The organism is Aquibium carbonis, assembly GCF_003970795.1.
Lineage (GTDB): Bacteria > Pseudomonadota > Alphaproteobacteria > Rhizobiales > Rhizobiaceae > Aquibium > Aquibium carbonis.
On the sequence record NZ_RWKW01000030.1, the window covers coordinates 1 to 55225 of the forward strand.

Consider the following 55225-nt stretch of genomic DNA (forward strand, 5'->3'; position numbering starts at 1 on the left):
CGACGTCCCGGGCGGACAAGGCGCCGGCCAGGACCGCCGCAGCACCGGCCGCCAGGACCCCCGACGGGGCCAGCAGCAAGCCTTCATCCTCCGCCAGTGCCGGCAGCCAGGCAAGCGCGGCAGCCGCGCCCGGCGTGGCCGCCCGGTATGGTCGCGCATTACTGTCGCATGTCGAGCGCCACAAGCGCTATCCCGCCGCCGCCCGCAGCGCCGGCATCAGCGGCGCGACGCGGCTCTCGATCACCATCGACCGAACGGGCGGCCTGGCCGGCGCGCGCGTCTCGGCTGGCTCGGGGCACCGGATCCTCGACGACGAGGCACTGGCGGTGGCCCGCCGCGCCGCGCCCTACCCCCGTCCGCCCGACGGCGTGGGCGGAAGCACGTTCTCCTTCGCCGTGACGCTCCGCTTCGCGCGCTGAGCCCCCGTCCCCAGCGCCCCCGAGTCCCTGTGCCGAAATCCCCGGCGGCAGCAGCAGGCGTCTTGACTCGGCATTCGATTTCGTCAAACGTTTAACGAACAGCGAGGACCTTGCCTGATCATGCTCACGCAGACGCGCCCGGAGAGCGACGTCAGCACCGCGATCCTGTCAGCGGGCGAGCGGGCTTTCGCGGAGTTCGGCTATGCGGGCGCGTCGATGCGCGGCATTGCGCGGGATGCGGGGGTGAACCAGGCGATGATCGCCTATTATTTCGGCTCCAAGGAAGGCCTGCTGCACGCGATCATGCGGCGGCGCTCGTCGGTGGTGAACGCGCAGCGCGAGGCATTGCTGTCGACGCTGCTGGCGCGGGGCGAGCCGACCGTCGACGACCTCATCGAGGCGTTCCTGGCGCCGCTCGTCGAGCTCGCGACGGACGAGGAGCAGGGCGGATACTCCTATGTCCGGATGCTGGCGGTCTTCATGCATTCGGTCGACGAGGTCGCCAAGCAGGTGATTGCGGAGAATTTCGACGGCATCGCCCGTCGCTTCACCGATGCCTTCCGCATGATCGAGCCCAGGATGACCGAGAGCGACGCCATCCGCGCCTACCTCCTGTCGCTCGGCACCGGCATCGCCGCCGTCGGCATCGAAGGCCGGGCGGGCCGGATGACCAACCGATACGATCACCCCGACACGGCAAAGCTGCTGCGCGCCGTCGTCGCCTATTCCAGCGCGGGTGTGAGGGCGCTGATGAACAGGGACTGAGACACCGGTCCACCAACCACCAGATCGAACCCAGGGAGGAAACCATGTTCGACAGCAAGCTTCTGAAACTCGCCCTCGTCGCCGGGGCGCTCGCCGCCTCGACCTCGGTCATCCGCGCCGAAACCATCGACGCCACCATCGTCGCCGGCCACCCGCCCGTCTTCCGCTGGGTCAAGCACGCCAGCCAGACCTTCATCCCCACCGTTAACAAGGCGCTCGAAGGCTCGGGCCACGAGATCAAGTGGGACGAGCAGTATGGCGGCTCTCTCTCCAAGGTGGGCGACGAGCTCGAAGCGACCGAGGAAGGCCTGGCCCAGATCGGCGTCATCTCTTCGGTCTTCGATCCGGCCAAGCTGTCGCTGCAGAACGTCAGCTACTACACGCCCTTCGTGTCGAGCGATGTCGCGCTCGTGTCCAACACGATCAACGATCTGCACTTCTCCAACCCGAACATGCGGGTGACCTGGGAGGAAAACGGCCTCGAATATCTGGGCGCGCCATCCGCCATCGACGACTACCTGTTGATGACCACCTTCCCCGTGAACTCGATCGACGATCTGAAGGGCAAGAAGATCGGCGCCCCGGGACCCGCGGTGAACTGGCTCGGCGGCACCGGCGCGGTCGGCGTCGCGGGCAACCTCACGACCTACTACAACGAGATCAAGACCGGCGTGTATGACGGCGTGATCGTCTTCGCGACGGCAGCCCTCCCCGGCAAGCTGCACGAGGTGGCGCCCTACATCACCAAGGTCGGCTTCGGCGCGCAGTATGCCGGATCGCTCGCCGCCAACAAGGAGTGGTTCGACGAGCAGCCCGAAGAGGTCCAGAAGGCGCTGCGGGCCGGCGGCGAGGCGTTCCGCGACGCTTACATCGCCGATCTCGATGCCGCGTCCGAAGCCGCGTTGAAGACGCTCGCCGAACAGGGGGCGACGATCACGGAAGTGGACGACGAGTTCCGCCAGAAGTGGGTGGCCGGCATGGACAACGTCGCCAAGACATGGGCGGCCCAGGTCGACGGCGAAGGCAAGGCCGGCACCGAGATCCTGAAGGCCTACATGGACGCGATCCGCGCCGCAGGTGGCAAGCCCGCCCGCGACTGGGACCAGGAATAGCGCTCCGGCGTACCGACATTCGCGCACTCCGGCACCTCCGCAGGGGCACAAGACGATGACACATGGAGCGACACCGGAGCCGGCAGACGGCTCCGGTTGGGGACAGCGCATCCGCGCCACCGCCGACACCATCTCCAACGCGCTCAACGTGATCGGCACGTTGCTGATCCTCGGGCTGGTGGTCCTGGTCAATGCGGACGTGCTCGGACGCAACCTCTTCCTCGCGCCGATTTCCGGCGTGCCGGAAATCGTTTCCATGTCGATCGTGGCGATCGTCTTCCTGCAGGTGTCGCAGGCCTTTCGCATGGGCCGGTTCACCCGCACCGACGCCCTGCTCAACGCTCTCGGCAGCCGCGCGCCCAGGTTGCGCGCGGCGGTCGAACTCGTCTACGTCGCCGCCGCGCTCGCGCTGGTCTGGTTCCTGCTCTCCGCCAGCTGGCCGCTGTTCGAAAAGGCGTGGCAGCGCGGTACCTATGTCGGCACGGTCGGCGACTTCACCGCACCGGAATGGCCCGTCAAGCTGGTGATCCTCATCGGCTGCATGGCGCTGATCATGCAGATGCTGATCGCCGGCGCGATCGCGCTGTGGGGGATCGTCGAACCGAAATCCCGCGGAGACGCCCGATGAGCACCTTCGAGATCGGGCTCGCCACCCTGGGCGCCATGATCGTGCTGGTCTATGCGGGCCTCTGGGTGCCCATCGCGCTCATGCTCTGCTCCTATGTGGGCGTGTGGATGATGAAGGGCTCGCCGGTTCTCGCCGGCAAGCTGCTGGCACTCTCGGCGTCCGAAACCATCTCGTCCTATTTCTTCGGCGTCGTGCCGCTGTTCGTGCTGATGGGTTTTCTCGTCTCGGTGACCGGGCTAGGCCGCGACGCCTATGACGTCGCCAACCAGCTGTTCCGGCGGCTGAAGGGCGGCCTCGGCGTCTCGACGGTCGCCGCCAACGCCATCTTCGCCGCCATCACCGGCATTTCGATCGCCTCCGCGGCCGTGTTCACCCGGCTCGCGGTGCCCGAGATGGTGCGCCATGGCTACACCAAGAAATTCTCCGTCGGCGTCGTCGCCGGCTCCTCGGTGCTCGGCATGCTGATCCCGCCGAGCCTGCTCCTGATCCTCTACGGCCTGCTCACCGAGCAGTCGGTCGGCGACCTGTTCCTGGCCGGCGTGTTGCCGGGTCTGCTTCTTGCCGCCATCTTCGCCGGCGGCGTCGTCCTGATGGCCTATTTCTGGCCGTCCTTCATCGGTGAGAACCTGTCCGATGACCGGGAGCACGATCTGTCGCCGCGCGACATGCTCGCCAAGGGCCTGCCGATCGCGCTCCTCATCGCGCTGGTGCTCGGCGGCCTCTATGCCGGCTTCTTCACGCCGATCGAGGCCGGCGCGGTCGGCTGTCTCGGCGCCATCGTCATCGGCCTCGCCCGGCGGGCGCTGACCTGGCGCAACTTCTGGGAAGTGCTGACCGACACCGGCCTCGTCACCGCCTCGGTCTGCTTCCTCATCATCGCCGCGCAGATGTATTCGCGCATGCTGTCGCTATCCGGTTTGCCCAACGAGTTCGGCACCTTCGTCGCCACCGCCGACATCGGCTTCTGGGGCGTGATCCTCGCCTATGTGCTGCTGGTGATCGTCATGGGCACGATCCTCGACTCCTCGTCGATCATGTTGATCCTGGTGCCACTGATGCTGCCCGTCGTCGTGCCGATGGGCGTCGATCTGGTGTGGTTCGGCATCGTCACCGTGATCGCCGTCGAGATCGGATTGCTGACGCCCCCCTTTGGATTGTCCGTCTTCGTCATCAAATCGACCCTCGACGACAATTCCATCTCGCTCGGCGAGATCTTCCGCGGTGCGGCCCCCTTCGCCATCATGATGGCGATCGTTCTCGCGCTCGTCCTGATCTTCCCGTCCATCGCCACTGGCCTTCTGGCCCGCTGAGGAACCCCGCCATGCCGCGCCGCATCGTCGACCTGTCCGTTGCCCTGGAAATGGGGATCGCCTCCGATCCGCCGATGGCGCTGCCGAAGATCGACTATCTCGACCATCACATGACCGCCGGGCAGATCCTGCCCTTCTTTCCGGGGCTGACCATGGACCAGCTGCCGAACCGCGAAGGCTGGGCCGTGGAGCAGCTGAACATCTCGACCCACAACGGCACCCATCTCGACGCGCCGTACCACTATGCCTCGACCATGAACAATGGCGAGCGGGCGATCACCATCGACGAGGTGCCGCTGGAATGGTGCTTCAACCCCGGCGTGAAGCTCGACTTTCGCCACATGGAGGACGGCTATGTAGCGACGGCAGCCGACGTCGAGGCCGAACTGAAGCGCATCGGCCATGAGTTGCGGCCGCTCGACATCGTGGTGGTCAACACCGCCGCCGGCGCCCGCTACGGCCAGCCCGACTACGTGGCGCGCGGATGCGGCATGGGCCGCGAAGCGACGATCTGGCTCCTCGAGCGCGGCGTCCGCGTGACCGGCACCGACGCCTGGAGCTGGGACGCGCCCTTCGTCCACACGGCGAAAACCTTTGCCGCGACGCACGATCCGAAGATCATCTGGGAAGGCCACCGCGCCGGCATGGAGATCGGCTACTGCCACATCGAAAAGCTGGCCAACCTCGATCAGCTGCCGGCCACCGGCTACGAGATCGCCTGCTTCCCGTTCAAGATCAAGGCGGCGTCGGCGGGCTTCACCCGCGCCGTCGCGATCTTCCACGACTGAAACCGAAACGCGCCGTCGGGGCGGCGCAACACCCCTCGACCGCAAAGCTCAGACAGACCAGGGAGGACCTCATGGCCCGCAAGAACGACAAGATCATCATCACCTGCGCCGTCACCGGCGGCGTCCACACACCGACCATGTCGGACGCGCTGCCGATCACGCCCGACGAGATCGCCACGCAGTCGATCGACGCGGCCGAGGCCGGCGCCGCGATCCTGCACCTCCATGCCCGTGATCCAGAAACCGGCAAGCCGACACCCGACCCGGCGGTGTTCATGCAGTTCCTGCCGCGCATCAAGCAGGCCACCGACGCTGTGGTCAACATCACCACCGGCGGCGGGCTCGGCATGACCGTGCAGGAGCGCCTGGCCGCACCGCTGAAAGCCGAGCCGGAGCTCTGCTCGCTCAACATGGGCTCGATGAACTTTGCGCTGCACCCGCTGGCCGGCAAGTACAAGGAATGGAAGCATTCCTGGGAGAAGCCCTACCTGGAGGGCACCGACGACTTCATCTTCCGCAACACCTTCCGCGACATCGCCTACATCCTGCAGCATCTCGGCGAGGGCTGCGGCACCCGGTTCGAGCACGAGTGCTACGACATCGGCCACCTCTACAACCTGGCGCATTTCGTCGACAAGGGCCTGGTCAAGCCACCCTTCCTCGTGCAGTCGATCTTCGGCATTCTCGGCGGCATCGGCGCCGACGTGGAAAACGTCGCCTTCATGAAGCAGACCGCCGACCGCCTGTTTGGCGACGATTACGTCTGGTCGGTGCTGGCGGCGGGCCGTTTCCAGATGCCCTTCATCACCCAGGCCGCCCTGCTCGGCGGCCATGTGCGTGTCGGCCTGGAGGACTCGCTCTACATCGGCAAGGGCAAGCTCGCCGGCTCCAATGCCGAGCAGGTCGCCAAGATCCGCACCATCCTGGAGGAACTTGGCCACGGTATCGCCACGCCGGCGGAAGCCCGCGAGATGCTCGCCCTCAAGGGCGGCGACCGGGTGGCGTTCTGATGAACACCACCGTCACGGACAAGGCGCTGGTGCAGTTCGACTGCACCGGCCACGCCGTCGGCAAGATGCGCAACGAACTCTCCGTTGCCATGGTGCAGCCCTTCCCCGAGGGGCCGTTCGAGATGGCGACCGACGAGGGTTTGTTCCATGGCGGCGATGCCTCCGCGCCGCCACCTCTGGCGATGTTCGTCGGCGCGCTGACCGGCTGCATCATGACGCAGATCCGTGCCTTCGCGAAACGGCTGAACGTGAAGATCGACGACCTGAAGGTCGAGACGCGGGTGCAGTGGAACTGGCAGGCAGTGGGCCGGGTCTACGAGACCGCGCCCAAGGCCTTCGAGATCGACGTCATGATCGACAGCCCGTCGCCGGACGACAAGGTGGTCGAGCTTATCGAGACCGCCAAGAAGGGCTGCTTCATCGAGCAGACGCTGGGACGGCAGAACACGATCCGCCACCGCATGAAGACGCCGAACGGCTGGAAGGAGGTTTGAGATGAGCAATCCCATCGACGGGTTCACGGTGACGAAGGCCGACATCTCCTATGTCGGCCACGACCTCCAGCGCCCCGAATGCATTCTGGCCGAGCGCGACGGCAGCCTGTGGGCGGCCGATGCGCGCGGTGGCGTCATGCACATCCGCCCCGACGGGGCGCAGGAGCTGATCGCGCAGAGCCATGCCAGCGCTTTCGAAAGCGCCACCGACGAGGCGACGCGCTTCACCAAGGGCACGCTGCCCAACGGGCTGGCCTTCGCCCGCGACGGCTCGATCCTGATCTCGAACTTCGGTACCGACTGCCTGGAGCTGATGACCCGGACGGGCGAGACGAAGGTGCTGATCGACCAGGTCGACGGCCAGCCGATCGGCAAGGTCAACTTCGTCCTGCGCGACACGAAGGACCGGCTGTGGGTGACGGTCTCGACGCAGATCCGCAACTGGATGGAAGCCGCCAGCCGCCGCATCGAGGACGGCTCCATCCTGCTCGTCGACGGCGACACCGTGCGTACGGTGGCCACCGGCATCGCCTTCACCAACGAGGTGCGGCTCGACGCAAAAGAGGAGTGGCTCTACGTGGTGGAGACGTCCGGCCGCAAGATCACCCGCTTCAAGGTGGCCGACGACGGCTCGCTGTCGGACCGCCAGACCTTCGGACCCGAGGACCACGGCGCCTTCATCGACGGCATCGCCTTCGATTCATACGGGAATCTCTGGGGCACGCACGTGATGACCGACCGCATCTTCGCGCTTACGCCCGAAGGCGAGTTGCGCATCATCCTCGACGACGACAATCCCGACGCGAGCCGGCGCCTCCTCGACGCCTTCGACCGCGGCGAGGCGACGCCAGAGCTGATGCTGGCCGCCGGCGGCACGATCGCGCCCTGGTTCGCCAGCGTCACCTTCGGCGGGCCGGACCTGAGGACCGTCTACATCGGTTCGCTGCGCGGCACGAAGATCCCCTGCTTCCGGAGCCCGGTGGCCGGGTTGCCGATGGTGCACTGGAACGACGAGAGGCCGTGAGGCGGCAGGCTGGCCCGGCGGCGGGCCAGCCTATTCCTCCAGGACGATCTCCTCGGTCTGGCCGCCCTCGCAGATATAGCAGCAGTCGTCGCAGCTCTCGGTGTTGTTCGGTCCGACGCCCCAGTAGGTGTCCTCGTCGCCATCGATCCAGGCACCGTAGCAGATCTGCTCGCCTTCCTCGCAAGCCAGCGACATCTCGCGCGCTTCGCCGTCGTCGAGATAGAAATCCTTCCCCTTGCCGGGCCAGACATAGCTCCTGTCCTGGCTGTAGAGTTCGACCCGCACTGCATTGGGATGGTTGTTGCGGATGGTGAAGGTGACGTCGGAAGCCAGAGCCGGGAAGGCCGACGGCAACAGGGACAGCGCGCAGAAGGACAGAACCGACACGGCAGCGCGGCGCGAAAACAGGCCAGACATTGGAAGAGCCCCCACAGGTACACGGCCAGGCGGCCGCCTTGGTGTCATCGCACGGCCCCGCGATGGCGGAAAGTGGCCGGAGCGCCGTTCCTGCCGGATTTCCCCCGCCCCGAGCGCCGCTTCCGCCGTCAACGCAGCAAGAGCGATCAGCACCTTCCGCTCAACGCGAGCGAAGCACGTCGATCCTCGTCTTGAAACGGAGGCGAGCCGCGTGGTGGCGGGCGGGAAGGTTCCAGCGCCACTGGTCGAGCCGGGCCAGGAAGCGACCGAGACTCGGTACAGCGAAGCGGCGCGAACGGGACTTGAACAAGGCCGCGGACAGGTCGGGATCGGCTGCGCCGAACAGGCCGCGGATGGTCGACGGGTTCTGGTGCAGCAGTTCGGCCAGCACCGAGTACCCAGAAAACCTCGGGCGTGCGCCCGCCTTCCCCATGACCGCGGTGAAGACGAATGTTCTGCTGCGCGCAATCGCGATGAGATCGCAGAAGAGGTCGATCGTCGTCTTGCGCGGGTCGGTCAGCTCGGTGATGTGGAGCGGCCGGCCGGCCACGTCCGGTATGTCGGCCGCGGACAGGATCGCGCTGCCCTCGAACACCTCTCGCGCGCAGGCCTTCACCGTCGTCGAATCCGAACAGACGAGCAACGGCCGTCCGGCAAACAGGCCGCGGCACCGCTGGAACAGCCTCTCGTAGTCGGTGGACATGTCGGTGTGACGGACATGAATCGCGTCGTAGTCGGCGCCCAGCGGGATCAGCCGCGCCGCCACGGTGTTGGCCAGTTCGGGCGCGAGCATCAACCGGTCGAGGATCCGGAAGCCGCGCCTGCCGCCTCCACACTGATCGTGCACGAGCAAGGTCTCGGGGTGGTCGCACTCTGGATCGAAGCCGATGGGCTGGCGCGATTCGCGCTCCACATAGCTGTCCGCACCTGGATCCCAGTCGGATACGAATGTGGAGATCCGGCCTGCGAGCAGCGCCGGCCGGACGGAGGCGCACTGGTCGAGTTCGCGGGCGATTTCCGGACCGTGGGCGATCACCGGCGCGCCGAAATTCGGCCGGGGAATGAAGACGTCGTCGAAATGCGCCCGCAGGCCCGATTGCGTCAGGTCGACGATCAGCGTGCGCCCGAAGCGCGCGGCATGGCGCCGGCAAAGCTCCAGTTGGACCAGCGTGTCGTTCAGCCCGCCCTGCGGGCGACAAAGCAGATAGCGCACACCGGACGTCGGCTCGATCATTCCTGCCCCTTCCCCTATCGATCGATCTAGCACGGATCAGTCGACCGGGCATAGGCTGGCGTGAGCGAGCCCTTAAGCGGCCGGTTCCGCCAGGGGGGCGGCGCAACCGACAAAGCTAGCCGAGCCGCCGGACCAGCCGGTCGAGCATGTCGGGGGACAGGCCCGTGCCGGCCAGATAGGCGGCGAAGCCGCCGTGTCGGCCGGCGACATGGCGCAGAAACGCCCGCATCGTGTCGGGCTCGCTGCCGAGCAGCGTGGCGGCCGCGGTCTCGCTCAGTCCGCGCGCCTTGGCGGCCTGGCGCAGGCGGTCCATCAGGACGGCCCCGACGGTGGCCGTCAAGGCATAGTCCGCCACGATCTCGTCGTCGGCAACGCCGGCGAGCGACAAGAGCATGGCCGCGACGATGCCGGTCCGGTCCTTGCCGGCGGTGCAGTTGAACAGGACGACGCCGTCGCCCGCTTCCGCGACCGTCGTGGCGACGCGGCCGAGCGCCGGTCCGCAAAGGTCGGCTGCGCTCGCATAGCGCTCCGCCAGGCCAAAGCTCGCCGACGACGCCAGCAACTGGTCGACGGGCGCGAGACTGTCGAACAGCGGGATGTGTCGGTAGTCGACGTGGGCGTGCTTCGCAAAGGCGCTCGGATCGCGGGCGAGCTCGACATGGCTGCGCAGGTCGATGACCGTCACCAGGCCGAGGTCGAGCAGCGTGGCGACGTCCGCTGGCGTCAATCCCTGCAGGCCGTCGGCCCTGAGGACCGAACGCCAGCGCGTGGTTCCGCCGCCGGCGCGCGCATAGCCGCCGAGGTCGCGCACGTTGAAGGCGCCCTGGAGGCGGATGTGGCGTTCGAAAGTCCCGGACATTCAGCGGATTCCCGATTTCATGAAGGAGTCGACCACCTGCCGCTGCAAGACGAGGTAGAGCGCGAGGATGGGCAGGGATGCAAGCGTGGCGGCCGCCATCAGCGGACCCCAGTCGTTGCCCTCCTGCGTCATGAAGAACTGCAGGCCGATCTGGACCACCGAGTTCTCCATGCGCCGGATGAGCAGGAGCGGCCAGAAATAATCGTTCCAGGCCGAGATGAAACAGAGGATGGAGACCGAGGCGAGCGGCGCGCTGAGGTTCGGCAGCACGACCTCGGCGAGGATGCGGAAATTGCCCGCCCCGTCCATCCGCGCCGCCTCGATCACCTCGCGGGGGAAGCCGCGCATGGCGTTGTAGAGCACGAGCACGGAAAAGGCCGCCGCCGCGTTGGGGATGACGAGGCCCGTCACCGTGTCGAGCAGGCCGAGCTTGCTGGCGAGAACGTAGTTCGGGATCATCACGACCTGGAACGGAACGAGCCAGGACAGCGCGATGAGCGACCGCGCCAGCGCGCCACCCGGAAAGCGCCAGCGCACCAAAGCCCAGGCGGCGAGGAGGCCGGTGGCGACCTGCGCCAGCGTCGTGGCGCCCGCCATGACGACGGTGTTGCCGAGGATGCGGAGCATCGGCATCGCGGCGAGTACGTCGGTGTAGTTCTTCAGCGTCGGGACCGCCGGGAACAGGCCGCCCGAGAAGATCTCGTTTTCGGCGCGGAACGAAGTCTGGATCATCCAGTAGACCGGAAAGATCGCCAGGAAGGAGAGGCCGATCATGACCACATGGGCGGCGATGCGCCCGGCGCTTGCCCTATTCGTCATAGACCGCGAACCTCCGCATGGCGGCGAGACAGCCGATCGCGATCAGCCCGAAGACGGCGAAGACCAGCATGCCGGCCGCCGTGCTCCAGCCCGCCGCCATGGTCTTGAAGCCGTATTCCCACATGACGTGATAGACGTTGGTGGTGGATCGCAGCGGCCCGCCGCCGGTGAGAGCATTGATGTAGACGAAGCTCCACTGCGCGCCGAACAGGATGGTCATCATGGTGATCAGGAGAATGGTCGGCGAGAGCAGCGGCAGGCGGATGTCGCGCACGATCTGCCAGGGGCTCGCCCCGTCCATGCGCGCCGCCTCGACATAGCTCGGGCTGATGGCGCTGTCGGCCGCCGTGAAGAGCAGCGTCGAGAAGCCGATCAGCTTCCAGCCGGTGATCCACACCAGCGTCCACAGCGCCACGTCGGGATCGCTGAGGAAGCCGACCTTACCGAGGCCGATCCCGGAAAGCCAGGCGTTGACCAGCCCGTGGTCCTCGTTGAGCAGCCAGCGCCACAGGATGGCGGCGACGATCGGCGCCACGATCATCGGCACGAAGATGAGCGCGCGGTAGAGATTGCGCAGCGGCCCGCTCAATCCGCCCGTGAGCAGCGCGACGGCGAGCGGTATGCCGACCGACAGCGGCAGCAGCCCGATGGTGTAGAGCACCGTGTTGACGACCGCCTGGCGCATGTCGGGCAGCGACAGTAGGTTGCGGTAGTTGTCGAGACCGACGAAACGCGGCGTCGACCGCGGCAGCATGTTCCACTGGTAGAACGACAGCTCGAAGGCTTGTAGCAGCGGCACGTAGGTCCAGATCGCCACGACCGCGATCGCGGGCGCGAGGTAGAGCCAGGGCTCGGCTGCCGAAAGGCGCAGGCGCGGGAGACGGCCCGGCAGGGCTCGGTCGCCGGTGATCGTGGCGTCGGTCATGTTGGTCTCCGAAAGGTCGCGCCGGGGCAGGTGTTCGCCCCGGCGCGCACCCGGTCCAGGCTCAGTCCTGCGGCATCAGCGGCTGCGCGAGATCCTGCGCGGTCTTGAGCACTTCGCGCGGATCGCCGTTTCCGAACACGGCCTCGGTCACGGCTTCCTTCATCATGTTCTCGACCTGACGGTAGTTCGGGCCGGGGAACGCGACATTCGGCGTCAGCCGGTCGAGTTGGTCGATGTTGGCCTGGAACTTCGGATTGGCCGCCATCCAGTCCTTCAGGTAGCGCGGGTCCTCGACCGTCGAGGGACGCAGCGGCAGGTAGCCGATCTGCGAGGTGATGACCGAATAGGCCTCGTCGGAGGTCAGGAACTTCATCAGTTCCCACGACGCGCGCTGCTTCACCGGGTCTTCCGAGAAGGTGAAGATCGCCGAACCGGAATTGGTCGGCGCGGTCGGCTTGTCGCCGAAGGACGGCATCGGCGCCATGCCGAGTTCGAAATTGTCCTTCGCGGCCGTCTCGAAGCGGCTGAGCACGGCCGAGGTGAACAGGAACATGCCGAGGTTGCCCGAGGCGAAGGTGTCCATGTGGGCGCCGACGTCGATGCGGGCATGGGCGCCCGAATCCATCAGGTCGCGCAGCATGGCGACCGCGTCGGCCTGGTCCTTGTCGGCGAAGGTGAGCGTGTTTCCGTCGCGTACCTTGCCGCCGCCGTTGGACATCACGATCGACTGGTAGACGAAGGTGCCGTCGATCGGCCCGTAGGCGCCGGGGAAGAAACCGTGCTTGCCGGTCTTCTCGGCGATGGCGATGCCGGCCGCCTTGACCTCGTCCCAGGTGCGCGGCGGTGTTGCCGGGTCGAGGCCGGCGGCGCGGAACAGGTCGCCATTGATGAACATGACCGGCGTCGAGAACACATAGGCGAGACCGTAGGTCTTGCCGTCGACCTCGCCGAGCGCCAGGCCATTGGGCACGAAACCGGCGGCATGGGCGGCGAGTTCCTCGCCCGCCATGTCCTCGAGCGGCTGCGCGCCGAGCTGCTCGGCGGCGTAGATCAGGTCGCGGAAGACGAGCTGAGCGACATCCACCTCGATCCCGGCCACCATGTCGGCCTGGACGCGCGACAGGACCTCGTTGGAAGGCGCCGCGATCGGCTCGACCTTGATGTTGGGATTGGCCGCCTCGAAACGGGCGATCAGGTCGAGCGTCGCTTCGCGGCCGAGGCCGGCCGAGGCCAGGTTGTAGTTGTAGAAGGTGATGGTGACGGGCTGGTCGACCGAAGGTGCCATCTGCGCCTGCGCCGCCGGGGCAAAGCCTCCGGCCAGAAGGGTGGTCGAAAGCGCGAGAGCCAGGAAATGTCTGCGGATCATGAGGGTAGCCTTTCGTTTCGGGGGAGGTTCACTCGGCCGCGGCCTGCACCGGCGCGGCGCGCTGGAGCATCAGTTCCAGCGGGTAGACGTTGAGCTCGGCGCGGTCGGTCGGCAGCGGCACGAAGGCCACCGACAGGCCGCTGCGGCGGATCGTGCCGATGGCGAAGGAGGAGCCGCGCACCATGCGCAACACGTCGCTGCGCAGGATGTCGGTGGCGGCGTGCTGGCCCATGCCGACGACGACCGGAATGCCGTGCCAGGACGAGACGCGGTCATGGTGGATATGGCCCGACAGGATGCCGATCACGTTGCGGCCCTTGAGCATGTCGGCGAGCCGCTGCGAATGGTCGAAATGCACCGTGCGCCAATGCGCCCAGTCGGGTTCGTCGCCGAGCGCCGGTGGGTGGTGCGAGACGATCAGCTTGGGCAGATCGGGATGCCGGTCGAGCGTCTCCGCCAGCCAGGCGAACTGTGCCTCGTCGATCGAGCCGCCGATGAAGCCGGGCGTGCTGGAATCGATGGTGACGACATGGATGCCGTCGATCACGGCGTCGTGGTCGTAGGGCGCGTCGAGGTCGGCCTCGCGTCCCAGCATGCCCCGATAGAAGCCCTCGCGGGTGTCGTGGTTGCCGAGCGAATAGACGACCGGCATGTCGAGGGCCGACATCAGCTCCTTGAGCATCACGTAGCTTTCCGCGTCGCCGCGGTTCGACAGGTCGCCGCTCGCCACCACGAAGCTCGGCTTCGGCTGGATCGTGCCGACCAGCCGCACGATCTCGGCCAGCGTCGAGCGCGTGTCGGAAAACAGGTGGTCGTCCTGCGCCGGGTCGCCGATGTGGAGATCGGTCAGGTGTACGAAAGTGACGTCGCGCGCCATGGGGCTTCTCCGGAAGGTTTCGGTGACGGGATGGGGGCGGCCGCCGGCTCGGCGCGCCGGCCGTCGCCGAGAAAGGCATGGACGGCCGAGGGCGGGGCCTTCAGGCCCACGGGGCCGGCCGGAATGGGGGTCGCGGCGGGCAGAGCGACCGCGACTGCGCTGCCGCCGACCGTGCCGTGCCAGTGCAGCTCGCTGCCGAGATCCTCGAGAATGTCGGGTTCGAAGGGGATCGCGCCCTCTGCCGCCTTGCCGGCGACCGGCGTCAGATCGCCCGGCCGAAGGCCAACCTCGATCCGCGTTTCCGCAGCAAGCTCGAAGACCAGATCGGGCCAGGGCATGTGCCCGCCAGCGAGGACCGCCCTGCCCCGCCGGTCGATCTCGGCGGGCAGGAAGTTCATCGGCGGCGAGCCGAGGAAATTGGCGACGAAGCGGCTCTTCGGCCGCCGGAACACCTCGGCGGGGGTCCCCACCTGCTCGATCACCCCCTGGTTCATGACCACGAGCGTGTCGGCGAGCGTCATCGCCTCGACCTGATCGTGCGTGACGAACACGCTGGTCGTCTTCAGCTCGCGGTGAAGCCGCTTGATCTCGAGCCGCATCTGGATGCGCAGCTTGGCGTCGAGGTTGGACAAGGGTTCGTCGAACAGGAAGATGCCGGGTTCGCGCACCATGGCCCGGCCCATGGCGACGCGCTGGCGCTGTCCGCCGGAAAGCTGCGACGGCTTGCGCGCCAGGAGATCGCCAAGCCCCAACATGGCCGCGACCCGGCCAACGCGGTCCGCGCGCTCGGCTTTCGGAACGCCCGCCACCTTGAGCGCGTAGCCGATGTTCTCCGCCACCGTCATGTGCGGATAGAGCGCGTAGTTCTGGAACACCATGGCGCAGCCGCGCCGGCCGGGCTCGACCTCGTTGACGACCCGCCCGTCGATGGCGATCTCGCCGGCCGAGATGTCCTCGAGCCCCGCGATCATCCGCAGCAGTGTGGACTTGCCGCAACCGGACGGGCCGAGGATGACGAGAAAGCTGCCATCTTCCACCGCAAGGTCGAGCCCGCGCACGGCCGGTGTCTTGCCGTAGAGCTTGTGAACGCTGCGAATGTCGATCGAGGCCATGGGATCGCCCGTTGTGGTGCTTCGCGACGTGCCTAGGCCTCCGCCGTATCGGCAGCATGACGGGTTTCAAACATCGTTCGAATTCCGACTGGACGACCGGCTCGCGGTGCTCAGCTCGGGCGGCGGAACATCGGCGCAACCACCTCGACGATCCGAGCGATGACCTCGTCGGCATCGGAGAAGTCGATCGCGTGGTTCGTCAGCACCTCGTTGCGCACGCGGCTGCGCGTGACCTGCGAGCGAATGCCGAGCGCGCAGCTCATGCGCCAGCCGATCGCTGCGTCGTCCAGCCAGGGCGCGAGCTGGCGCAGATAGGCCATGAAGGCCTTGTGGTGCTCGACCCCCTCGATGATCGCCCGGTAGACTTCCGGATTCTTTCCGCGCTGCGACATCGAATTGAAATGCGCCAGCACGCGATACTTCGAGTTCGGATCGAGGCTCCACCGCACCGAAGGCCCGACCAGCGCCGCGATGACCTCCTCGAGTTCCGGCGGCGCGGGAAAGCGCCGCTGCACCGCCCGGCTGAGCAGGCTCATCCGTTCCTGGTTCAGGCGCCGATAGACGCGCTCGGCGGTAGCGACGATCAGGCGTTCCTGCGAGCCGAAATGATAGCTGACGGATGACGGCGTCACGCCGGCCGCGGTGGCGAGGCGACGCACCGTAACCTCGTCGACGCTGTCGACCTGGCAGAGAAGCTGCTCGCAGACGTCGAGCAGCCTCGTGGGGGTGTGGTTCATGGCAGATGCTTTCGGCCAGTCATTGGCGGCGCGAGAATACGCCTCCCGCTTGACGCCTGGATGAAGCCGCCGGCCGCGCGGGAATGGACGTTTTCATACGGCTTCGCGGGTTGACGTGGGGAGCCGGCTAAGCCGTCGTCTCGCCCAGCGTGTGCTCCACCCACAGCTTTTGGACGGCGACCATCGCGACGATGGTCAGCGGCGCGGCGAGAATGAGCCCAGCAACGCCGAACACGAGGCTGAGGAGCACCTGTACCGAAATCAGCAGCGCAGGCGCGAGGTTGACCGCCTTTTGCTGGATCATCGGCACCAGGACGTTTCCCTCGATGTTCTGGATAATGATGTAACCCGCCAGCACGATCAGCCCGGTCTGCGTGCCTTCGACGAAGCCGACCGCGACGATCGGCACGGTCGCAATCAGGGGGCCGATGAAGGGGATGAAGGTGAGCAGGGCCGTCAGGACGGCGAGCGCAAACCAAAGGTCGATCCCGAGCAGGAAGAGACCGAGCCCGACCGTGATTCCGAGCAACGCCATGGAAGCCAGCTGACCAAAGAACCACCAGCGCAACGCATGGGCGATCGCCGACAGGGTTTCCTCTACCACCGCCCTTCGCGCCGGCGGCACGAGACGGACGGCTCCGCCCCGATAGAGCGCCGGATCAGCGGCCAAGAACAGGGTGAGCACGATCAGGATGATGATGCTGGTAAGGGCGCCGACTGCGGTCATGCCGAAGGTCATCAGATGCCCGGCCATGTTGCCCGCCGCGCCGACGATGCTGCTTCCGTCGGAGTTCATCTCCTCGACCAATGACATGACGCCGAGTTCGCTCAGCCAGTCTTGCGCCTGCTTTGCGAAATCGACGACCCGCTCGCCCACCTCGCGGAACTGCCGGAAGAGACCCGTCGCCGTCATTCCCACCGACGCGGCGAAGACCGCGATGATGCCGAGCACCGCGCCGACAAGCGCCCAGCCGCGTGACACCGGCAGCCTTGCTGCGGCTGTACGGGCGAGCCCGTCGAGACCGACCGCGATCAAAACTGCCGCGAACACCAGCAGGAGAACTTCGCCGATGAGATAGGCGATCAGCAGCAGCCCCGCTGTCAGCAGGATCGTGTCGGTCCTGATCCTGCGCTCTTCGCCCATCATGTCGTTCTCGCCCCCGTTTGGATCTTCGTCTGCCACAGCGCAACGCCTGCCGATCAGCGGCGTTCCCCTGGCCGAGCGCATCCGTCGGTGGTGAGATCGGCCCTACGGCAGGAGTCATGCTCGAAAACGTCGCGACACCGTCCCTTGCCTCCTTCCACCTCATTGTGTCGGCGCGCCGGTCGGGAGGACGATGCAACCGAACGCTGGGTGCGATCCGCGTGGCGAAATGCAGCTCAGATTGGCTGGTTGGTCGAATAGGATATCGCCGGGCCGAAGTCGCCGATGAGGTGGCGATGGGACGTCAGTCCCTGGCCTGGTATCCACAGGTGCAGATCGAAGGCCGGCGGCTCGAAGATGAAGGCGGAGGGGGCTTCGGCGCGAAGGTCGAGCGGAAGTTGATGCGCCACGCCCGGGGCGATCGAGGCGATGGTACCGCCCCAGCCGAGGACCACGGGTCGATGAACATGTCCGCAGAGGACGCGAACGACTCCGGGATATCGGGCGATCACCTCTTCGAGCGCAGCGCCGCCGGCACAGTTGATCGGATCCATGTGGCCGATCCCGGTCAGGAAGGGCGGATGGTGCATGAACACGATCGTGGGCCGTCCCATGTCGGCCGCCAGTTGACGGTCAAGCCAGTCGAGACGTTCGGCGCAGACCAGGCCGCGGCTGAACTCGGCCTCGTCCAGCGTGTCGAGGCCGATCAGTCGCAGCGGATAATCGTCGATCACCTGATGCAGGAAACCGTCGGCGGGCAGCCAGGGATTGTCCGCGAAGGACTGGCGCATCGCTTCGCGCCGGTCGTGATTTCCCGGAACCACCGCCAGCGGGATTTCCAGCGGAGCCAGCAGACGGCGGATGTAGGCATATTCCTCGGGCGTACCCTTGTCGGCCAGATCGCCTGTGAACAGGACGATGTCGGGGCGCGGCGCCAGGGCATTCAGCGCCGCCACGGCGCGGGCGAGCGCGGCGCCCGTATCGAACCTGCCGAAGAACAGCTTGCCCTCCCCGGCGACGTGGGCATCCGTGATCTGTGCGATGAGCATTCGGGCCGTTCCTCTTCGATCGGTGAGGCGTGCACGTGGCATCCGCACTTGACGGGCGTATGACGGTTCCGGGGGGCGCGACCGGCAGCAAGTTTCAACGAATTGTCATGCTGCCTTCACGGTCCTGTTATCGACCCACCCTAACAAACCCGTGCCGATGGCTCTGGAAACGGCACCCGATCCCAAACGGGTGCACGCAAGGATCGCTCAGATTTGGGATCGATGGTCGCAGCCGATGCGAGGGCGCGATCCTGTTCGAGGTGGATCTTCTACAGCCATGGCTTCGCTCGAGATAGATGGCGTTTCGAAGCGCTACGGCGACAATCTCATTCTCGATGGCGTCAGCGTCGATGTGCCCGATGGGGCCTTTCTGACCCTGGTCGGACCGTCGGGATGCGGCAAGTCCACACTGCTGCGGATCCTCGCGGGCCTCGAGCTCCAGGACGCCGGCAGCCTGCGGATCGGCGGACACGAAGTCTCCCACCTGCGGCCCAGCCGGCGCGACATCGCGATGGTGTTCCAGTCCTACGCGCTATACCCGCACATGACGGTCGCGCAGAACATCGCGATCCCGCTCATCCTGCGCCGCCTGCCGCTCTGGCAGCGGCTGCCGCTGATGGCGCGCCTGTTGCCGCAGGCGAGGTCGACCCTGGCGCGGATCGACGCCGAGGTGCAGGCCGCCATGGAGATGCTGGGCCTGACCTCCCTTGCGGAACGTCGCCCCGTACAGCTCTCGGGCGGACAGCGTCAGCGCGTGGCGCTGGGGCGGGCCCTGGTGCGCCAGCCGGCCGTGTTCCTGCTCGACGAGCCGCTGTCGAACCTGGACGCGAAGCTGCGTGTGCACATGCGCTCGGAGATCGCGCAACTGCATGGCCGGCTGGGCACGACCTTCGTCTACGTGACGCATGACCAGATCGAAGCGATGACGATGTCCACCCACGTGGCCGTCATGATGGAGGGGCGGCTCCTGCAGGTAGCCACGCCGTCCGAGATCTATGCCGATCCAGCCGACCTGCGCGTCGCCGAGTTCATCGGCAGCCCCAAGATCAACGTCCTGCCAGCCCGGGTCGGAGCCGACGGAACGCTGACCGGCGTCGGCCTGCCGGTGTCTGGCAGCGTGGCTGCCGCGCCGGGAACCGCCGTGCAGCTCGGACTGCGCCCCGAGCATCTGATCTTGCGCCGGGGCGGCGGCAGGGGCACCGTGTCGGCCATCGAGGATACCGGGCCGGAACGCTTCGTTTCACTGGTGCTGGACGCTTCGGACGCGCCTGTCGTGGCGCGGGTGGCGCCCGACCACTGCGCCGGCCTGCGGGTGGGCGACGACGTGTCGCTGGCCGTTCTCCCAGGCAAGGCGCTGGTGTTCGACCACGCCGGCGCGCGACTGGGCTTCGATCATCCCGCCATGACGCCGGGCGAGTTCGACCATGTCCGCTGACGTCGCCCTGTCGACCCGGCTCGGTCGCGCAAAGCGCCTGCGGCGCCTCGCCGAGGCAGCGACAGGCTGGGGGCTGGCGTTGCCGGCCGCCGTGCTGATGCTCGCGCTGATCCTGATCCCGACCGCTTCGGCCGCCCTGCTCGCCCTGACCGACTATCAGCTCGGCGCGCGGCGCGTCAGTTTCATCGGCGCCGCCAACTTCGTCGAGATGTGGCGTGATCGGGTGTTCTGGCAGGCCTTTGCCAACACGCTGATCTACACGGCCCTGACCGTTCCGCTCTCGGTCGGGCTCGGCCTCGGCGCGGCGCTCCTGATCGAGGCGGACCCGACGGGTCGCACGGCTTTCCGCACGATCTACTTCCTGCCCGTGACGGCGCTTCTGGTGGCCATGGCAACGGTGTGGGAGTTCATCCTGCACCCCCAGCTCGGCCTGGTGAACGTCGCCCTGCGCCAGATCGGAATAGCGGGACCGGACTGGCTTGCCAGCCCCGACTGGGTGCTGGCCTCGCTCGGCTTCATCTTCGTCTGGCAGCAGACCGGCTACAACATGATCCTGTTCCTGGCCGGGCTGAAGGGCATCTCGCCCGAACTCTACCAGGCCGCCCGCGTCGACGGGGCCGATCGCGGCGTGGAGCGATTCACCATGGTGACATGGCCGGGCCTGGCAGCGACCACGCTGTTCGTGACCGTCATCACCACCCTCTATTCGTTCCGGGTTTTCGACACGGTGGCAGCACTGACGCAGGGCGGCCCGTCCAATGCCTCGAACGTGCTCCTCTACAACATTTACCGCGAAGGCTTCGTCTACCTGCGCACCGGCTATGCCAGTGCCATGACGCTGGTGTTCCTGGCGCTGATCCTCATGGTGGCCATGGTGCAGATGCGCGCGCGGCGGGGGCATTCCGCATGAGCGGGGGCCATCGCCTCGGCCGCCTCGCCCGCGCCGTGCGGCTGGTGGTGCTGACGATCGGGGCGGCGGTGATGCTGGCTCCCTTCATCTGGGGTCTCGCCGCCTCGTTCAAGCCGGCGGCCGAGATCTGGAGCGGATCGCTGCGGCTCCTCCCGGAAAGCTTCCATGGATGGGAGAACTACACCGCCGCGTTCAATCGCGCGCCTCTGGGCCGGTTTCTCGTCAACGGGGTGATCGTCTGCGGGGGCATCCTGATCTTTCAGCTGATCTTCGCCATTCCCTGCGCCTACGCGCTGTCCAAGCACCGGTTCGCCGGGCGCACGGTGATTTTCGGCGCCGTCCTGATCGGCCTGCTGATCCCCATCCATGTCACGGCGATCCCGCTCTATCTGGGCTTCGCGCGGCTCGGTCTGCTCAACACCTACGCCGCTCTGATCGCGCCGTTCGCCATCTCGGTCTTCGGCATCTTCCTGTTTCGGCAGTTCTTCGCCGCGATCCCCGACGACCTGATCGCTGCGGCACGCGTGGACGGGTTTTCCGAATGGGCGATCATCTGGCGCGTCGTGGTCCCGGCCTCCTGGCCAGCCATCACCGCCTTCGCGATCTTCTCGGTGACGAGTCACTGGAACGACCTGTTCTGGCCCTTCATCGTCATCCAGTCCACCGATCTCGCGCCGCCCGCCCTGGGCGTCGTCTATTTCCGCCGCGACGAGAGCGGGGTGGATTTCGGCCCGATGATGGCCGCCACCGTGATCGTCACGGCTCCTCTGGTCGTCGCCTTTCTCCTCGCCCAGCGCCGGTTCATCGACGGCATCACGCTGAGCGGGGTGAAGGGCTAGGCGCGTCACCCCAAAACCCAACCGGAAATGGAGCTTTCCCCATGCGCGTACCCCTCCTCGCAGCCGCATTCGCCGGGCTTCTCGCCTTGCCCGCGGCCGCCAAGACCGAAATCACCGTGCAGTTCGTGCCGTGGATGGAAGGCATCTTCACCGAGATGAAGACGGCCTTCGAGGCCAAGCATCCCGAATACGAGGTGACGTTCCTCCCGCCCTACGCCGATTACGACGACGGCCTGCAGCAGGTGCTGCGCCAGTCGATCAGCGGCCAGATGCCCGACGTCACCAACCAGGCGCTGAACCGACAGAAGACGCTGATCTCGCGCGAACTGGCCGTCGACCTGACGCCCTTCATCGAAGCCGAGGCGGACTGGGTCGGCGAAGGCTTCGGCGGCCCGGTCACCGACGTCGCGTCGGAAGCGGGAAAGACCTACGGCCTCGCCGTCGCGTTCTCCTCGCCGGTCGCCTACTACAACATGGAGCTGGTCGAGCGCGCGGTCGGCAAGATCGACGGCTTCCCCGCAACCTGGCCCGAGATGATCGCGCTGGCCGCCAAGATCGACGCCCTGGGCGACGACATCTCCGGGCTCTATACCACGGCGGACGAGGACTGGATCTTCCAGTCGCTGGTCTATGGCTCGGGTGGCCGGATGGCCAACGAGGACGGCACCGAGGTGATGTTCGACAAGGAGCCCGGCGCCCAGGCCTTCGACATCTTCGCCTCGATGCTGGCCGAGGGCGGCATGCCCGCGACCACGATGAACAATGCCGTGCAGCTCTTCTATGCCGGCAAGCTCGGCATCTTCCTGCAGTCCATCAACGGCCTGAAGCGCCACACCGACAACATCGGCGGGCGCTTCGAGGTCAAGACCGGGCTGTTCCCGCGCAATGCGCCCGATGGGACGCTGGCGGCGGGCGGCAACGTCAACATGATCCTCACCACCGATCCGGAGCGGCAGAAGGCCGCATGGGACTTCGTCCGCTTCGTCTCGTCGGTCGAGGGTGGCGAGGTTCTCGTCAAGGCATCCGGCTACATGCCGCCGAACACGCTGGTCGCCGAGCGCATGAAGGCGCTGTATGACGCCAATCCGAACCAGGCGCTGAGCCTGCAGCAGCTGCCGATGCTCGGCGAATGGTATGCCTTCCCCGGTGACAACGGCCTGCGCATCCACGCCAAGATCACCGAGACGCTCCAGGCGCTGATGAATGGGCAGATGACGGCGGACGAAGCCCGGACCCGCGCCGCGGCGGACGTGAACGACCTTCTGAAGTAAGCGGCTTCAGCGCGCCGCCAGGAACCAGGTAGGGCTTTCGGGCCCGCCCATGGCCTCGATGCCGGCCGAAGTCGCGTCGTCGCGCAGCGCGCCATGCTCGGCGCCACAACTCGAACGGCCCGGGAGGATGCTCCCGGGCCGTTCGGCTTCAGGCAATGTCCGCCAGGAGCTTGCTGCAAAACCGCCGCTCGGCCGCGATGCCAATCTCAGCCTAACCCATTGAAAAACAAGCTCGAGCGGGTGAAGGAAATCATTCACCGGCCGATCACTGACAACGAGCGCTACTGGATCGATGTCATTCGTCTCGCATCAGACGATCGAGATCCGCCGCCGACGCTTCGGCAGACCCAGGCGTTTCGGTGCCTCTTCTCTGCCTTACAGCCGAACTACATCGCGCCGGCCGTCATTGCCGCCATGGATCTGCTCCAGGGCGGCGGCGGCGGCGTCGACGCGATCATGCGCCTGCACCCTGGTGTCGGCGGCTGGGTCGGCGTCGACGAACTCGAGCGAGACCTGGTCCTACAAGCGCCCGGTTCGACCCACGCACCTATGGCAAGAGGTCGCTCTTGGATCTCCTCAAGGCACAGCGGCGGTTGCATCTCAGCCGCGATCCGGCGGAGCGCTGGCAGGTCCGGATCGTTTCGAGAACGCCCAGCCGAAGCGATGCATAGGAGATGTTCGCTATGGAGGCGGCGCATTGCTAGCGCTGCTGATCCCCGACGATGCAGCCATCCTCTAGCGTCAGGACGCGGTCGGCCAGGTCGAGGATGCGGGTGTCGTGGGTGACCATGACCGTCGTGGTGCCTCGGGCTTCCCCCAAGCGTTTCAGAAGGTCCACGACGTTGGCACCGCTTTCGCGATCGAGCGCCGCGGTCGGTTCGTCGGCAAGCACAACGTCGGGATTTCCGACCAGCGCGCGGGCGATCGCCACGCGCTGCTTCTGCCCGCCCGACAGGTTCGCCGGCAGATAGTCCATCCGGTCCGACAGGCCCAGAAGACCGAGCGCATGGGTTGCGGCGCGTTCGGCCGTCGCCTTGTCCACGCGCCCCTTCACCTGCAAGCCCATCAGCACGTTCTGCATGGCGGTCAGACTTTCGTGGAGATTGTGCGCCTGGAAGATGAAGCCCAGCCGGCGGCGCAGCGCCACGCCCAGCGCGGGGCGCGCGCCATGCAGTTCATGGCCGAGAAGGACGACCGAGCCGTCCTGCACCTCGCGCAGGCAGCCGAGCAGGGTCAGCAGCGTGGTCTTGCCCGACCCGGACGGCCCGACGAGCACCGTCAGGCTGCCGCGCGCGATGGACAGGGAGACGTCGAACAGCGCCTGCTTGCGCGCCTCGCCGGCGCCGAACCAATGGTTCAATTCGCTGGTTCGGAGGGGAGCATCGTCGAGCGCCATGATCAGAACAGGTCCGCCGGATCGGCGCCGGCCAGCCGACGTGTGGCGATGGCGCCCGACACCATGGAAAAGACCAGAGTCCCGACGAACACGATCACGATCATGCCGGGCGTCATCGCCAGCGGCAGGGTCGTCAGCTTGCCCATCAGGGTCAGGAGCCCGGTCGCGACCAAGGCGCCGGGAATGAAGCCGAACAGTCCGAGGATCAGTGCCTCCTCCAGCACGATGCCGAGGAAGAAGCCCTGGCCATAGCCCATCGCCTTGAACGTGGCGTATTCGCGCATGTGGTCGGCCACGTCGGTCGACAGCACCTGGTAGACGATGACGATCCCCACCAGCACGCCGATGATGACGCCGAAGCCGAAGATGACGCCCGTCGGCCGCCTTGTCTGCTGATAGGAGAGGTCATCCTTCCCGGCCTGGACGAAGCTGCGGATGCGCAGCGTCTTGTCCGAGACCAGGGCGCGCAGTTCGGTGCTGACCGTCTCGGGGTCCGCCCCGGGGCGCAACTTGAGGAGGATGTGGTCGGGCGCGGCCGACTGGCGAGCTGGAAGCAGCGCCAGGAATGTCTGGTCGGACACCATCATGTAGCCGTCGCCGCCGAAGCCGCCACCGCCCGCGAAGGTGTCGTAGAGGGTGAGCGTCTTGCCGGAGGTCTCGAACGACAGGGGCGACTGCGGGCGGATCCCCGCCGCCTCCTCGCGCGGCAGGCCACGCGACAGCCGGTCGAGCAGGCCCGCCATCTGGATCTGCAAGGGGCCGATCTTGGCGGCGATGTCCGGCGACAGGAAACCAGGCTGCGCCGGGTCGATCCCGAAGGTGGTCAGGCCGAGCGTCGTCGCGCCGCGCTGCCAGTTCACGTTGGCCAGGAACAGGCCCATGCCCGCCGTCACGTCGGGGTGGGCCATGGCCTGCAGCATCCACTGGCGAGCCACGTTGCCGCCCTCGGACAGGGCGTTGGAATCGCTGGCGGAAATCATGATGTCGGCATTGAGGAAGCTGTAGGGCCTCAGCGTGGCCGTCGCCATCGAGTTCATGATCCCCAACTGGACGAACACGAGCACGTTGGCGAAGGCCACGCCCGCCAGCGCGGCCGCGAAGCGGGTGCGGCTGTGAGTCAGTTGCAGCCAGCCGATCGGCAGCCGCCCGAACAGGATCTCCAGCAGGCGACTCATCTTGCCGTCCGGGTGTCGATGCGGGCAATGACCTCGAGGTTCGTGAACGCCGCCGCGGCGCGCGAAGACTCCGCGTCCAGCGCCACCATTACCCGCACTACGCGAGCGTCGGTGTTCGCCGCCGTGTCGTCGGCCAAAAGCCCCTGCCGACCGACCGTCAGTCCGATGGACTGGACCTTGCCCTGGAACGTCCGCCCGAGCGCGATGGAGGCCAGTTCCACCGGTTGGCCGAGGGCCACATGCGAGATCCGATCCTGCCAGATCTCTACCTCGGCCATCATCGCCGACGTATCGCCAATCTGCATGATGCCGTCGGCCGGCGGGCGGGTGCCGGGGGTCACGGCAATGTCCAGCACCGTTCCGGAGATCGGCGCCCGAACCACGGCGCGGCTCCGATCGCTCCGCACCCGGTCGAGGTCGGCGCGGGCAGCATCCAGGTTGCGGTCGGCGACCACGACGTCGGGCTGTTCCTCGAGCGCGACCGTCGTGAAACGCGCCAACGTCGCCTCGGCTTTCGCGACGACGGCCTTCGCCTGCCGCTCCGCCGCGACCGCCGCGTCCAGCGTCGATTGCGTCGCGATGGCGCGCTGGAATAGTTCCTCGGCCCGCTGGCGCTGTGTGGCGGCCTCGCCGGCGGCCGAACGCACCTGGTCGAGCGTCGCCAGGGCCTCGTCGCGGCTGCTCTGCACGGTGGCGCGGGTCTGCATCAAGGCGGCCTCACGCACCGCCAGATTGGCCTCGGCCAGATAGACAGCGCTCTCCAGGAAGTCCCGGTTGTCGAGCCAGGCGACTTCTGCACCCTTTTCGACCCGATCTCCCTCGGCCACGAGAATTTCGGCCACCCGTGCGTCACCCGCACCATAGGGCGCCGCCACGGGCGAGATGTCGCCGCGCGGCATGAGGCGGGCAAGGCCCAGCACGTCGGTCGTGCGCATGGTCTCGGCCATGTCCTTCGGCAGTTCGATCTCTGGCGGCAGGGCGATCGGGCTCCCGCTGCCGCCTCCCGGCGTCAGGCCGGTGATCGTGTAGAAGGCCCGCAGCGCCGGCGGCTGGAAATACATGCCGATCACCGCGCCCGTGAACATGAAGACCGGAATAAGGAATACAAGCAGGTAGCGCTTGCGAAACCAGCGACGGGTCGGGACGGCGCCATATTTCGGCACCTCGACCAGGAGGGGCAGTTCGGGCTCGGAGGGGCGGGTCATGCCAGATCTCTTTCGCGGGCGTTGTTCGGCCCGTGGAACGGGATGCCTATGGGATGCAGCACCGATGCGCACCGGTAGCATCCGGTCGTCTGCCCCGACATGATCCTGATCATGGACAGTGCAGACGTCTGTCACGATTTCGTCAATTGGGGCACAGCGCGGCGGCGTCGGACTTCGCCCCTCTTCTCGACGTCGACGACAATATCATCGATCAACTCGCCGCAGCCATCAGTCACGACCACGGGTGGGGCGTTCGCGGTAGGCCAACAGGCGCAAGGCATTCGCCACGACGAGGAGCGTGGAGCCTTCATGGAAGATCACCGCCACGCCGAGTTGCAGCCCGAACAGGGTTGCTGGCACCAGCACGGCGACCATCCCGAGGCTTATCCAGAGGTTCTGCCGTATGATGCGGCTGGTGCTTCGGCTAAGGCCGATGACGAAGGGAAGCCGGGCCAGGTCATCGAGTGGATGGATCGTCCGGGGGACCAGACGCTCAGGGACACCTGAAGGCAAGGTCATACCTTCCTGCTTATCGTCCCTTCCAGCTTCACCGCCGCGGCGACCGTGTTCGATATCGTGCCGTACCTGCGGACGTTCTTGTGCAGAAGGGCAAGGCGCTGATCGGTCTCGTCCGTGTCGACGACGAGTTCGTAGGTGATTGAAACCATCTTCGGCGGGCTATCCTGACGTTCCCCATGCAAGCGCACATCCACGCCCCGCAGGCTGAACTTCAGGGTCGGGGTCACGCGTTCGATGCCCTTGATCATGCAGGCCGCAACCGCCGCCAGCAGCAGTTCCGCCGGATTGAAGGCGTCCAGCCTTCCAGCCACGTCGGTGTCGAGAACAATGCGGGCCTCTTTCGTGGTGGCCTCGGAGCCATGGCTGTCGATCCTCCTGGCGCTGACGTGATACTGCGCCATCACTCCCACTCCATCTGCCGGTAGGCGGTCTGGGCGTTGCGCGCCGCCAGAGCCTCGAACTGCTCGAGATGCGCAAAGGCCGACTGATCGACCTTCGGCGCCGCCAGGATATCGCCGCCCGCCGCGCCCTGCGCCTGCCAGTAGCCATTACCGAGCCAGCGATGGTCCGGTCCGCCGGTGTTGATGGCATAGACGACCTGTTGGTCGGTAACAGCGCGGATGGCCTCGTGCTGCGCCTCGGAGCCCTTCCAGGATCCGCCTGGATCGATCAGCACAGCGCCCTTCTCCGTCTCCAGGAGGCCGAAGGTCGCGTTGTTGGCAAGGTTCGCGGCGCTGCGCTGCTCCTTCTCGCCCACGATGGCCCAGACACCGTCGGTCACCGGCTGAACGTGGAGGGTTCCGGACGCGGCAAGGCTCGAAAGGAGCGCGAAGACGGCAGCAACCAGGGCACGGTTCATGTCGATAGCCAACCTTCAAGCCTGGCGGCGTCTGGCAGGCCGCCGGCATGCACGAGCTTGCCGTCGACCGAGATACCGGGCGTCGACATGACGCCCGCGACGGCGATGGACCTCGGATCGGTAACCTTCTCGACGCTCACCACGACGCCGAGCTTCGCCGCGGCATCCTTCACCATGGCTTCGGTGGTCTCGCAGCGCTTGCAGCCGGGACCGTAGACCTTGACAATTTTCATGTCTGTGTCTCCTTCAGAGAATGGCGTTGAACAGGAAGCCGGTGGCCAGGATGCCGGCCGAAACAACCGCGACGAAGATCGCGATCAGGCGCAACGTCAGCACCTGCTTGAGAATGATCATTTCAGGCAGGCTGAGCGCGATCACCGACATCATGAAGGCGAGCGTCGTGCCGATGGCGGCCCCCTTGCCCAGCAGCGCCTCGACGATGGGAATGACGCCTGCGGCATTGGTATACATGGGAATGCCCACGACCACCGCCGCCGGCACCGACCACCAGGCTTCGCCGCCCATGATCCTCAGCATAACATCCTCGGGCACATAGCCGTGGATGGCCGCACCGATGCCGATGCCGACGAGAACCCAGATCCAGACCTTGCCGACGATCTCGCGCACCTGCTCGAGCCCGATCTTGATCCGGTCCACGAAGGTGAGGCGCTCCTCCAGAAGCCCGCCCGTCGGGCCGGCATTCAGCTCGCGCACCCAGTCCTGCAAATAGCGCTCAAGGCTCATACGCCCGAGAATCCAGCCGGCGACGGTGGCGATAGTGAAGCCGAAGGCCAGGTAGAGGGTCGCGACCTCCCAGCCCACCAGGCCATAGAGCAGCCCGAGGCCGACCGGCCCGACCATCGGTCCCGCGACCAGGAAGGAGAAGGTGACGCCGAGCGGGATGCCGGCCGACACGAAGCCGATGAACAACGGCACCGACGAGCAGGAGCAGAACGGCGTCAGCACCCCGAGCAGCGCCGCCAGCGGATAGCCCCAGATCTCTCGCTTGCCCGCCAGGATGGCGCGCGTCTTCTCCGGACTGAACCAGCTGCGCAGCACGCCGGTGACGAAGACGATCCCGGTCAGCAGCAAAAGCACCTTCGGCACGTCGTAGACGAAGAAGGCGATGGCCTCGCCCGTGTGGCTGTCACGCGCAACCGGCAAGAGAGACGTCACCCACTCGGAGAACGGGATCAGCTGGTCGTAGACGAGCCACCAGACCACGGCCGCCACGGGCACGCCCGCGAGCCACACCCAGTCCGGCGTCCCCCGCCTCTCCGGCGCGACGTTCGTTCCCATGGTCATGCGGCTTTCCTTTCAGGTCGACGTTCGGCAGCCAGGACGGCATCGACCACGGTCGCGAGTTCGCAAGCGAGATTCGGGTCGCGGCGATAGCGCACCCACTGCGCATCTCGCCTGTCGAGCACGAGACCGGCCTCGCGCAGCACCTTCATGTGCCGTGACATCCGGCTCTGGCTGGCGCCAAGACGTGCCATCAGCTCGCATACGCAATGCTCGCCTCCACACCATAAAACGGCGAGGGCAGCACGGCGCGTCGGATCGGAAAGGGCGTCCAGGATCGCTTGCATGGCGCCACGTCTATGCGTTTCAAAGCATATGCGTCTTGATCCATGTCAACGAGATCGGTTTTGGGCGCGGAACTGTCAGTGACGCGGTCAGTGTCGCGCCCTTCGCCTCAAAACGAACGACCCTGGCGTAGCAGCCAAAGGTGAACCGCACGGCGAGAGGGTCAGGCGTTTGCGACGCCGAATTGAGGTTTCATGAGCAGGCGAATACCTCCGCATGCCCGCGTTCAGGGCTCGACACATCCCTGAATCGTCACCTTGAAGCGCTCGCATCGACGGCCGTTATTCCGACTGCGACTTCGGCTCCGACTGCGACTTCGGCACCAAATCCGCAACCGTTGCGGATTTCGACAGACAAGCGAATTCTCTGCTCCGGGTAGCAGGCAGCGAACCCGTCGCCAACATCCGGCAGGATGATCATTTGGCTGCGCTGAAAGGGAGCCAGCGTGCCTGATCACATGCGCCACCTGTTCGGCGACCACGCGGGATTAACCGTCGTGACGCGGCCGACATTGGGGGCGTCTCTCCGACGGTCTTCGGCAAACTCGTGCGAGACGGAGTGGCACCGAAGCCGCGCCGTCTGCATGGCCGACAGATATGGCACAGGCATGAGGTGGAAGAGGGGTTCGATCGCTGGTTCGAACGCTCGCCGTCAAAGCGAGGTAAGCTCGCGAAGGGCAGAACGAGAACATAACCTGTGAAACTGGCTGCAAAACCGCCGCTCGGCCACGCTGCCAATCTCGGCCTAACCCATTGAAAAAAAAGCTGGAGCGGGTGAAGGGAATCGAACCCTCGTATGCAGCTTGGGAAGCTGCCGTTCTACCATTGAACTACACCCGCCAGAACTCCATTACATCGCGGTGCCGCTCGCTCGTGTCAAGAGGCTTGCGAGGCGGGCCATGGGAAAGCGCGGGCGCAGTCGCGACGGGCGTGATCATGGCGCGCGGCCGACCCGCGGGACGTGTGTCCAGCCGCTTGACGCAGCGCACAAATCCACCCACTTGTGCCGCGTTCCCGCCCTCCCCCGGAGCCCGCCCCGTGAATGCCCTGAAGAGCCTCGTCGAATCCCGTCGCTTCGAAACCGTGATCAGCCTGCTCATCATCGTCAATGCGGTGACCCTCGGCCTGGAGACCTCGCCGCCGATCGTGGCCGAATGGGGCGCGGTGCTGTCCTGGCTCGACAGGGCGATCCTCAGCATCTTCGTCGTCGAACTGGCGGTGAAGATCGTGGTCTACCGTGCGAGCTTCTTCCGTGATCCGTGGCGCATCTTCGACCTCGTCGTGGTCGGCATCGCGCTGATGCCGGCGACGGGCAGCCTGTCGGTGCTGCGCGCCCTGCGCATCCTGCGCGTGCTCAGGCTGGTGTCCATGATGCCGTCGCTGCGGCGGGTCGTGGGCGGGCTGGTCGCCGCCCTGCCCGGGATGGGCTCGATCATGCTGCTCCTGACGCTCGTTTTCTACGTCTTCTCGGTGATGGCGACCAAGCTCTTCGGCGCAGCCTTCCCCGACTGGTTCGGCACCATCGCCAAGTCAGCCTACACGCTGTTCCAGGTCATGACGCTCGAAAGCTGGTCGATGGGCATCGTACGACCGGTGATGGAGGTCTTCCCCTTTGCCTGGATGTTCTTCATCCCCTTCATCGTCTGCACCACCTTCACGGTGCTGAACCTCTTCATCGGCATCATCGTCTCGGCCATGCAGGCCGAGCACGAGGAAGAGGCGACCGCCGAGCGTCAGGCGCTGCAGGGCGAGCAGGAGATGATCCTGGCCGAGATCCGCGCCCTGCGCGAGGAGGTGAAGGCGATCGCGGCCGCACGGCAGGGCTGATCGACCTCAGCGGAAGTGCTTCGACAGCTTCAGGCCCTGTGCCTGGTAGTTGGAGCCGAGGTCGCTGCCGTAGAGGGCCGCCGGCTTCGCCAGCATGTGCTCGTAGACGAGGCGGCCCACGGTCTGGCCGTGTTCGAGGATGAAGGGCACCTCGTGGCTGCGCACCTCCAGCACCGCGCGGCTGCCGGTGCCGCCGGCGGCCGAATGGCCGAAACCGGGATCGAAGAACCCGGCATAGTGCACCCGGAACTCGCCCACCAGCGGATCGAACGGCGTCATCTCGGCCGCATAGGCCGGCGGAACGTGAACCGCCTCGCGGCTGACGAGGATATAGAATTCGTCCGGATCGAGGATCAGTTCGCGGTTGGGATGGGCGAGCAGCGGCTCCCAGAACTCGGAAACGTCCTGGGCGGCACGGCGATCGACGTCGATCAGGCCGGTGTGGTGCTTGCCGCGATAGCCGACGAGCCCGGCCGCGTCGCCCTCGAGGTCGATCGACAGCGCGATGCCGCCGCCCGTCACGCTCGGCTGGTCGGCCGCCACCAGCGTGTCGGTGCGATGCAGTTCCGCCAGCTCCGGCTCCGTCAGGATGGCGTTGCCGGTGCGGAAGCGGATCTGCGACAGGCGCGAGCCGGTGCGGGCAATGATGGGAAAGGTGCGCGGGCTGACTTCGAGATAGAGACCGCCGCGATAGCCGGCCGCGATCTTGTCGAACTCCGGGCCGTAGTCGGTCATCACCCGGGTAAAGATGTCGAGCCGCCCGGTCGAGCTCTTCGGATTGGCGGAGGCGGCGATGTCGTCGGGCAACGCCAGGCTCTCCAGCAGCGGCACGATGTAGACGCAGCCCGTCTCCAGCACCGCCCCTTCGCTGAGGTCGATCTCGTGCAGCTTCAGCCGCTCCAGCTTGTCGACGACGCGCCGGTTCGGCCCGGGCAGGAAGCTCGCGCGCACTCGGTAAGCCTTCTGCCCGAGGCGCAGGTCCAGGCTCGCCGGCTGGATCTGGTCGTCATCGAGCGGCCGCAACGCGGAAAGCGCGCCGGCTTCGAACAGCGCCGAGATCGCATGATCGGGAAGAATGCCAGTGCTGCGCAAGGTCTCGCCGTTTCTCGTTCGCCCGTCCAGGTGAAAGGGCCGTCCGACGTTTAACGACGACGCACATTGACGCAAGTGTGCCGCGGGTCTAAGGGACGCTTTATCCCGTGGTGATTTGGCCGGTCGGCTTGCAGCCACGTTAAACAAGTCGCTAAAGGGCCGAGGGGAAACCGGCTTGCGACTTCGCGGCCGGTTTTTTTGTGGGCTGAAGGCAGGACGACGATGGACGAGACGAACAGGAACTGGAAGCCGGCGACCCAGCTGGTGCATGGCGGAACGCGGCGTTCGGCCTTCGGCGAGACGTCTGAGGCGATCTACCTGACGCAGGGCTTCGTCTACGAGAGCGGCGAGGCGGCGGAAGCCCGCTTCAAGGGCGAAGAGCCCGGCTTCATCTATTCGCGCTACGCCAACCCCACCGTCGACATGTTCGAGAAGCGCATGTGCCTGCTCGAAGGCGCAGAGGAAGCGCGTGCCACGTCGTCGGGCATGGCGGCGGTGGCGGCCGCGCTGCTCTGTTCGATCAAGGCCGGCGACCACGTCGTGGCGTCGCGCGCGCTGTTCGGCTCCTGCCGCTGGATCATCGAGACGCAGATGCCGCGCTACGGCGTCGAGACGACGCTCGTCGACGGACGCGACATGGCGCAATGGGAGGCCGCGGTGCGGCCCAACACGAAGCTCTTCTTCCTGGAAAGCCCGACCAACCCGACGCTGGAGGTGGTCGACATCGCCGCCGTGGCGAAAATCGCCAACTCGATCGGCGCGCGCGTGGTGGTCGACAACGTCTTTGCCACACCGTTGCAGCAGAAGCCGCTGGAACTCGGCGCCCATGTCGTCGTCTATTCGGCCACCAAGCACATCGACGGCCAGGGTCGCTGTCTCGGCGGCATCGTCCTGTCGGACAAGAAGTGGATCGACGAGAACCTGCACGACTATTTCCGCCATACCGGCCCGAGCCTGTCGCCCTTCAACGCATGGACGCTGCTCAAGGGCCTCGAGACGCTGCCCCTGCGCGTGCGCCACCAGACGCAGGCCGCCGCCCGCATTGCCGATCACCTCGCCGGACATGCCGCCGTCGAGCGGGTCATCTATCCCGGCCGCAAGGACCATCCGCAGGCCGACGTGATCGCCCGCCAGATGACCGGCGGCTCGACGCTGATCTGCCTGGAGGTGAAGGGCGGCAAGGAAGGCGCCTTCCGGTTCCAGAACGCGCTGGAGATCGTGCTGATCTCCAACAATCTCGGCGACGCCAAGAGCCTGATCACCCACCCGGCCACCACGACGCACAAGAACCTCACCGACGCCGCGCGCGCCGAACTGGGCATCAATCCGGGCACGGTTCGCCTGTCGGTCGGACTGGAAGACGTGGACGACCTGATCGAGGATCTGGAACGCGCGCTGGCGACGGTGAAATAGGTTCCGCAACCGGCGCGCGCGCCCTCACCCGAACCGCCGCCCCGCCAGCACGATGCGCGACAGGGCGGTGTAGAAGCAGATCGCGGCGAAGAGGACGGCGAGGGCGGGAAACCAGCCCGGGAACAGGCAGGCGAGCACGAAGACGGCGATCGTCTCGGTGGCCTCGGCGAGCCCGGTGGTGAAGAAGATCGACTTTTCGCCCCGGGCCACCGTCGCAAGCCCCCGCCGTTCGGCGAGGATGGCGAAGGCGAGGAAGCTGGCGCCATTGACGTAGAAGGAAAAGATCAGCAGGGCCGCCGCCACCGCGTTCGCGGCCGGGTCGGCGATGGCGAAGCCGAGCGGAATCGCGCCATAGAAGAAGAAGTCGAGCACGATGTCGAGATAGCCGCCATAATCGGTCTTGCCCCGAATGCGCGCCACCGCGCCGTCGAGCCCGTCGCCGATGCGGCTGATCCCGATCAGCAGGAGACCGGCGAGGTAGAATTCCAGCGCGATCGCCGCGCCGGCCAGCATGCCGACCGCGAAGGCGATGACCGTTACGGCGTTGGCCGAGACCCCGGTGCGCGAGACGAGCAGCGCCAGCCGTCCGATGGCCGGATCGATCCCGCGCCGCGCCCAGCCGTCAAGCATCCGCACCTCTCCCCATTCCCGTCATGGTTCGGCAGGACTGTCGGCGATTGACGGTTCGATCCCCGTCGGCGAAACAGCAGCATGTCGGCAAGTCCGGAGCGCGGAACATGTATCGGGCCATTACACGCAACATCGAGGTCAGCGTCGAACCATTCTATCTCGACGATCGATCCGATCCGTCGGAGAGCCACTATGTATGGGCCTATCGGGTGACGATCGCCAATCACTCCGATGAGCACGTTCAGTTGATGTCGCGCTATTGGCACATCACCGACGGAACCGGGCGCGTCGAGGAGGTGCGCGGCGCCGGCGTGGTCGGCGAACAGCCCGGCCTCGATCCCGGCGACAGCTTTCAGTACACCTCGGGATGTCCGCTCGCCACGCCCTCGGGCATCATGGTCGGGCGATACACGATGCAGACCGTCGGCGGCGAGACCTTCGAAGTCGACATTCCCGCCTTCTCGCTCGATCTCCCGAACCTGCGCCGGACCGTCAACTGAGGCCTACTGCCTCTTGACGAACTCCGAAGGGTCGAAATCATACGCCGTCGAGCAGAACTCGCAGGTGACGCGGATGCGCCCGTCCTCGATGCTGTCGACGATTTCCTCCGCCGTGAAGCCCGACAGCACGGACCGGATCTTCTCGCGCGAGCAGGAGCAGTCATCGGCGACCGGCACGCCTTCATAGACCACCACGCCGTGCTCGTGGAACAGCCGGTACAGCAGCCGCTCGGTGCCGATCGTCGGGTCGAGCAGTTCGTCCGCCCCCACGGTCGACAGCAGCGACAGCACCTCCGTCCAGGCATCGTCGACCATGCTGTCGTCGATCTCGTCGCCGTCGCCGCCCGGCAGGTCGGGCATCCGCAGCCGTTCGGGCGCCTCCGGCAGGAACTGCGCCAGCACGCCGCCTGCGCGCCAGCTCTCGCTGCGGCCCTCGGGCCCGGGCAGGACCTGCCGCGCCACGGCCAGCCGCACCTCGGTCGGGATCTGTTCCGACTGGCGAAAATAGGTCCGGGCGACCTCCTCGAGCGAAATGCCGTCGAGCTGGACGATGCCCTGGTAGCGTTGCGTGTGGACGCCCTGGTCGATCGTCATTGCCAGGATGCCCTTGCCGAGCAGATCCTGCGGTTCGACACGGCCCAGCGCCTGCGCCGCGGCAAGCCGTTCCCCGTCGAACCGGGCATAGGCGCGCATCGAACCCGGCGACGTGAAGTCGGCCACCAGCATGTCCACGGGCCCATCCGACTGGGTCTGCAGAATGAACTTGCCGTCGAACTTGAGCGAACTGCCCAGCAGCGCCGTCAGCACCACGCATTCGCCGAGCAGCCGGGCGACCGGCTCCGGATAGGCATGTCGGCCGAGGATCTGGTCGAGCATCGGCCCCACCTGGACGGCGCGGCCTCGCATGTCGAGCGGGGCGACCTGAAACGGCACCACCACGTCGTCGCCGGCGAAACCGAACTCGCCGAGCTTGGTTTCGTCAGCCAAGGGAAGCTCCCGACAGGCACCAGGCGAGAACCGCCTTCTGCGCATGAAGGCGATTTTCGGCTTCGTCGAAGACGACCGACTGTGGACCGTCGATCACCTCGTCGGTGACCTCCTCGCCGCGATGCGCCGGCAGGCAATGCATGAACAGCGCATCCGGCTTGGCATGGCGCATCAGTTCGGCATTCACCTGATACGGCTGGAAGATGTTGTGGCCGCGCGCGCGATGCTCCTGGCCCATCGACACCCAGGTGTCCGTGACCACGCAATCGACGCCTTTCACCGCCTCGGTCGCATCGTCGAAGAAGCGGACGTCGGCGCCCTCGCCGCGTGCCCAGTCCACATAGCCTTCGGCGGGCTCGCTGCCCTTCGGCACCGCGACGTTGACGCCGAACTCGAACCGGGCCGCCGCCTCGATCAACGAATGCAGCACGTTGTTGCCGTCGCCCGTCCAGGCGAAGCGCTTGCCGGTGACGTCGCCGCGATGCTCCTCGTAGGTCAGGACGTCCGCCATCAGCTGGCAAGGATGGGTGTCGTCGGTCAGCCCGTTGATCACCGGCACGGTCGCGTTCTCCGCCAGTTCCATCAGGCGGTCGTGCGAGGTGGTGCGGATCATGATGATGTCGACATAACGCGACAGCACCTTGGCCGTGTCCGCGATCGTTTCGGAGCGGCCGAGCTGCATCTCGGTGCCGGTCAGCATGATCGTCTCGCCGCCGAGCTGGCGCATGCCGACGTCGAAGGAGACTCGGGTGCGGGTCGACGGCTTGTCGAAGATCATCGCCAGCACCTTCCCATCGAACGGCTTGTCGCGCTCGCCGGCCTTCAGCCGCGCCTTCCGCGCCTTGGCGTCGTCGAGGATCAGGCGCAGGTCGGAACGCGAGACGGCGGAGAGATCGGTGAAGTGCCGCGGCTTGCCACTCATCATCATGTGGTTCTCCGTCAGTGGCCCGATGCGCCGCCCGCCAGCCGCTCGGCCGCCGAACGGATCCGGACGAGACCTTCGCGGATGTCGTCGTCGGTCAGCGTGAGCGGCGGCAGCAGGCGCACGACATTGTCGCCACCCGGCACCGTCAGCAGCTTCTCCTCGCGGAAGGCCATGTTCACGCCGGCATTCGGCATCCGGCACTTGAGGCCGAGGATGAGGCCGATGCCGCGGATTTCCTCGAACACGGTCGGGAATTCGTCGACGATGGAGGCGAGGCCCTGCTTGAACAGGAGCGCCTTGCGGTTCACCTCGTCGATGAACCCGTCGTCCAGCACGACGTCGAGCACGGCGTTGCCGACCGCCATGGCGAGCGGGTTGCCGCCGAAGGTCGTGCCGTGAACGCCCGGCGTCATGCCCGTCGCAGCCTCGTCGGTCGCAAGGCAGGCGCCCATCGGGAAGCCGCCGCCGATGCCCTTGGCGATGGCCATGATGTCGGGGGCCGCACCCGACCACTCGTAGGCGAAGAACTTGCCGGTGCGCCCGACACCGCACTGCACCTCGTCGTAGATCAGGAGCAGGCCATGCTCGTCGCAAAGCTTGCGCAGCGCCTTCAGCGTTTCCGCGGGGACCGTGCGGATGCCGCCCTCGCCCTGCACGGGCTCGATCAGAATGCCGGCGGTTTCGTTGGTGATCGCCTTCTTCGCGGCGTCGACATCGGCGAACGGAACCTGGTCGAACCCTTCGACCTTGGGGCCGAAGCCTTCGAGATATTTCGGCTGGCCACCGGCCGCAATCGTCGCCAGCGTGCGCCCGTGGAAAGCACCCTCGAAGGTGACGATGCGGAATCTCTCCGGATGTCCCTTCACGAAATGATAGCGACGCGCCGTCTTGATCGCGCATTCGAGTGCCTCGGCGCCCGAATTGGTGAAGAACACCTTGTCGGCGAAGGTGTTGTCGACCAGCCTCTCGCCGAGCCTGCGCTGTTCGGGCACCTCATAGAGATTGGACGTGTGCCAGAGCTTGCCGGCCTGTTCGCGCAGCGCTTCCACCAGATGCGGATGCCCATGACCGAGCGAGTTCACAGCGATGCCGGCCGCGAAATCCAGATATCGCTCGCCGTCGGTCGTGACCAGCCACGCTCCCTCTCCGTGATCGAACGCCAGCGGCGCCCTCGCAAAGGTTTCAAAAAGCGCAGAACCGCTCATGCCAGACTGCTCCGGAACCGACCGTGTCGAACGTTCGCCCCCCGCCCTCGCGGCGGCGGGACCACCAAATCAAAAAGCCGCCTCCGGGGCGGCCTCAGGCCTTACCATATCAGTGTTTTTCGCCCTGAAGTCAACGGATGCGGGTCTGCTCGCGGGTTTTCGGGCCGACCGGACTCCTGACGTAGCGGGAGGGGCCGCAAGTTGGGGAAAACCAAAAAATACGATTCGGCACTCGGGCCCGACTCTTGTCACGGAGTCACCGGGTATTGTAGCTTGCGGCTACGAAACAACTAGATTTCGTGCGGCGGACCAAAATCACCCCGAGTATTCGAAGCGTCCTTCCTGGCGTCGTCAGGGCGGGCAAGGATTCGGATTCCCTCGGCGAGCACTACCCAGGAGCTAAAGCGCATGAACTGGACAGACGAGCGGGTCGAACTTCTCCGTAAACTTTGGGCGGAGGGTCTGAGCGCCAGCCAGATCGCCGCGCAGCTCGGCGGAGTGAGCCGCAACGCCGTCATCGGCAAGGTTCATCGCCTGAAGCTGTCGAGCCGTGGCCGCGCAGCCCCCGCGCAGGCGAGGCAGAAGAAGCCGAAGGCTGCGGCGCCGAAAGCCGCCAAGCCCTCCAGCCAGCCTGTCCGGTCCATGCCGCAGACGGTCGGCGCGACAGCCCTGAAGGTGGAGTTCGACGCCGAGCCGGCGCCCCGCCCGGTGGCGCGGGTCGACGACAGCGTCATCCTGCCGATCTCGCGGAACCTCAAGCTGGTGGAACTGACCGACCGGACCTGCAAATGGCCGAACGGCGATCCGCTCAACGAAGATTTCAACTTCTGTGGCTCCGCATCCAAGGATGGCAGCCCTTACTGCGCCTATCATGCGCGCGTGGCCTACCAGCCGGTTTCGGATCGACGCCGCGCCCGCTGACGCGGCCCGCCCTCCGGCTGTGCGCCGGGCGGACGGTCAGCCGCCGTCCAGGGTCACCTTGTGGGACTTGTCTTCCTTGGGGCGCTCGATCGGCAACTGCTCGCCGGCGATGATGTGATAGACGGTCTCGGCGATATTGGTGGCATGGTCGCCGATCCGCTCGATGTTCTTGGCGCAGAACAGCAGATGGGTACAGGCCGCGATGTTGCGCGGATCCTCCATCATGTAGGTCAGCAATTCGCGAAACAGTGACGTGTACATGGCGTCGATGTCGTCGTCGCGATCGCGCACGAGCCCGATCCGGTCGATCGAGCGTGTCGCATAGGCATCGAGCACGTCCTTCAGTTGCGTCAAGGCCAGGTTTGCCAGGGCCTCGATCCCGCGCGACAGCCGCACCGGCTGCGGCGTGTCGGCGATGGTCAGGAGCCGTTTGGCGATGTTCTTGCCAAGGTCGCCCACCCGCTCCAGATCGGACGAGATGCGGATCGCGCCGATCACGGCGCGCAGGTCGTCGGCCATCGGCTGGCGCCGCGCGATGATCACGATCGCCTTCTCGTCGATCTCGCGCTGGCCTTCGTCGAGCACGAGGTCGTCGGCGATCACCTTGCGGGCAAGCTCGAGATCATGGTGGACCAGCGCCTGCACGGCCTGTTCGACCATGCGCTCTGCATGGCCTCCCATGGCCGCGATGCGACTGGCCAGGAACTTCAGTTCCTGCTCGAAGGCGTTCATGATGTGAATGGACTGCATAGGCCTCGTCTCCACCCGAATCACGATCTTATACGGCTGGGACATGACCGGAAGACGAAAAGGCGCGAGCAACCTCCGATTGCCGGCTTGAACCTGCGCCGCCGGAGCGGCCGGATCCTGGCCGGCGAAGAAGGCGAGCGCTTAAGCGCCGCTCACTTCCCGGGAAACTGCACCGTGAAGGAAGCGCCTTCACCCAGCGTGGAGCGAATGGTCAGGCGCGCATCGTGGCGCGTCAGGATATGCTTGACGATCGCAAGCCCGAGCCCCGTGCCCTTCTGCGTTCGGCTCGTATCGACGTCGACCCGGTAGAAGCGCTCCGTCAACCGCGGAATGTGTTCATCCGGAATGCCGGGACCGAAGTCGCGCACTGTCACCCGCGGGCCGGAGGCGCCTTGCGGCTTCTCGACCGTCACCACCACGCGCTTGCCGTCCTGGCCATACTTGATGGCATTCTCGAGCAGGTTCTCGAACACCTGGATCAGTTCGTCGCGCATGCCGCGCAGTTCGACCGGACCGTCGGGATAGTCGCGCTCGATCTCGACTCCGTTCTCCGCCGCCAGATGTCGCAGCGCATCGACGACACCGTCGATGAGAGCCTTCAGGTCGAGCGGCTCGGCCGGCGCGGAGAACGACTTCATCTCCAGCCGCGACAAGGACAGCAGGTCGTCGATCAGCCGCGCCATGCGGCCGGTCTGGGTCTGCATGATCTGCAGGAACTGGTCGCGCGCCTTGGCATCGTTGCGGGCCGGCCCGCGCAAGGTCTCGACGAAGCCGGCGATCGAAGCGAGCGGCGTGCGCAGCTCGTGGCTGGCATTGGCGATGAAATCCGAGCGCATGCGATCGATACGGCGCATCTCGCTCTGGTCCTTGAAAACCAGCACGTAGAGTCCGCTGTCCCGCCCAAGCTGCGCCCCCGAAACGCGGAACCACCGTTCCATCGGCACGCGCTCGACATAATCGCAAGACAGCGGCTCCTTTGGGCCGGCGAGCAGCTGGCCAACCAGACCCTGGAGTTCTGGCGTCCGAAACCGCAGCGTCAGCAGCGTTCCCGCGTCGAGCTTGCCGAAGGCGGCGCGCGCGGCGGCGTTCGCATTGGTGATCATGCCGTGCTCGTCGAACACGATGAGCGGGTCCGGCACCGCCTCGGCCAGGTCCTTGGCCGGGTGACCATCGAGCCCGAGCACGGCAGCCGCCTTCGCGTCGTTCTTCCGGCGGCCGGCCGTGCGACGCGGCAACAGGCCGGCCACGGCGACGATGCCGCCGAAGGCCAGCGCCTGCCACAAGGGCGCCACCGACCCGCCCAGGCCGAGACCGGCGATCGCGGCGGCGGAAGCCAGCAACACCCAGCGCGTCTCGGCCAGGCGTGCCAGGATGACGTCGCGCGCGGATCGCGGTTCGCCGTCGGTCTCGCTCATCATCGTCCCCGTCGTCGGTGGGCTTTCCCTGACTGTCATGGCGGCCCCGGCTGGACGGGGCGCGGGTCGCTCAATAGCATGCCGTCACCGATCCTGAGGAGAAATTGGAATGACGACCCGTCCTTCGCCCGAAATGCCCGCCAACGAGCCTGTCAGGATCATGGTCGACGGCAAGGAGCGCGTGTTCGACATCGACGATCCGAAGCTCCCCGGATGGGTCGAGGACAGGTCCATGTCGGCGGGGGGGTATCCGTACGACAAGAAGATGGACAAGAAAGAGTATGAGGAGACGCTGGAAAATCTCCAGGTCGAGCTGGTCAAGCTGCAATACTGGCTCCAGTCGACCGGCAAGCGGGTGATGGTGCTCTTCGAGGGCCGCGACGCCGCCGGCAAGGGCGGCACGATCTTCGTCGTGCGCCAATACATGAATCCGCGTTCGGCCCGCAACGTGGCGCTGACCAAGCCGACCGAAACGGAGCGCGGACAATGGTATTACCAGCGCTACGTCGCCCACTTCCCGACCGCCGGCGAATTCGTCACCTTCGACCGGTCCTGGTACAACCGTGCCGGCGTAGAGCCGGTGATGGGGTTCTGCACGCCCAGGCAGCACGAACTGTTTCTCGAGGAGACACCGAAATTCGAACAGATGATCGTCGACGAGGGTATTCATTTCTTCAAGTTCTGGCTCAACATCGGCCAGGAGACCCAGCTCGAACGCTTTCACGACCGGCGCCACGATCCGCTGAAGGTCTGGAAGTTCTCGCCCATCGACCTCGCCGGCATGACGAAATGGGACGACTACACCCGCGCACGTGACCGGATGATGAAGCACACCCACACGGATCACGCGCCTTGGACCGTCCTGCGGGCCAACGACAAGCGCCGGTCGAGGCTGGCGGCCATCCGGCGCATCCTGAAGACCTTGCCCTATGATGGGCGCGACGACGCCGTCATCGGTCTGGAGGACGAGAAAATCGTGTGTCCGGGCAGCGACATCATCGGAAAGTAGCGTCCGACGCGCATCAGGAACGGCGCCGCGCTGCGGGCCTTTCCGCCGGGCGCCGCTTCGCGCCGGTAGCGGCTGTGCGGGGTCTTGGCCCAGTGGTGCGGATTGCGCCAGACTTCCCACGCTGCACGGTATCCGACCGCCGACAGCATCATCCAGTAGAACGGCGTCAACAGCGCCGCCTTCCAGAAGCCGGCGCGCTCGCCACGCCTGAGCGAGGACCACGAAAGCAGAAGTTGAGCACCGTATCCACCCAGCACGTTCATCATCGCCAGCCAAAACACCAGAATCTCGTGCAACTGCAACCCGTTGGCGGCGACGAGCCTGACCGCCAGGCCGAGCAAGGTAAGGAGCAGCAGCGGGTGCAGCAGCGCTGACGCCACGACCCCGCCGACCAACAGGTGGAACACGATGAAGGACCCAGGTCCAAGCTCGCGGTACAGACGACGCGGATTGCGCATGTGGACGAGCCAGGTCTGCAGGAAACCCTTGAACCACCGTGTACGCTGCCGGAACCAGACGGGAAAGGTTTCCGGCGCGTCCTCGAGCGTTGGCGGCGCGATCATGCCCACGCGATAGCCGCGGCGCGCGAGGCGGACGCCGAGATCGGCGTCCTCCGTCACGTTGTGCGGATCCCAGGCCCCGACATCTTCCAGCGCCGCGCGCCGAAAATGATTGGACGTGCCGCCGAGCGGTATCATGAGATTGCGCTCGGCCAACCAGGGCAGGATGCCGCGGAATTGCCCCGCGAATTCCATTCGGAACATGAAGGGGAGAACCCCGAAACCGGCATTGGCAATCTGCAGCGGCGCCTGCACGCAGGCCAGGTCGTCTCCCCCCGCACAGAGCGCTGCCCACGCCGCTCGCAATTGCCGCGGATGCGGCCTGTCCTCCGCGTCGTACAACGCAACGACGTCACCCGTGCAGGTCGGCAGGGCGAAGTTGAGCGCCTTGGGCTTGGTCCGCGGCAGGCCGGGCGGAACCCGCACGATCTCCACCCAGGAACGCAGAGAATGCCGTTCCAGCGCCGACAATGTTTCGATGTCGTCGGCCTCGCAGACGAGTTTCACCTCGAGCCGGCTGCGCGGCCAGTCGAGGCGGCCGAGTGCGACGAGCAGGTCCGGGACGACGTCCGCCTCCCGGTGCAGCGCCACGAGTACGGAATAGACAGGAAGCAAGCTCCCGTCATGGGGCGCAACCGGGGGCAACCGCGCGGTCGGTCCCCGCAAGCCCGCCAGCAACCGCAGCCCAATGCAGCCAAGGAACAGGACGGTCAACAAGGCGGAGACGGCCAGCGCCGTGGTCTTGGGCGCAAGGGTGAGGAGAACCGGCGTCCCGACCACGATCGCGCCGCCCGCGAACCCTTGCCAGCAGCTTGCGACGGAGCGCGCCGACAGATCGGGCGACCGGCCGAAGAGCCCCATTTCCGCTTCTCGCGAGAGAGCAGAATGCGCCCGTGCAAGAAGCGCCTTCCGGAGCGCGGCTGGGCTCGTCAACACGAGACGGCTGACCAGTTCCGGGCTATTGCACAGCCGGGCACGGAACGAGGCAAGGTCCAGACCTTGCGGGGCCATGACGTACACCACGCCACCATCATCGTCCCGAAGGGTCGCGATGGCATTGCGGCGCATGCCGCGCAGCGCCGTGATCGCCTGGCCTTCGTCGATCACGATGCGATCGCCCGGGATCCGGTCGAGATAACGCAATCCCGAAGCCTTCGCGATGGCCCGGTAGAGAACCGGCTCGGCGACGCGCCCCGAAACGTGAAGTTCCGCATGGAAGGAGGTCCCATTCGTCCGCGCTCGCTCGGCCAGAAGCATCGCCATGCCGTCGTCGACGCCGAGATCGGCGAGAACGTCCGCCCAGCCCTCCAGAAGCCGGATGCATGCGAGCAGGCGCGATCCTTCGAGCCACTGACCGACGCCCTCTGGAAGCCGCGGCGCCGTGGCGGCATCCACGCGAAGGTTCGCGGGCCAGCCCCGCGCCGACGTGTCGCCCATCCATCCCCCTTCGGATCCGTCCCGATCCGCCCGACCGGACAACCCGGCCGGCAAGCGCGCTCGACCTGCCCGGTCTTGCATGCGCCCGCGAGCAGTTTCCCGCCCGTTCCCCAGTCCTGCAACCTAGTCTAGAAGATCAAATACCCGCTGTCGATGTACAACCACAATCGTCGCGTGTTTCCCGCCTCGGAATCGGCGAAGGATGCATGATCCGATCAACATGCCTGGGAAACCAATGGCCCCATCGACTTCTCCGGCCATCCGACTGAGCCCGGAACGATCCTTATGCATGGGGCCACGCGAACGATGAAGCCCGGTCACAGGCTTGCGGCGGGTTTGGGTCAACTGCTATCGAGGGGGACGCCGTCCGATCGCAATTCGTGCGGCGGTTCATCACTGGGAGATCGGCAGCTGTCTTTCGCGATCCGGACCATCCTGCTGCTGCTGCTCTCGATGCCCGTGGCGTTCGCGCAGGAGCCGGCACCGAACTTCTGGGACGCGCGCGAGCGCTTGCCCAGGCCTGAAACCGCCGAGATTGCACGTCTGCGCTTTCTCACGACCGTGGATTTCCCACCCTTCAACTTCCTGGACGAAGCGGGTCGGCTTTCGGGTTTCCATGTCGATCTGGCGCGCGCCATCTGCGCGGAACTGAGCCTCGTGGACGAATGCCAGATCCAGGCGCTGCCTTGGGCCGATCTTCCGGCGGCCCTCGAGGCCGGCGAAGGCGAAGCGCTGCTCGCGGGCCTCTCGATCACGCAGCAGAACCGGAGCCGTTTTGCGTTTTCACGGTCCTACCTCCAGTTGCCTGCGCGCTTCGTGACCCAGCGGGGCTCCACACTTGCCGAACCGATGGACCGCGCCACCGCCGGCAAGCGCATCGGCGTGCGGGCGGGGAGCGCACACGAGCGGATTCTCCGCGATCTCTTTCCCGAGGTGAAGGTCGTAACCTACAGCCGCGCAGACTGGATGCTCGGCGATCTGCGCGAGGATAAGACCGATGCCGTCTTCGACGATGGAATGCGGCTATCCTTCTGGCTGGCCGGCACGGATTCAGAAGATTGCTGCCGGTTCGCGGGTGGACCCTATCTGCTGCCCGGCTATCTGGGTACGGGGATGGCGATTGCCGTCCGGCCTGCGGACGATCAACTCGTCTCCGCCTTCGACTTTGCGCTGCGCGAGATCGACGCCAAAGGCATCTTCGAGGAACTTTACCTGCGCTACTTCCCGGTCAGCTTCTTCTGACCGGACGCGGCGGGCCCGCTTCCGCGAAAGGGCAAGACCAGCGACCACACGAGGTTCGCCGACGATCCGTCCCGGAATTCCCTCAGGCCGATCTCCATGCCGTCGTGGCCGAGGCGCGGCTGATCGTTGTAGGTACGGAAAATCCGGTCCCAGAAAGGAAAGTTGAAGCCGTAGTTGGAGTCCGTTTCCGACGGGATGGAGGAGTGGTGTACGCGATGCATGTCGGGTGTGACCACGAACAGACGCAAGACCTTGTCGAGACCGAGCGGCAGGCGCGCATTGGCATGGTTGAACATGGCCATGCCGTTGAGCACGATTTCGAAGACCAGCACGGCCATGACCGGGAGGCCGAGCGCCACGACGATGGCCGCCTTCCAGAGCATGGACAAGACGATTTCCAGCGGATGAAAGCGGAGCGCCGTCGTCAGGTCGAAGCCCTGGTCGGCGTGATGCATGCGGTGGATGCGCCACAAGATCGGGATCTTGTGGCTTGCCAGATGCTCGAGCCAGACGGCGAGATCCAGTATGACGAAACCGAGCAGACCAGCCAGCACAGGATCCATCCCCGCCTGCCGGAAAAGGCCGTAGCCCTGATGCTCGGCCCAGAGCGCGGTTCCGACGGCCGCCGCGGGGAACAGGATGCGCACGAGAACGGACGAGAGGACGACCATCGTCAGGTTCGTCAGCCAGCGTCGACTTTTCAACGCGCCACGCATCTCGTCGCGCTCGAGACGAGGCGACCACAGTTCGAACGCCGCCATCGCGGCGAAGATCGACAGGAAGGCCACAAGGCGGATCGCGGCTTCGGACATGGCGGTGCTCTCACGCGGGACCGTACTGGAGTCGACCCCGTCGGTTCAAATGGCGTTCGGTCGCATCACGCGCCAGTCACATCGCAGTGACCGTCAACCCGGCTAAATCAGCCAATGATGCGATGGCGTATGACTGCCGAGCGTTCGATCGCGGCAGCGGTCAGCGTATCGATGCCGAGATGCCCGCGCAGGATCTGCAGAATGCGCAGTTCCTCTGGCCGGACCTGCCGGTCAGCAGCGGCGATCTCCACGGCGAACGCATAGGCGGTGTCGCGCAGGCGCACCGGGATCGCTTCGGCGATCGATGCGATGATATCGTTCAGGGCGGCTTCCTGCTGCATCATCTCGTGGCTGCGCCTCGTCACCTCGAGCAACTGCTCCGGGTCGAAATCCGCGAAGGCCGGCATGGTCTGCACGACGGTGCCCATCTTGGCCAGTTCCCGATCGGTCATGTTGCTGTCGGATGCCGAAACGACCACCATGATGTGGACGAGGGCTTCCTGGACGCTGGCGGGACGTATCAATGCGGGCTCCATGGCTGTAGGCTCGAGTTGCCGCAAGGTAGGTAGGCCAAGGGCCCGCCGCAAGGAAAAACGCCGCGCGTCATTGACGCTCCCCCTGCCCAAGCTTAGAGCGTTTGACCCACCCGCAACGAGCCCATGACCGCAGCCAAGCCCATGATCGATCTGTCGCCCGAAATCCTCGCCGCCGCCCGCGAAAGCAAGGCCTGGCCGTTCGAGGAAGCGAAAAAGATCATCGCTCGCTATGCCGGGAGTGGTTTCCCCGAAACGGTGCTCTTCGAGACCGGCTACGGCCCGTCGGGCCTGCCGCACATCGGCACGTTCGGCGAGGTGGCCCGCACCACCATGGTGCGTCACGCCTTTCGCGTACTGACCGAAGACAAGGTGCCGACACGGCTGCTGTGCTTTTCCGATGACATGGACGGCATGCGCAAGATCCCGGACAACGTGCCGGACCGCTCGCTCCTGGAGCCGCATCTGCACAAGCCGCTGACCGTCGTCCCGAATCCGTTCGGTGGCGAAGGCGAGAGCTTCGGCCATCACAACAATGCGATGCTGCGGCGCTTCCTCGACACGTTCGGTTTCGACTACGAATTCGCCAGCGCCACCGACTACTACAGGTCCGGCCGCTTCGACGCGATCCTCAGGCGCGTGGCCGAGCGCTACGATGCCATCATGGCGATCATGCTGCCGACGCTCGGCGAGGAGCGCCGCGCCACCTATTCGCCCTTCCTGCCGATTTCGCCCAAGACGGGCCGCGTCCTCTATGTGCCGATGAAGAAGGTCGATACCGAGGCCGGCACCATCACCTTCGACGACGAGGATGGCGTCGAGACGACCCTGCCCGTGACGGGCGGAAAGGTGAAGCTTCAGTGGAAGCCGGACTTCGGCGCCCGATGGGCCGCCCTCGGTGTCGATTTCGAGATGTTCGGCAAGGATCACGGCCCGAACATGGGCGTCTACGACCGTATCTGCGTGGCGCTCGGCGGCCGCGCGCCCGAGCACTTCGTCTACGAACTGTTCCTCGACGAGAACGGCCAGAAAATCTCGAAGTCCAAGGGCAACGGCCTGACCATCGACGAATGGCTGACCTATGCGCCGACCGAGAGCCTGGCGCTCTACATGTTCCAGCGTCCACGGCAGGCCAAGAAGCTCTACTTCGACGTCATCCCGCGCGCCGTCGACGAATATTACCAGTTCCTCGCCGCCTACCAGCGCCAGGACTGGAAGGAGCGGCTCGGCAATCCGGTCTGGCACATTCATTCGGGCAGGCCGCCGGCGATCGAACTGCCGGTGTCGTTCGGGCTCTTGCTCAACCTGGTCAGCGCCTCCAACGCCCATGAGCCCGGCGTGTTGTGGGGCTTCATCTCCCGCCATGCTCCTGGCGTAACCCCGCAGACCCACCCTGAGCTCGACCGGCTGGTGGGCTATGCGATCCGCTATTTCGACGACTTCGTGAAGCCCGCGAAGAACTTTCGCGCGGCCGACGACGTCGAACGGCAGGCGTTGCAGGCGCTGGCCGACCGGCTGGGCACCTTGCCCCAGGGCGCCGACGGCGAGGCGATCCAGAACGCCGCCCTCGACGTCGCACGCGGCATCGAACGCTATCAGGATCACGCGAAGAAGAGCCCGACCGGCGGTCCGGGCGTGTCGGTCGCATTCTTCCAGATGATCTATGAGGTGGTACTGGGACAGGAGCGCGGGCCGCGCTTCGGTTCCTTCGCCGCGCTGTACGGCGTGGCCGAGACGAAAACCCTGATCGAAACCACTCTCGCGAGCGGGACCCCCTAGGCTTTTCAAGCTCGTCCGCCACCGGGCAGCAGCGGAGTCGGGACGGGTTTCGCGTCAGTAGAGCCCCGTGGGCGCCGGCAAAGCCTGTCTCTCGATTGCGGGAGGCGGCGGCTCGGCAGGCAACGGGGCCGCGAGCGGCATGGCCGCTCCATCAGAAGCCGTCGGCGCGTTCTCGCTTTCCAAGGCCGGGGACGGCGGAAGCGGGTCCGGTCCACGCCCGAAGATGCCTCGACGATTTTCGACGGCTTCCGCCTGCTCTTCGGCGTAGGGACCGACACTGGAGACCTTTGCCCAGCCATTCACGACCAGCCAGGCCCCGAGATCCTGCGTGCCGAGCCGGCAGGCGGCCGCCAAGCGTTCGGGCAGGTCACCGTCCGGCAGATCGCAGTCAAGGGCCCTGCCCCGCAGGAAGGAGCGAAACGCCGTGCGCGCCGCCATGCCGCAAGGCCACTCACCGTTGGCGCCCTGGCACGTTGCATCCGGTTCGAGAATGTCGATCCCTGCGATGACGACCGTCAGTCCACCCCCTTCCAACCGTCCGGCGGCCGCGGCCACGGGGCGAAAGAACTGCGGTGTTCCCGGAACCGCTGCATCCCGGTTTCCCGACCTGGCGGGCGCTCGCCGCTGCGGCTTGCCGGCAGTCCCCAGGTCACTCAGCGGTTCACGTGGGGGTTCGCGCTCGAGTTGCCCCGGATCGACCACGGGAGGCGCCACGATCTCGGGGGCGATCTGCCTGATGGATCGGCCGCCGCCATCCGTCGCCTGCGCGGACAGGACGGACGACGCCGCGGCCGGCATCGGGAGGGTCGACGTGGCCGACAGCAGCGCGGCTGCGACGAGGTAGGGCCTCAAAGCCACCCTACTGGCTCGCCCAGACGATGCGGGCGATCCACTCGACCTGCGTGACCGGGACGACGCGCGGCGGATGGTCGGGATTGAGCGACAGGAGTTCAACCTGCTTGGACGTCCGCTTGGCGAGCACCTTGGCCGTGACTTCGCCCAAGGTCGTCTTGACGACAACGCGGTCGCCCTTCCGGATCGACGCGCCCGGTTCGACGATCAGGACGTCACCGTCACGATAGAGAGGCAGCATGGAGTCGCCCTGAACGCCCAGCGCATAGGCGGATTCCGACGAACGCTCGGGAATCTCGACGAGATCCCAGCCGTGCCCGTCGGGAAAGCCCGCGTCGTCGAAGAAGCCACCGGCCCCTGCCTGGGCGAAACCGATCAGCGGTACCGAGGAACGTTGCATCGGCAGTGGCCGGTCCAATGAAATCGAGCGTGTCCGCCGCGGCTCCACCAGCGCGATGAACTCGTCGAGGCTGGCTCCGGTCGCCTCCATGATCTTGGCGAGCGATTCCGTCGAGGGCCAGCGAGGGCGCCCATCGGCGGACTGGCGCTTCGACTTGTTGAACGCGGTCGAATCGAGCCCTGCCCGCTTGGCAAGGCCGGACGCGGACAGCGAATAGCGATCGGCGAGCGCGTCTATCGCCGCCCAGACACGGTCATGCGAGAGCATGATGGCTCTCCTCGATCAGGAATATATACCTTGATCGACTTCGTAGCGCCCGCGCGACCGCTTGTCCAGACACCCATCACCCAATGTCGGCTGAATAGGGCTTTCGTCCGGTGGTCAGCGCATGGTCGAGCAGGTCGAGCCGGTCCTGTCCCCAGAACGGCTCGCCGTTCAGGACGTAGGACGGTACGCCGGTCGCGTCGATCGCGATCGCGTCCTGCGTATTCCTGTCCCGGATCTCGGCCACCTCCGCCGACTGGGCCTTCTCTAGCACGACTTTCGGCGTGAACCCCGCCGCCGAAAGCAGGAACGCCAGTGTCGTCTCGTCGGCGATGTTCTGCTCCTGCGCCCACAAGGCAGCGAAGACCTTGCCCATGTAGTCCATCGGATCGCCGCCATCGGCGAGGATCGCGCAGATCGTCAGGTCGGCAAGGGCGGGATTGGTCGGAAAATGCTTCGGCTTGACGTTGATCGGCTTGCCGCGGAATTCTGCGTGGCGCTGGAGTTCGATCAGGCGATAGCGCTGACGAACCGCCGGCCGATCGGCCAGGCCCACCTGCCCGGACACCTTGAACATTTCGCCGAGATTGACCGGCCGCACCTTCAGCGTCGCGCCATGCCGCGCGGCCAGCGCCCGCGCGGCGTCGTGGCCGAGATAGACCCATGGCGAGGCGCAGGTCAGGAAATAGTCGATGGTGGCAGGCATGGGGTTCTCCAAGAATGACGTCGCGGAGGTTAGTTGAGGCGACGGGGAGAAGCGACTCCTTATCCGGTTCCCTTCGCCAGCTTCCGCAGCCCCGCATGCGAGGCCATGAAGATGCGCTCCTCCTCGGAGGGCGGACGTGGCGCAATGCGCGCGCCGAGTTCCTCGACGATGGCGTCGATCGGCACGAAGCGGCGGTTCTTGAAATCGTAGACGCCGGCCGTCGTCATGACGAGCGCCGCCGTCTCGCCATTCTCCAGCACGAAGCGGTGGCGGCCGATCACCTGGGTGTCCTCCCAGGTCTCGACGGTCGAGACGACATCGAAGCGCTTCCACAGCCTGATCTCGCGGACATAGACCGCCTGTAGCCCGCCCATCATCGGCGCCCAGCCGTTCCTGCGGGCAAGGCCGAGCAGCCCGGCACGCAGGAAGATGTCGATGCGGCCGACATCGGCCAGCATCATGTAGCGGGCATTGTTGAGATGCAGGTTCGTGTCCACGTCGGTCGGCAGGCAGCGGAACGACAGCCTGCTTTCCTCGCCCATCCGGTAGGCGCCGCGTCGTCGCGCGGTCGCCACCATCCGGGCCATGCGTCCCCAGACATACATGAACTGCTCCTTGCAATGCGCGACGCGCCCCGCTTCCCCGGCGGCTGCGGGACGGACGAGACGCGCGAACGCACGGTTAGGTGTGTGACGGCAGCCCGTCCCGCGCCTCCCCCTCCCCCTTGTGGGGAGGGGCTAGGGGTGGGGGTCGGCCCGAAGGGCGAACAAAGGCCCCCATCAACGTCCCGGCAGGCACCCCCACCTTTACCCTCCCCACAAGGGGGAGGGGGTGGCCGGCGCCGTGCCAAGCCTCTTGCCGAACGGCGGAGGAAGCCCCGTCGACGCGCGTCACGCCGCCTTCTTCGTCGCCTTGTAGGGGTCGAAGCGGCCGTAGAAGGTCTGGCCTTTCTCCGCCATCTCGGCCAGAAGTTTCGGCGCCTTGTACTGCGGGCCGTACTTCTTCTGCAGCTTCTTTGACAGCGCCACGAACTCCGCCACGCCCATGCCCTCGATGTAGGACAGTGCGCCGCCCGTATAGGGCGCGAAACCGAAGGCGAGGATCGAGCCGACGTCGGCCTCGCGCGGGTCGGTGACGATGCCTTCCTCCATCACGCGGGCGGCCTCCAGCGCGATCGTCACGAGGAAGCGCTGCTTGAGCTCCTCGACGTCGATCCTGTCGGGGTTCTGCTGCTTGTAGAGGTCCTTGAGGCCGGGCCAGAGATGCTTCTTGGCGGGCTTCGCGGGATAGTCGTAGAAGCCCTTGCCGTTCTTGCGGCCGTGGCGGCCGTGCTTGTCGACCATGCTGTTGATCAGCGCGAACTGGTCCTGGTCGACGGCCTTCTCGCCCAGATCCTTGATGGTCTGCTTCATGATCTTCTGCGCGAGGTCGATCGCGGTCTCATCGGTCAGCGCCAGCGGCCCGACCGGCATGCCGGCCATCTTGGCAGAGTTCTCGATCATCGCCGGCGGAACGCCCTCGATCAGCATCTGGAAGGCTTCGGCCATGTAGCGCAGCACGCAGCGATTGACATAGAAGCCGCGCGTGTCGTTGACGACGATCGGCGTCTTCTTGATCGCCCGCACGTAGTCGATGGCGACCGCCAGCGCCTTGTCCTCGGTCTTCTTGCCGAGGATGATCTCGACCAGCATCATCCGGTCGACCGGCGAGAAGAAGTGGATGCCGATGAAATTCTTCGGCCGCGACGAGTTCTTGGCCAGCCCGGTGATCGGGATGGTCGAGGTGTTGGAGGCGAAGATCGCGTCCTTGGCAATCACGGCCTCGGCCTTCTCGGTCACGCCCTTCTTGATCTCCGAATCCTCGAAGACGGCCTCCACGATCAGGTCGCAGCCGTCGAGCTGCGCGTAATCGTCGGTGGGAGTGATCAGCGACAGGAGCTTGTCCTTCTCCTCCGCCGTGGCGCGGCCCTTCTTCACGGCGTCCGTGATCAGGCCTTCCGAATGCGCCTTGCCCTTCTCGGCGGCGGCCATGTCGCGGTCGAGCAGCACGACCGGGATGCCGGCCTTGGCGGTGACGTAGGCGATGCCCGCGCCCATGAAGCCCGCGCCGAGCACGCCGATCTTCTGGAACTTGGTCTCCGGCACACCGGCCGGCCGGCGCGCGCCCTTGTTCAGTTCCTGCAGCGAGATGAACAGCGAGCGGATCATCATCGCCGCCTCGGTCGTCTGCATGATCTCGGTGAAGTAGCGCTGCTCGATCTTCAGCGCGGTGTCGAAGGGCACCAGCAGGCCTTCATAGACGCATTTCAGGATCGCGCTCGCAGCCGGATAGTTGCCGTAGGTCTCGCGGCGCAGGATGGCGATGGCCGGCGGGAAGAGGTTGGCGCCGGCGGCCGAGTAGACGGGACCGCCCGGCAGCTTGAAGCCCTTGACGTCCCACGGCGCGACGGCCTTCAACCCGCCCTTGATCAGGCCCTTGGCCGTCTCGACCAGCGCGTCGGGCGCGGCAATCTCGGTGATCAGGCCCATCTGCTTGGCCTTCTTCGGCGACAGCGACTGGCCGGAGGTGAGCATCTGCAGCGCGCCCTGCGTATCGGTGAGCCTGGGCACCCGCTGCGTGCCGCCGGCACCCGGAAACAGGCCGACCTTCACTTCGGGCAAGCCCATCTTCACCTTGTCGGAATCGGCCGCCACGCGGGCGTGACAGGCGAGCGACAGTTCGAAGGCGCCGCCCATGCAGGTGCCGTTGATGGCCGAGACCCAGGGCTTGCCGCAGGTCTCGAGCTTGCGGAACAGCCAGTTCATCCGGCCGGCACCCTCGAACAGCATCTTGATCGCCGCGTCGGGATCGTTTGCCTTCTCGTCCTTGAACAGCTTCAGCATGCGCTGGAGCATTGTCAGGTCGGCGCCGCCCGAAAAACTGTCCTTGCCGGACGTGACGACGGCGCCCTTGATCGTGTCGTCGGCGACCACCTGGTCGATGATCTCGTCGAGTTCGTTCATCACCTCCTCGGTGAAGACGTTCATCGACTTGCCGGGCATGTCCCAGGTGACGAGGGCGATGCCGTCGGCATCGGTTTCGATTTTGAAGTTGGTGTAGTCAGCCATTGGAGAAATTCCTCCGAAAGAATTCAGGGAAGCTCCCTCACCCGGCTCGCTCCGCTCGCCACCCTCTCCCCGCTGGGGAGAGGAGGTGCAGGCTTCGCGGCCGCTCTCTTCTCCCCACCGGGGAGAAGGTGGCCCGGAGGGCCGGATGAGGGGGCCGTCGAAATCAGACCCGCTCGATGATCGTCGCGGTGCCCATGCCGGCGCCGATGCACAGCGTCACGAGCGCGGTGTTCAGGTCGCGGCGCTCGAGCTCGTCGAGCACCGTGCCGAAGATCATCGCGCCGGTGGCGCCGAGCGGATGGCCCATGGCGATGGCGCCGCCGTTGACGTTCATCTTGTCGTGCGGAATGTCGAAGGCCTGCATGTAGCGCAGCACCACCGAGGCGAAAGCCTCGTTGAGCTCGAACAGGTCGATGTCCGACAGCTTCATCTTGGCGCGCTGGAGCAGCTTCTCGGTCACGTCGACCGGGCCCGTCAGCATGATCGCGGGTTCGGAGCCGATGTTGGTGAAGGCGCGGATGCGCGCGCGCGGCTTCAGCCCCATCGCCTTGCCGCCCTTCTTGGAGCCGAGCAGCACCGCGGCGGCGCCGTCGACGATGCCGGACGAATTGCCGGCGTGGTGGACGTGGTTGATCGCCTCGATCTCGGGATAGCGCTGCACCGCCACCGCGTCGAAGCCGCCCATTTCGCCGGGCATGACGAAGGACGGATTGAGCGAGGCGAGCGACTGCATGTCGGTCGAGGGACGCATGTGCTCGTCATGGGCAAGGATCGTCAGGCCGTTCTGGTCCTTGATCTCGACGACCGAGCTCTTGAACCAGCCCTTTTCCCAGGCCTTGGCGGCGCGCTTCTGGCTTTCCACCGCATAGGCGTCGACGTCGTCACGGCTGAAACCATACTTGGTGGCGATCAGGTCCGCCGAGATGCCCTGCGGCACGAAGTAGGACGGGATGCCGACCGAGGGATCCATGAACCAGGCACCGCCCGACATGCCCATGCCGACGCGCGACATGGATTCCACGCCGCCCGCGATCACGATGTCGTCCGAGCCGCCGGCGATCTTGGCCGCGCCGACATTGATGGCGTCGAGGCCCGACGCACAGAAGCGCGACAGCTGGATGCCGGGCGCCTCGGTGGCGTAGCGCGCCTCGAAGGCGGATGCGCGCGGGATGACCGAGCCCGCCTCGCCGACCGGATCGACGCAGCCGAAGACGATGTCGTCGACCTGGCTCGTGTCGAGCCCGTTGCGATCGCGCACGGCCTCGAGCACCTTGGCGCCGAGCCGCACCGCCGGCACCTCGTGCAGCGATCCGTCCTTCTTGCCGCGACCGCGCGGCGTGCGCACCGCGTCGTAGACATAAGCGTCAGCCATCGGAAGTCTCCTCTTTGGTGCGGCCGCTCACGGGCTGCCGCTGGTTCGTATTCGTCATTCTTGCGGCGGGCTGGCCCCGAAGGCCCTCTGCCTGCCGACAAATCCTCTTCGTCGATCCGGGTCAGGCCCGGACGGGGCGGCTCGTCGCCACCGATATGGGCGCGGCGCGGTGCGCGATCTACCCTTGCGGCTCGACCGTCACC

General features: G+C 66.2%; 56 protein-coding genes, 1 tRNA gene, 1 pseudogene and 1 riboswitch (1 of these 59 cut by a window edge). Of the genes and pseudogenes, 20 read left to right on the forward strand and 38 right to left on the reverse strand.

Going from position 1 to position 55225, the window contains the following annotated elements; translation table 11 throughout:
- The 9 genes from EJC49_RS08010 to EJC49_RS08050 form a co-directional block, all read left to right on the forward strand.
- On the forward strand, nt 1-419 hold a 419-nt coding region (locus EJC49_RS08010), incomplete at its 5' end, for an energy transducer TonB (protein WP_148106291.1).
- A gap of 120 nt (nt 420-539) precedes the next feature.
- Nucleotides 540-1184: a TetR/AcrR family transcriptional regulator gene (locus EJC49_RS08015; protein ID WP_126699058.1), complete on the forward strand. Its 645-nt coding sequence runs from the start codon at nt 540-542 to the stop codon at nt 1182-1184.
- Nucleotides 1185-1228: 44 nt separating this feature from the next.
- Entirely contained in the window at nt 1229-2296 is a 1068-nt protein-coding gene (locus EJC49_RS08020) for a C4-dicarboxylate TRAP transporter substrate-binding protein (RefSeq protein WP_126699060.1), read from the forward strand.
- Between the two features lie 55 nt (nt 2297-2351).
- Nucleotides 2352-2924, forward strand: a complete 573-nt coding sequence (locus EJC49_RS08025; RefSeq protein WP_126699062.1) for a TRAP transporter small permease subunit — start codon at nt 2352-2354, stop codon at nt 2922-2924.
- Complete coding sequence (locus tag EJC49_RS08030; protein WP_126699064.1) at nt 2921-4234, forward strand: TRAP transporter large permease; 1314 nt, start codon at nt 2921-2923, stop codon at nt 4232-4234. Before EJC49_RS08025 ends, EJC49_RS08030 begins: the two co-directional genes overlap by 4 nt.
- 11 nt (nt 4235-4245) lie before the next feature.
- Nucleotides 4246-5022, forward strand: a complete 777-nt coding sequence (locus tag EJC49_RS08035) for a cyclase family protein (protein WP_126699066.1) — start codon at nt 4246-4248, stop codon at nt 5020-5022.
- 71 nt (nt 5023-5093) lie between these two features.
- Nucleotides 5094-6032, forward strand: a complete 939-nt coding sequence (gene kce, locus EJC49_RS08040; protein WP_126699068.1) for a 3,5-dioxohexanoate:acetyl-CoA acetone transferase — start codon at nt 5094-5096, stop codon at nt 6030-6032.
- Nucleotides 6032-6526, forward strand: coding sequence for an OsmC family protein (locus tag EJC49_RS08045; protein WP_126699070.1), 495 nt, complete (start codon nt 6032-6034; stop codon nt 6524-6526). The genes kce and EJC49_RS08045 overlap by 1 nt, the downstream gene beginning before the upstream one ends.
- Before the next feature lies 1 nt (nt 6527).
- Nucleotides 6528-7550 carry an SMP-30/gluconolactonase/LRE family protein gene (locus EJC49_RS08050; RefSeq protein ID WP_126699072.1) on the forward strand — a complete coding sequence of 341 codons (1023 nt, stop codon included), beginning with the start codon at nt 6528-6530 and terminating at the stop codon, nt 7548-7550.
- Between the two features lie 30 nt (nt 7551-7580).
- On the opposite strand, the gene EJC49_RS08055 is transcribed toward EJC49_RS08050, so the two are convergent.
- The 11 genes from EJC49_RS08055 to EJC49_RS08105 all read right to left on the reverse strand — a co-directional run bounded on the left by EJC49_RS08055 (nt 7581) and on the right by EJC49_RS08105 (nt 18089).
- A complete protein-coding gene (locus EJC49_RS08055) occupies nt 7581-7967 on the reverse strand; it encodes a hypothetical protein (protein WP_126699074.1) in 387 nt (128 codons plus the stop codon).
- Between the two features lie 160 nt (nt 7968-8127).
- Nucleotides 8128-9201, reverse strand: a complete 1074-nt coding sequence (locus tag EJC49_RS08060) for a hypothetical protein (RefSeq protein ID WP_126699076.1) — start codon at nt 9199-9201, stop codon at nt 8128-8130.
- A 115-nt stretch (nt 9202-9316) separates the two neighbouring features.
- Nucleotides 9317-10060 carry a tyrosine-protein phosphatase gene (locus tag EJC49_RS08065; RefSeq protein ID WP_126699078.1) on the reverse strand — a complete coding sequence of 248 codons (744 nt, stop codon included), beginning with the start codon at nt 10058-10060 and terminating at the stop codon, nt 9317-9319.
- Nucleotides 10061-10879, reverse strand: coding sequence for a carbohydrate ABC transporter permease (locus tag EJC49_RS08070; RefSeq protein WP_126699080.1), 819 nt, complete (start codon nt 10877-10879; stop codon nt 10061-10063).
- Complete coding sequence (locus EJC49_RS08075) at nt 10869-11804, reverse strand: carbohydrate ABC transporter permease (protein WP_126699081.1); 936 nt, start codon at nt 11802-11804, stop codon at nt 10869-10871. The genes EJC49_RS08070 and EJC49_RS08075 overlap by 11 nt, the downstream gene beginning before the upstream one ends.
- 61 nt (nt 11805-11865) lie before the next feature.
- Nucleotides 11866-13170, reverse strand: coding sequence for an ABC transporter substrate-binding protein (locus EJC49_RS08080; RefSeq protein WP_126699084.1), 1305 nt, complete (start codon nt 13168-13170; stop codon nt 11866-11868).
- Between the two features lie 28 nt (nt 13171-13198).
- Nucleotides 13199-14047, reverse strand: coding sequence for a metallophosphoesterase (locus EJC49_RS08085; RefSeq protein ID WP_126699086.1), 849 nt, complete (start codon nt 14045-14047; stop codon nt 13199-13201).
- Nucleotides 14017-15159, reverse strand: coding sequence for an ABC transporter ATP-binding protein (locus EJC49_RS08090; protein WP_126699088.1), 1143 nt, complete (start codon nt 15157-15159; stop codon nt 14017-14019). The genes EJC49_RS08085 and EJC49_RS08090 overlap by 31 nt, the downstream gene beginning before the upstream one ends.
- A 110-nt stretch (nt 15160-15269) precedes the next feature.
- Entirely contained in the window at nt 15270-15896 is a 627-nt protein-coding gene (locus tag EJC49_RS08095; protein WP_126699090.1) for a TetR/AcrR family transcriptional regulator, read from the reverse strand.
- A gap of 127 nt (nt 15897-16023) precedes the next feature.
- Complete coding sequence (locus EJC49_RS08100) at nt 16024-17043, reverse strand: AI-2E family transporter (protein ID WP_170314651.1); 1020 nt, start codon at nt 17041-17043, stop codon at nt 16024-16026.
- Between the two features lie 233 nt (nt 17044-17276).
- Nucleotides 17277-18089 (reverse strand): phosphodiesterase, encoded by an 813-nt coding sequence (locus tag EJC49_RS08105; protein ID WP_126699095.1) that lies wholly within the window; start codon nt 18087-18089, stop codon nt 17277-17279.
- 277 nt (nt 18090-18366) lie between these two features.
- Here EJC49_RS08105 and EJC49_RS08110 point away from each other — a divergent pair, with 277 nt between their 5' ends.
- Genes EJC49_RS08110 through EJC49_RS08125 form a run of 4 tightly spaced genes read left to right on the forward strand, consistent with a single transcriptional unit; the run spans nt 18367 to nt 22544 of the window.
- The gene (locus EJC49_RS08110; protein WP_126699097.1) at nt 18367-19524 is read left to right on the forward strand and encodes an ABC transporter ATP-binding protein; all 1158 of its coding nucleotides are present in this window, start codon (nt 18367-18369) and stop codon (nt 19522-19524) included.
- A complete protein-coding gene (locus EJC49_RS08115) occupies nt 19514-20434 on the forward strand; it encodes a carbohydrate ABC transporter permease (RefSeq protein ID WP_126699099.1) in 921 nt (306 codons plus the stop codon). The genes EJC49_RS08110 and EJC49_RS08115 overlap by 11 nt, the downstream gene beginning before the upstream one ends.
- Nucleotides 20431-21273: a carbohydrate ABC transporter permease gene (locus EJC49_RS08120; protein ID WP_126699101.1), complete on the forward strand. Its 843-nt coding sequence runs from the start codon at nt 20431-20433 to the stop codon at nt 21271-21273. The genes EJC49_RS08115 and EJC49_RS08120 overlap by 4 nt, the downstream gene beginning before the upstream one ends.
- Nucleotides 21274-21314: 41 nt before the next feature.
- Entirely contained in the window at nt 21315-22544 is a 1230-nt protein-coding gene (locus EJC49_RS08125; protein WP_126699103.1) for an extracellular solute-binding protein, read from the forward strand.
- Between the two features lie 700 nt (nt 22545-23244).
- Here EJC49_RS08125 and EJC49_RS08135 read toward each other — a convergent pair.
- From EJC49_RS08135 to EJC49_RS08180, 10 genes and pseudogenes are all read right to left on the reverse strand, one after another.
- Nucleotides 23245-23940, reverse strand: a complete 696-nt coding sequence (locus tag EJC49_RS08135; RefSeq protein WP_126699108.1) for an ATP-binding cassette domain-containing protein — start codon at nt 23938-23940, stop codon at nt 23245-23247.
- Between the two features lie 2 nt (nt 23941-23942).
- Nucleotides 23943-25115, reverse strand: coding sequence for an FtsX-like permease family protein (locus tag EJC49_RS08140; protein ID WP_126699110.1), 1173 nt, complete (start codon nt 25113-25115; stop codon nt 23943-23945).
- On the reverse strand, nt 25112-26320 hold the full coding sequence (locus EJC49_RS08145; protein WP_170314652.1) for an HlyD family efflux transporter periplasmic adaptor subunit: 1209 nt from the start codon (nt 26318-26320) through the stop codon (nt 25112-25114). Before EJC49_RS08145 ends, EJC49_RS08140 begins: the two co-directional genes overlap by 4 nt.
- 228 nt (nt 26321-26548) lie before the next feature.
- Nucleotides 26549-26782: pseudogene (locus tag EJC49_RS08150) on the reverse strand (hypothetical protein); the annotation flags it as partial.
- Between the two features lie 53 nt (nt 26783-26835).
- The gene (locus EJC49_RS08155; RefSeq protein WP_126699114.1) at nt 26836-27240 is read right to left on the reverse strand and encodes an OsmC family protein; all 405 of its coding nucleotides are present in this window, start codon (nt 27238-27240) and stop codon (nt 26836-26838) included.
- A complete protein-coding gene (locus EJC49_RS08160) occupies nt 27240-27698 on the reverse strand; it encodes an MBL fold metallo-hydrolase (protein WP_126699116.1) in 459 nt (152 codons plus the stop codon). The genes EJC49_RS08155 and EJC49_RS08160 overlap by 1 nt, the downstream gene beginning before the upstream one ends.
- Nucleotides 27695-27931 carry a thioredoxin family protein gene (locus EJC49_RS08165; RefSeq protein ID WP_126699118.1) on the reverse strand — a complete coding sequence of 79 codons (237 nt, stop codon included), beginning with the start codon at nt 27929-27931 and terminating at the stop codon, nt 27695-27697. Before EJC49_RS08165 ends, EJC49_RS08160 begins: the two co-directional genes overlap by 4 nt.
- 13 nt (nt 27932-27944) lie before the next feature.
- Nucleotides 27945-29003 (reverse strand): permease, encoded by a 1059-nt coding sequence (locus EJC49_RS08170; protein WP_210211772.1) that lies wholly within the window; start codon nt 29001-29003, stop codon nt 27945-27947.
- The gene (locus EJC49_RS08175; RefSeq protein WP_126699120.1) at nt 29000-29287 is read right to left on the reverse strand and encodes an ArsR/SmtB family transcription factor; all 288 of its coding nucleotides are present in this window, start codon (nt 29285-29287) and stop codon (nt 29000-29002) included. Before EJC49_RS08175 ends, EJC49_RS08170 begins: the two co-directional genes overlap by 4 nt.
- Before the next feature lie 763 nt (nt 29288-30050).
- Nucleotides 30051-30124 (reverse strand) — tRNA-Gly (locus EJC49_RS08180).
- 198 nt (nt 30125-30322) lie between these two features.
- Between EJC49_RS08180 and EJC49_RS08185 the strand changes: the two genes are divergently transcribed.
- Nucleotides 30323-31111 carry an ion transporter gene (locus EJC49_RS08185; RefSeq protein WP_126699122.1) on the forward strand — a complete coding sequence of 263 codons (789 nt, stop codon included), beginning with the start codon at nt 30323-30325 and terminating at the stop codon, nt 31109-31111.
- A gap of 6 nt (nt 31112-31117) precedes the next feature.
- Here EJC49_RS08185 and EJC49_RS08190 read toward each other — a convergent pair whose 3' ends face one another.
- Nucleotides 31118-32203, reverse strand: coding sequence for a 2'-deoxycytidine 5'-triphosphate deaminase (locus tag EJC49_RS08190; RefSeq protein WP_126699124.1), 1086 nt, complete (start codon nt 32201-32203; stop codon nt 31118-31120).
- A gap of 97 nt (nt 32204-32300) precedes the next feature.
- Nucleotides 32301-32378, forward strand: a riboswitch (SAM riboswitch).
- 47 nt (nt 32379-32425) lie between these two features.
- On the opposite strand from EJC49_RS08190, the gene EJC49_RS08195 reads away from it, so the two are divergent.
- Nucleotides 32426-33616: an O-succinylhomoserine sulfhydrylase gene (locus EJC49_RS08195; RefSeq protein ID WP_126699126.1), complete on the forward strand. Its 1191-nt coding sequence runs from the start codon at nt 32426-32428 to the stop codon at nt 33614-33616.
- Nucleotides 33617-33640: 24 nt separating this feature from the next.
- On the opposite strand, the gene EJC49_RS08200 is transcribed toward EJC49_RS08195, so the two are convergent.
- Nucleotides 33641-34246: a CDP-alcohol phosphatidyltransferase family protein gene (locus tag EJC49_RS08200; protein WP_126699128.1), complete on the reverse strand. Its 606-nt coding sequence runs from the start codon at nt 34244-34246 to the stop codon at nt 33641-33643.
- Nucleotides 34247-34353: 107 nt separating this feature from the next.
- Here EJC49_RS08200 and apaG point away from each other — a divergent pair, with 107 nt between their 5' ends.
- Complete coding sequence (apaG, locus tag EJC49_RS08205) at nt 34354-34746, forward strand: Co2+/Mg2+ efflux protein ApaG (RefSeq protein ID WP_126699130.1); 393 nt, start codon at nt 34354-34356, stop codon at nt 34744-34746.
- A 3-nt stretch (nt 34747-34749) separates the two neighbouring features.
- Here apaG and EJC49_RS08210 read toward each other — a convergent pair whose 3' ends face one another.
- Genes EJC49_RS08210 through EJC49_RS08220 form a run of 3 tightly spaced genes read right to left on the reverse strand, consistent with a single transcriptional unit; the run spans nt 34750 to nt 37863 of the window.
- Nucleotides 34750-35778, reverse strand: coding sequence for an Hsp33 family molecular chaperone (locus EJC49_RS08210; protein WP_126699132.1), 1029 nt, complete (start codon nt 35776-35778; stop codon nt 34750-34752).
- Nucleotides 35726-36655 carry an ornithine carbamoyltransferase gene (argF, locus tag EJC49_RS08215; RefSeq protein WP_126699224.1) on the reverse strand — a complete coding sequence of 310 codons (930 nt, stop codon included), beginning with the start codon at nt 36653-36655 and terminating at the stop codon, nt 35726-35728. The genes EJC49_RS08210 and argF overlap by 53 nt, the downstream gene beginning before the upstream one ends.
- 17 nt (nt 36656-36672) lie before the next feature.
- A complete protein-coding gene (locus EJC49_RS08220) occupies nt 36673-37863 on the reverse strand; it encodes an aspartate aminotransferase family protein (protein ID WP_126699134.1) in 1191 nt (396 codons plus the stop codon).
- A 408-nt stretch (nt 37864-38271) separates the two neighbouring features.
- Here EJC49_RS08220 and EJC49_RS08225 point away from each other — a divergent pair, with 408 nt between their 5' ends.
- Nucleotides 38272-38784 (forward strand): GcrA family cell cycle regulator, encoded by a 513-nt coding sequence (locus EJC49_RS08225; protein ID WP_126699136.1) that lies wholly within the window; start codon nt 38272-38274, stop codon nt 38782-38784.
- Between the two features lie 36 nt (nt 38785-38820).
- Here the strand turns inward: EJC49_RS08225 and phoU are convergent, their stop codons facing one another.
- Together phoU and EJC49_RS08235 are read right to left on the reverse strand one after the other, a co-directional pair.
- Nucleotides 38821-39534, reverse strand: a complete 714-nt coding sequence (phoU, locus tag EJC49_RS08230; RefSeq protein ID WP_126699138.1) for a phosphate signaling complex protein PhoU — start codon at nt 39532-39534, stop codon at nt 38821-38823.
- 152 nt (nt 39535-39686) lie between these two features.
- Nucleotides 39687-40949: an ATP-binding protein gene (locus EJC49_RS08235; protein WP_126699140.1), complete on the reverse strand. Its 1263-nt coding sequence runs from the start codon at nt 40947-40949 to the stop codon at nt 39687-39689.
- Between the two features lie 109 nt (nt 40950-41058).
- Here EJC49_RS08235 and ppk2 point away from each other — a divergent pair, with 109 nt between their 5' ends.
- Nucleotides 41059-41958, forward strand: coding sequence for a polyphosphate kinase 2 (ppk2, locus tag EJC49_RS08240; protein ID WP_126699142.1), 900 nt, complete (start codon nt 41059-41061; stop codon nt 41956-41958).
- On the opposite strand, the gene EJC49_RS08245 is transcribed toward ppk2, so the two are convergent.
- Nucleotides 41877-43955, reverse strand: coding sequence for a glycosyltransferase family 2 protein (locus EJC49_RS08245; protein ID WP_170314653.1), 2079 nt, complete (start codon nt 43953-43955; stop codon nt 41877-41879). The two genes, ppk2 and EJC49_RS08245, sit on opposite strands and share 82 nt — an antisense overlap.
- A gap of 453 nt (nt 43956-44408) precedes the next feature.
- Here EJC49_RS08245 and EJC49_RS08250 point away from each other — a divergent pair, with 453 nt between their 5' ends.
- Nucleotides 44409-45197 carry a transporter substrate-binding domain-containing protein gene (locus EJC49_RS08250; RefSeq protein ID WP_126699226.1) on the forward strand — a complete coding sequence of 263 codons (789 nt, stop codon included), beginning with the start codon at nt 44409-44411 and terminating at the stop codon, nt 45195-45197.
- On the opposite strand, the gene EJC49_RS08255 is transcribed toward EJC49_RS08250, so the two are convergent.
- Entirely contained in the window at nt 45173-46009 is an 837-nt protein-coding gene (locus tag EJC49_RS08255) for a sterol desaturase family protein (protein WP_126699146.1), read from the reverse strand. The two genes, EJC49_RS08250 and EJC49_RS08255, sit on opposite strands and share 25 nt — an antisense overlap.
- Nucleotides 46010-46116: 107 nt before the next feature.
- A complete protein-coding gene (locus tag EJC49_RS08260) occupies nt 46117-46533 on the reverse strand; it encodes a tellurite resistance TerB family protein (protein WP_245453315.1) in 417 nt (138 codons plus the stop codon).
- A 135-nt stretch (nt 46534-46668) separates the two neighbouring features.
- Here EJC49_RS08260 and EJC49_RS08265 point away from each other — a divergent pair, with 135 nt between their 5' ends.
- Entirely contained in the window at nt 46669-48321 is a 1653-nt protein-coding gene (locus EJC49_RS08265; protein ID WP_126699150.1) for a lysine--tRNA ligase, read from the forward strand.
- A gap of 54 nt (nt 48322-48375) precedes the next feature.
- Here the strand turns inward: EJC49_RS08265 and EJC49_RS08270 are convergent, their stop codons facing one another.
- From EJC49_RS08270 to EJC49_RS08300, 7 genes are all read right to left on the reverse strand, one after another.
- The gene (locus EJC49_RS08270; RefSeq protein WP_210211773.1) at nt 48376-49119 is read right to left on the reverse strand and encodes a thermonuclease family protein; all 744 of its coding nucleotides are present in this window, start codon (nt 49117-49119) and stop codon (nt 48376-48378) included.
- Between the two features lie 61 nt (nt 49120-49180).
- On the reverse strand, nt 49181-49840 hold the full coding sequence (locus tag EJC49_RS08275; protein WP_126699152.1) for a S24 family peptidase: 660 nt from the start codon (nt 49838-49840) through the stop codon (nt 49181-49183).
- Nucleotides 49841-49916: 76 nt separating this feature from the next.
- Nucleotides 49917-50543 carry a 2-hydroxychromene-2-carboxylate isomerase gene (locus tag EJC49_RS08280; RefSeq protein ID WP_126699154.1) on the reverse strand — a complete coding sequence of 209 codons (627 nt, stop codon included), beginning with the start codon at nt 50541-50543 and terminating at the stop codon, nt 49917-49919.
- A gap of 59 nt (nt 50544-50602) precedes the next feature.
- The gene (locus EJC49_RS08285) at nt 50603-51148 is read right to left on the reverse strand and encodes a thioesterase family protein (RefSeq protein WP_126699156.1); all 546 of its coding nucleotides are present in this window, start codon (nt 51146-51148) and stop codon (nt 50603-50605) included.
- Between the two features lie 285 nt (nt 51149-51433).
- Nucleotides 51434-53650, reverse strand: a complete 2217-nt coding sequence (locus tag EJC49_RS08290; protein WP_126699158.1) for a 3-hydroxyacyl-CoA dehydrogenase NAD-binding domain-containing protein — start codon at nt 53648-53650, stop codon at nt 51434-51436.
- Nucleotides 53651-53813: 163 nt separating this feature from the next.
- Nucleotides 53814-55022, reverse strand: coding sequence for an acetyl-CoA C-acetyltransferase (locus EJC49_RS08295; protein ID WP_126699160.1), 1209 nt, complete (start codon nt 55020-55022; stop codon nt 53814-53816).
- Nucleotides 55023-55200: 178 nt separating this feature from the next.
- Nucleotides 55201-55225, reverse strand: the end of a protein-coding gene (locus EJC49_RS08300; RefSeq protein WP_126699162.1) for an OsmC family protein. 431 nt of this gene lie beyond the right edge of the window; only the last 25 of its 456 coding nucleotides appear in the window; the start codon falls outside the window, past its right edge; its stop codon occupies nt 55201-55203.

What these genes read in the sequence shown, in the direction of transcription:
- EJC49_RS08015 (WP_126699058.1), top strand. Translation starts at nt 540, where the DNA reads ATGCTCACGCAGACGCGCCCGGAGAGCGACGTCAGCACCGCGATCCTG.
- EJC49_RS08020 (WP_126699060.1), top strand. Translation starts at nt 1,229, where the DNA reads ATGTTCGACAGCAAGCTTCTGAAACTCGCCCTCGTCGCCGGGGCGCTC.
- EJC49_RS08025 (WP_126699062.1), top strand. Translation starts at nt 2,352, where the DNA reads ATGACACATGGAGCGACACCGGAGCCGGCAGACGGCTCCGGTTGGGGA.
- EJC49_RS08030 (WP_126699064.1), top strand. Translation starts at nt 2,921, where the DNA reads ATGAGCACCTTCGAGATCGGGCTCGCCACCCTGGGCGCCATGATCGTG.
- EJC49_RS08035 (WP_126699066.1), top strand. Translation starts at nt 4,246, where the DNA reads ATGCCGCGCCGCATCGTCGACCTGTCCGTTGCCCTGGAAATGGGGATC.
- kce (WP_126699068.1), top strand. Translation starts at nt 5,094, where the DNA reads ATGGCCCGCAAGAACGACAAGATCATCATCACCTGCGCCGTCACCGGC.
- EJC49_RS08045 (WP_126699070.1), top strand. Translation starts at nt 6,032, where the DNA reads ATGAACACCACCGTCACGGACAAGGCGCTGGTGCAGTTCGACTGCACC.
- EJC49_RS08050 (WP_126699072.1), top strand. Translation starts at nt 6,528, where the DNA reads ATGAGCAATCCCATCGACGGGTTCACGGTGACGAAGGCCGACATCTCC.
- EJC49_RS08055 (WP_126699074.1), bottom strand. Translation starts at nt 7,967, where the DNA reads ATGTCTGGCCTGTTTTCGCGCCGCGCTGCCGTGTCGGTTCTGTCCTTC.
- EJC49_RS08060 (WP_126699076.1), bottom strand. Translation starts at nt 9,201, where the DNA reads ATGATCGAGCCGACGTCCGGTGTGCGCTATCTGCTTTGTCGCCCGCAG.
- EJC49_RS08065 (WP_126699078.1), bottom strand. Translation starts at nt 10,060, where the DNA reads ATGTCCGGGACTTTCGAACGCCACATCCGCCTCCAGGGCGCCTTCAAC.
- EJC49_RS08070 (WP_126699080.1), bottom strand. Translation starts at nt 10,879, where the DNA reads ATGACGAATAGGGCAAGCGCCGGGCGCATCGCCGCCCATGTGGTCATG.
- EJC49_RS08075 (WP_126699081.1), bottom strand. Translation starts at nt 11,804, where the DNA reads ATGACCGACGCCACGATCACCGGCGACCGAGCCCTGCCGGGCCGTCTC.
- EJC49_RS08080 (WP_126699084.1), bottom strand. Translation starts at nt 13,170, where the DNA reads ATGATCCGCAGACATTTCCTGGCTCTCGCGCTTTCGACCACCCTTCTG.
- EJC49_RS08085 (WP_126699086.1), bottom strand. Translation starts at nt 14,047, where the DNA reads ATGGCGCGCGACGTCACTTTCGTACACCTGACCGATCTCCACATCGGC.
- EJC49_RS08090 (WP_126699088.1), bottom strand. Translation starts at nt 15,159, where the DNA reads ATGGCCTCGATCGACATTCGCAGCGTTCACAAGCTCTACGGCAAGACA.
- EJC49_RS08095 (WP_126699090.1), bottom strand. Translation starts at nt 15,896, where the DNA reads ATGAACCACACCCCCACGAGGCTGCTCGACGTCTGCGAGCAGCTTCTC.
- EJC49_RS08100 (WP_170314651.1), bottom strand. Translation starts at nt 17,043, where the DNA reads ATGATGGGCGAAGAGCGCAGGATCAGGACCGACACGATCCTGCTGACA.
- EJC49_RS08105 (WP_126699095.1), bottom strand. Translation starts at nt 18,089, where the DNA reads ATGCTCATCGCACAGATCACGGATGCCCACGTCGCCGGGGAGGGCAAG.
- EJC49_RS08110 (WP_126699097.1), top strand. Translation starts at nt 18,367, where the DNA reads ATGGCTTCGCTCGAGATAGATGGCGTTTCGAAGCGCTACGGCGACAAT.
- EJC49_RS08115 (WP_126699099.1), top strand. Translation starts at nt 19,514, where the DNA reads ATGTCCGCTGACGTCGCCCTGTCGACCCGGCTCGGTCGCGCAAAGCGC.
- EJC49_RS08120 (WP_126699101.1), top strand. Translation starts at nt 20,431, where the DNA reads ATGAGCGGGGGCCATCGCCTCGGCCGCCTCGCCCGCGCCGTGCGGCTG.
- EJC49_RS08125 (WP_126699103.1), top strand. Translation starts at nt 21,315, where the DNA reads ATGCGCGTACCCCTCCTCGCAGCCGCATTCGCCGGGCTTCTCGCCTTG.
- EJC49_RS08135 (WP_126699108.1), bottom strand. Translation starts at nt 23,940, where the DNA reads ATGGCGCTCGACGATGCTCCCCTCCGAACCAGCGAATTGAACCATTGG.
- EJC49_RS08140 (WP_126699110.1), bottom strand. Translation starts at nt 25,115, where the DNA reads ATGAGTCGCCTGCTGGAGATCCTGTTCGGGCGGCTGCCGATCGGCTGG.
- EJC49_RS08145 (WP_170314652.1), bottom strand. Translation starts at nt 26,320, where the DNA reads ATGACCCGCCCCTCCGAGCCCGAACTGCCCCTCCTGGTCGAGGTGCCG.
- EJC49_RS08155 (WP_126699114.1), bottom strand. Translation starts at nt 27,240, where the DNA reads ATGGCGCAGTATCACGTCAGCGCCAGGAGGATCGACAGCCATGGCTCC.
- EJC49_RS08160 (WP_126699116.1), bottom strand. Translation starts at nt 27,698, where the DNA reads ATGAACCGTGCCCTGGTTGCTGCCGTCTTCGCGCTCCTTTCGAGCCTT.
- EJC49_RS08165 (WP_126699118.1), bottom strand. Translation starts at nt 27,931, where the DNA reads ATGAAAATTGTCAAGGTCTACGGTCCCGGCTGCAAGCGCTGCGAGACC.
- EJC49_RS08170 (WP_210211772.1), bottom strand. Translation starts at nt 29,003, where the DNA reads ATGACCATGGGAACGAACGTCGCGCCGGAGAGGCGGGGGACGCCGGAC.
- EJC49_RS08175 (WP_126699120.1), bottom strand. Translation starts at nt 29,287, where the DNA reads ATGCAAGCGATCCTGGACGCCCTTTCCGATCCGACGCGCCGTGCTGCC.
- EJC49_RS08195 (WP_126699126.1), top strand. Translation starts at nt 32,426, where the DNA reads ATGGACGAGACGAACAGGAACTGGAAGCCGGCGACCCAGCTGGTGCAT.
- EJC49_RS08200 (WP_126699128.1), bottom strand. Translation starts at nt 34,246, where the DNA reads ATGCTTGACGGCTGGGCGCGGCGCGGGATCGATCCGGCCATCGGACGG.
- apaG (WP_126699130.1), top strand. Translation starts at nt 34,354, where the DNA reads ATGTATCGGGCCATTACACGCAACATCGAGGTCAGCGTCGAACCATTC.
- EJC49_RS08210 (WP_126699132.1), bottom strand. Translation starts at nt 35,778, where the DNA reads ATGCGCAGAAGGCGGTTCTCGCCTGGTGCCTGTCGGGAGCTTCCCTTG.
- argF (WP_126699224.1), bottom strand. Translation starts at nt 36,655, where the DNA reads ATGAGTGGCAAGCCGCGGCACTTCACCGATCTCTCCGCCGTCTCGCGT.
- EJC49_RS08220 (WP_126699134.1), bottom strand. Translation starts at nt 37,863, where the DNA reads ATGAGCGGTTCTGCGCTTTTTGAAACCTTTGCGAGGGCGCCGCTGGCG.
- EJC49_RS08225 (WP_126699136.1), top strand. Translation starts at nt 38,272, where the DNA reads ATGAACTGGACAGACGAGCGGGTCGAACTTCTCCGTAAACTTTGGGCG.
- phoU (WP_126699138.1), bottom strand. Translation starts at nt 39,534, where the DNA reads ATGCAGTCCATTCACATCATGAACGCCTTCGAGCAGGAACTGAAGTTC.
- EJC49_RS08235 (WP_126699140.1), bottom strand. Translation starts at nt 40,949, where the DNA reads ATGAGCGAGACCGACGGCGAACCGCGATCCGCGCGCGACGTCATCCTG.
- ppk2 (WP_126699142.1), top strand. Translation starts at nt 41,059, where the DNA reads ATGACGACCCGTCCTTCGCCCGAAATGCCCGCCAACGAGCCTGTCAGG.
- EJC49_RS08245 (WP_170314653.1), bottom strand. Translation starts at nt 43,955, where the DNA reads ATGGGCGACACGTCGGCGCGGGGCTGGCCCGCGAACCTTCGCGTGGAT.
- EJC49_RS08250 (WP_126699226.1), top strand. Translation starts at nt 44,409, where the DNA reads ATGCCCGTGGCGTTCGCGCAGGAGCCGGCACCGAACTTCTGGGACGCG.
- EJC49_RS08255 (WP_126699146.1), bottom strand. Translation starts at nt 46,009, where the DNA reads ATGTCCGAAGCCGCGATCCGCCTTGTGGCCTTCCTGTCGATCTTCGCC.
- EJC49_RS08265 (WP_126699150.1), top strand. Translation starts at nt 46,669, where the DNA reads ATGACCGCAGCCAAGCCCATGATCGATCTGTCGCCCGAAATCCTCGCC.
- EJC49_RS08270 (WP_210211773.1), bottom strand. Translation starts at nt 49,119, where the DNA reads ATGCCGGCCGCGGCGTCGTCCGTCCTGTCCGCGCAGGCGACGGATGGC.
- EJC49_RS08275 (WP_126699152.1), bottom strand. Translation starts at nt 49,840, where the DNA reads ATGCTCTCGCATGACCGTGTCTGGGCGGCGATAGACGCGCTCGCCGAT.
- EJC49_RS08280 (WP_126699154.1), bottom strand. Translation starts at nt 50,543, where the DNA reads ATGCCTGCCACCATCGACTATTTCCTGACCTGCGCCTCGCCATGGGTC.
- EJC49_RS08285 (WP_126699156.1), bottom strand. Translation starts at nt 51,148, where the DNA reads ATGTATGTCTGGGGACGCATGGCCCGGATGGTGGCGACCGCGCGACGA.
- EJC49_RS08290 (WP_126699158.1), bottom strand. Translation starts at nt 53,650, where the DNA reads ATGGCTGACTACACCAACTTCAAAATCGAAACCGATGCCGACGGCATC.
- EJC49_RS08295 (WP_126699160.1), bottom strand. Translation starts at nt 55,022, where the DNA reads ATGGCTGACGCTTATGTCTACGACGCGGTGCGCACGCCGCGCGGTCGC.